Annotated in this window: 40 protein-coding genes (1 of these 40 running past the window's edge); 26 read left to right on the top strand and 14 right to left on the bottom strand. The window is 63.5% G+C overall.

The window, feature by feature from the left end; genetic code table 11:
- Positions 1-232: 232 nt before the first annotated feature.
- The 4 genes from VIZ63_RS24505 to VIZ63_RS24490 form a co-directional block, all read right to left on the bottom strand.
- Positions 233-886: a copper resistance protein B gene (locus VIZ63_RS24505; protein WP_331612460.1), complete on the bottom strand. Its 654-nt coding sequence runs from the start codon at positions 884-886 to the stop codon at positions 233-235.
- A gap of 293 nt (positions 887-1179) precedes the next feature.
- Positions 1180-2868: a copper resistance system multicopper oxidase gene (locus VIZ63_RS24500; RefSeq protein WP_331612458.1), complete on the bottom strand. Its 1689-nt coding sequence runs from the start codon at positions 2866-2868 to the stop codon at positions 1180-1182.
- A gap of 102 nt (positions 2869-2970) precedes the next feature.
- Positions 2971-3294, bottom strand: coding sequence for a hypothetical protein (locus VIZ63_RS24495; protein WP_331612457.1), 324 nt, complete (start codon positions 3292-3294; stop codon positions 2971-2973).
- Positions 3295-3341: 47 nt separating this feature from the next.
- On the bottom strand, positions 3342-5000 hold the full coding sequence (locus tag VIZ63_RS24490) for an amidohydrolase (RefSeq protein WP_331612456.1): 1659 nt from the start codon (positions 4998-5000) through the stop codon (positions 3342-3344).
- Between the two features lie 99 nt (positions 5001-5099).
- On the opposite strand from VIZ63_RS24490, the gene VIZ63_RS24485 reads away from it, so the two are divergent.
- Positions 5100-6002, top strand: coding sequence for a DMT family transporter (locus VIZ63_RS24485; protein ID WP_331612454.1), 903 nt, complete (start codon positions 5100-5102; stop codon positions 6000-6002).
- 58 nt (positions 6003-6060) lie between these two features.
- Here VIZ63_RS24485 and VIZ63_RS24480 read toward each other — a convergent pair whose 3' ends face one another.
- Positions 6061-6981, bottom strand: a complete 921-nt coding sequence (locus VIZ63_RS24480; RefSeq protein ID WP_331612453.1) for a LysR family transcriptional regulator — start codon at positions 6979-6981, stop codon at positions 6061-6063.
- Positions 6982-7147: 166 nt separating this feature from the next.
- On the opposite strand from VIZ63_RS24480, the gene VIZ63_RS24475 reads away from it, so the two are divergent.
- Entirely contained in the window at positions 7148-8857 is a 1710-nt protein-coding gene (locus VIZ63_RS24475) for a methyl-accepting chemotaxis protein (RefSeq protein ID WP_331612452.1), read from the top strand.
- 305 nt (positions 8858-9162) lie between these two features.
- Here the strand turns inward: VIZ63_RS24475 and VIZ63_RS24470 are convergent, their stop codons facing one another.
- Together VIZ63_RS24470 and ada are read right to left on the bottom strand one after the other, a co-directional pair.
- Positions 9163-9915 (bottom strand): 2OG-Fe(II) oxygenase, encoded by a 753-nt coding sequence (locus tag VIZ63_RS24470; RefSeq protein WP_331612451.1) that lies wholly within the window; start codon positions 9913-9915, stop codon positions 9163-9165.
- 2 nt (positions 9916-9917) lie between these two features.
- The gene (gene ada, locus VIZ63_RS24465; protein ID WP_349261272.1) at positions 9918-10985 is read right to left on the bottom strand and encodes a bifunctional DNA-binding transcriptional regulator/O6-methylguanine-DNA methyltransferase Ada; all 1068 of its coding nucleotides are present in this window, start codon (positions 10983-10985) and stop codon (positions 9918-9920) included.
- A gap of 304 nt (positions 10986-11289) precedes the next feature.
- On the opposite strand from ada, the gene VIZ63_RS24460 reads away from it, so the two are divergent.
- Genes VIZ63_RS24460 through VIZ63_RS24450 form a run of 3 tightly spaced genes read left to right on the top strand, consistent with a single transcriptional unit; the run spans position 11290 to position 14527 of the window.
- Complete coding sequence (locus VIZ63_RS24460; protein WP_331612449.1) at positions 11290-12219, top strand: rhodanese-related sulfurtransferase; 930 nt, start codon at positions 11290-11292, stop codon at positions 12217-12219.
- Between the two features lie 13 nt (positions 12220-12232).
- A complete protein-coding gene (locus VIZ63_RS24455) occupies positions 12233-12850 on the top strand; it encodes a LysE family translocator (protein ID WP_331612448.1) in 618 nt (205 codons plus the stop codon).
- Positions 12851-12853: 3 nt separating this feature from the next.
- On the top strand, positions 12854-14527 hold the full coding sequence (locus VIZ63_RS24450) for a thiamine pyrophosphate-binding protein (protein WP_331612447.1): 1674 nt from the start codon (positions 12854-12856) through the stop codon (positions 14525-14527).
- Between the two features lie 168 nt (positions 14528-14695).
- Here VIZ63_RS24450 and VIZ63_RS24445 read toward each other — a convergent pair whose 3' ends face one another.
- Positions 14696-15112, bottom strand: coding sequence for a hypothetical protein (locus tag VIZ63_RS24445; protein WP_331612445.1), 417 nt, complete (start codon positions 15110-15112; stop codon positions 14696-14698).
- Positions 15113-15518: 406 nt separating this feature from the next.
- On the opposite strand from VIZ63_RS24445, the gene VIZ63_RS24440 reads away from it, so the two are divergent.
- The 12 genes from VIZ63_RS24440 to rlmH all read left to right on the top strand — a co-directional run bounded on the left by VIZ63_RS24440 (position 15519) and on the right by rlmH (position 27111).
- On the top strand, positions 15519-18458 hold the full coding sequence (locus tag VIZ63_RS24440; protein WP_331612444.1) for a monovalent cation/H+ antiporter subunit A: 2940 nt from the start codon (positions 15519-15521) through the stop codon (positions 18456-18458).
- Positions 18458-18802, top strand: a complete 345-nt coding sequence (locus tag VIZ63_RS24435) for a Na+/H+ antiporter subunit C (protein ID WP_331612443.1) — start codon at positions 18458-18460, stop codon at positions 18800-18802. The genes VIZ63_RS24440 and VIZ63_RS24435 overlap by 1 nt, the downstream gene beginning before the upstream one ends.
- Entirely contained in the window at positions 18799-20469 is a 1671-nt protein-coding gene (locus VIZ63_RS24430; RefSeq protein ID WP_331612442.1) for a monovalent cation/H+ antiporter subunit D, read from the top strand. Before VIZ63_RS24435 ends, VIZ63_RS24430 begins: the two co-directional genes overlap by 4 nt.
- On the top strand, positions 20466-20954 hold the full coding sequence (locus VIZ63_RS24425; RefSeq protein WP_331612441.1) for a Na+/H+ antiporter subunit E: 489 nt from the start codon (positions 20466-20468) through the stop codon (positions 20952-20954). Before VIZ63_RS24430 ends, VIZ63_RS24425 begins: the two co-directional genes overlap by 4 nt.
- The gene (locus VIZ63_RS24420) at positions 20951-21238 is read left to right on the top strand and encodes a K+/H+ antiporter subunit F (protein ID WP_331612440.1); all 288 of its coding nucleotides are present in this window, start codon (positions 20951-20953) and stop codon (positions 21236-21238) included. Before VIZ63_RS24425 ends, VIZ63_RS24420 begins: the two co-directional genes overlap by 4 nt.
- Positions 21235-21576 carry a monovalent cation/H(+) antiporter subunit G gene (mnhG, locus tag VIZ63_RS24415; protein WP_331612439.1) on the top strand — a complete coding sequence of 114 codons (342 nt, stop codon included), beginning with the start codon at positions 21235-21237 and terminating at the stop codon, positions 21574-21576. The genes VIZ63_RS24420 and mnhG overlap by 4 nt, the downstream gene beginning before the upstream one ends.
- A 16-nt stretch (positions 21577-21592) precedes the next feature.
- Positions 21593-21979, top strand: a complete 387-nt coding sequence (locus tag VIZ63_RS24410) for a hypothetical protein (protein WP_331612438.1) — start codon at positions 21593-21595, stop codon at positions 21977-21979.
- Between the two features lie 37 nt (positions 21980-22016).
- Entirely contained in the window at positions 22017-23906 is a 1890-nt protein-coding gene (locus tag VIZ63_RS24405; RefSeq protein WP_331612437.1) for a M1 family metallopeptidase, read from the top strand.
- Positions 23907-24195: 289 nt separating this feature from the next.
- Complete coding sequence (holA, locus tag VIZ63_RS24400) at positions 24196-25224, top strand: DNA polymerase III subunit delta (protein ID WP_331612436.1); 1029 nt, start codon at positions 24196-24198, stop codon at positions 25222-25224.
- Positions 25221-25868, top strand: a complete 648-nt coding sequence (gene nadD / locus VIZ63_RS24395; protein ID WP_331612435.1) for a nicotinate-nucleotide adenylyltransferase — start codon at positions 25221-25223, stop codon at positions 25866-25868. The genes holA and nadD overlap by 4 nt, the downstream gene beginning before the upstream one ends.
- Positions 25869-26035: 167 nt before the next feature.
- Positions 26036-26563 carry a ribosome silencing factor gene (rsfS, locus tag VIZ63_RS24390; protein WP_331612433.1) on the top strand — a complete coding sequence of 176 codons (528 nt, stop codon included), beginning with the start codon at positions 26036-26038 and terminating at the stop codon, positions 26561-26563.
- An 80-nt stretch (positions 26564-26643) separates the two neighbouring features.
- Positions 26644-27111, top strand: coding sequence for a 23S rRNA (pseudouridine(1915)-N(3))-methyltransferase RlmH (rlmH, locus tag VIZ63_RS24385; protein ID WP_331612432.1), 468 nt, complete (start codon positions 26644-26646; stop codon positions 27109-27111).
- A gap of 126 nt (positions 27112-27237) precedes the next feature.
- Here rlmH and VIZ63_RS24380 read toward each other — a convergent pair whose 3' ends face one another.
- Complete coding sequence (locus tag VIZ63_RS24380) at positions 27238-28038, bottom strand: serine/threonine-protein kinase (RefSeq protein WP_331612431.1); 801 nt, start codon at positions 28036-28038, stop codon at positions 27238-27240.
- A gap of 257 nt (positions 28039-28295) precedes the next feature.
- Between VIZ63_RS24380 and VIZ63_RS24375 the strand changes: the two genes are divergently transcribed.
- From VIZ63_RS24375 to VIZ63_RS24340, 8 genes are all read left to right on the top strand, one after another.
- Positions 28296-28706: a hypothetical protein gene (locus VIZ63_RS24375; RefSeq protein ID WP_331612430.1), complete on the top strand. Its 411-nt coding sequence runs from the start codon at positions 28296-28298 to the stop codon at positions 28704-28706.
- Between the two features lie 13 nt (positions 28707-28719).
- Positions 28720-29262, top strand: coding sequence for an O-acetyl-ADP-ribose deacetylase (locus VIZ63_RS24370; RefSeq protein WP_414703837.1), 543 nt, complete (start codon positions 28720-28722; stop codon positions 29260-29262).
- Between the two features lie 88 nt (positions 29263-29350).
- Positions 29351-29974, top strand: coding sequence for a Maf family protein (locus VIZ63_RS24365; protein WP_331612427.1), 624 nt, complete (start codon positions 29351-29353; stop codon positions 29972-29974).
- Complete coding sequence (gene rng / locus VIZ63_RS24360) at positions 29971-31455, top strand: ribonuclease G (protein WP_331612426.1); 1485 nt, start codon at positions 29971-29973, stop codon at positions 31453-31455. The genes VIZ63_RS24365 and rng overlap by 4 nt, the downstream gene beginning before the upstream one ends.
- Positions 31456-31592: 137 nt before the next feature.
- Positions 31593-35603, top strand: coding sequence for a YhdP family protein (locus VIZ63_RS24355; RefSeq protein ID WP_331612425.1), 4011 nt, complete (start codon positions 31593-31595; stop codon positions 35601-35603).
- Positions 35604-35620: 17 nt separating this feature from the next.
- Positions 35621-36451 (top strand): carbon-nitrogen hydrolase family protein, encoded by an 831-nt coding sequence (locus VIZ63_RS24350; RefSeq protein WP_331612424.1) that lies wholly within the window; start codon positions 35621-35623, stop codon positions 36449-36451.
- 51 nt (positions 36452-36502) lie between these two features.
- Positions 36503-38011 (top strand): metalloprotease TldD, encoded by a 1509-nt coding sequence (gene tldD, locus VIZ63_RS24345; RefSeq protein WP_331612422.1) that lies wholly within the window; start codon positions 36503-36505, stop codon positions 38009-38011.
- A gap of 75 nt (positions 38012-38086) precedes the next feature.
- A complete protein-coding gene (locus tag VIZ63_RS24340; RefSeq protein WP_331612421.1) occupies positions 38087-38308 on the top strand; it encodes a hypothetical protein in 222 nt (73 codons plus the stop codon).
- A 10-nt stretch (positions 38309-38318) separates the two neighbouring features.
- Here VIZ63_RS24340 and VIZ63_RS24335 read toward each other — a convergent pair whose 3' ends face one another.
- The 4 genes from VIZ63_RS24335 to yjgA form a co-directional block, all read right to left on the bottom strand.
- Positions 38319-39629 carry an AAA family ATPase gene (locus tag VIZ63_RS24335; RefSeq protein WP_331612420.1) on the bottom strand — a complete coding sequence of 437 codons (1311 nt, stop codon included), beginning with the start codon at positions 39627-39629 and terminating at the stop codon, positions 38319-38321.
- Between the two features lie 187 nt (positions 39630-39816).
- On the bottom strand, positions 39817-40902 hold the full coding sequence (locus VIZ63_RS24330; protein WP_331612418.1) for a 5-(carboxyamino)imidazole ribonucleotide synthase: 1086 nt from the start codon (positions 40900-40902) through the stop codon (positions 39817-39819).
- Positions 40899-41402 carry a 5-(carboxyamino)imidazole ribonucleotide mutase gene (gene purE / locus VIZ63_RS24325; protein ID WP_331612417.1) on the bottom strand — a complete coding sequence of 168 codons (504 nt, stop codon included), beginning with the start codon at positions 41400-41402 and terminating at the stop codon, positions 40899-40901. Before purE ends, VIZ63_RS24330 begins: the two co-directional genes overlap by 4 nt.
- A gap of 26 nt (positions 41403-41428) precedes the next feature.
- Positions 41429-41932 carry a ribosome biogenesis factor YjgA gene (gene yjgA, locus VIZ63_RS24320; RefSeq protein ID WP_331612416.1) on the bottom strand — a complete coding sequence of 168 codons (504 nt, stop codon included), beginning with the start codon at positions 41930-41932 and terminating at the stop codon, positions 41429-41431.
- 76 nt (positions 41933-42008) lie between these two features.
- Between yjgA and pmbA the strand changes: the two genes are divergently transcribed.
- Positions 42009-43385, top strand: a complete 1377-nt coding sequence (pmbA, locus tag VIZ63_RS24315) for a metalloprotease PmbA (RefSeq protein ID WP_331612415.1) — start codon at positions 42009-42011, stop codon at positions 43383-43385.
- 6 nt (positions 43386-43391) lie between these two features.
- Here pmbA and VIZ63_RS24310 read toward each other — a convergent pair whose 3' ends face one another.
- Positions 43392-43866, bottom strand: partial view of a YhjD/YihY/BrkB family envelope integrity protein gene (locus VIZ63_RS24310; protein ID WP_331612414.1) — the final stretch only. 830 nt of this gene lie beyond the right edge of the window; the window shows 475 of its 1305 coding nt (coding positions 831-1305); its start codon lies off the right edge, out of view; the stop codon is at positions 43392-43394.

The following is a 43866-nucleotide window of genomic DNA, read 5'->3' as shown; positions in this document are numbered from 1 at the left end:
CATCAACGATGGCAAGATACGATCAGCGCGAGAATGGAAGTTGGCGATGAACCAGTTCGCTGTGCTGTACGGAGATCGCTTCGTCAGACCCGCGAACTAAATGCAAACCGCCTCGAACACAGAAAATCTGACACGTCCCGCTATTGGGTTTTAACCGGGCACTCCCTCGCTTCCTGTCCGGCTACAGCCGGACCCACAAGCTTCAGAACCACATGTCTCAAACCCGTGAGTCTCAGAACCACACCTTGAATCCCGCCACGAACTCCGACTCGCTATCGTCACTCGCGAGATCTGCAGTGCCGCCGAACAGCCGCTTCCAGTGGACGCCGATGTAAGGCGCGAACTCGCGACGGATCTCGTAGCGCAAACGCAGGCCCGCTTCGAGATCGGACAGGCCGGAGCCGATGCCGCGTTCTATGTCGTCTTTACCGTACGCATTGAACTCGAGCTGCGGCTGCAGGATGAGGCGCTGCGTCACGCGCATGTCGTGACTGCCTTCGAAGCGCACAGCGGTTCGTCCGGCGTCGCCCACGTAGAGCGTGGCTTCCATGTCGATCCAGTAGGGAGCCAGTCCTTCTGCTCCCAGCGCTGCCCATGTTCGCGACGGGCCATCGCCTGAATCGTGACGCAGACCTGCCTGCACACTCCACCAGCGGCTCGCGACCCGGTCCCACAGCAATTCAGTTCGCGTATGAGTGGTCTCGTCCTCGATCCACTCGCCTTCGGATTTCAGTACCAGCTTGTTGTAGTCGCCGCCGTACCAGGCGGTACCTTCCCAGCCAATGGCATCGCTGCCGTCGCGCCATTCCAGCCGATCGATGGAGACCATGCCGAAGCGCGCCGCGTCGTCCATCGCCATGATCTCTGCCATTTGCGCTGCGGACATCGGAGCCATGACATGCGATGGCGGATCAGGAGGAATGTGTGAAGACGTCGTCGACGGCGGGGTGACCTCGTGATGGTGATGGTCGTGCTGTTCCTGTGCGTGGGCGGGGATGCTGACCAGCGGGAAGAGAATGGCCGCAAAAAGGGGCAAGAGACCCAAAGGCCGGAAAGGAGAAAGGCAGGTACACAAAGGAGCACAAAAGCGCACAAATTTCAGATAGACAATTTCCATTCCGTTTTTGTGTGCCTTTGTGCTCTTCTGTGTACGGTTTGGTTTCATTCCCTCTCTGGTGCTCACGACGAAGCCTCCTCGTGCGCGACGATGACTTCCCGGAACATGCCCGCTTCCATGTGATAGAGCAGGTGACAGTGGTAGGCCCAGCGGCCGAGCGCATCGGCAGTCACCAGGTAACTCATGCGCTGTGCCGGTTGCACCGTCACCGTGTGCTTGCGGACCTGGAATCGGCCGTCGGGTGATTCCACTTCACTCCACATGCCGTGCAGATGGATCGGGTGATACATCATCGTGTCGTTGATCAGCACGATGCGCAGACGTTCGCCGTGCCGGAAGCGCAGCGGCTCGGCCTCGGAGAATTTCTGGCCGTTGAATGACCAGAGGAATCGTTCCATGTGTCCGGTGAGATGCAGTTCGATCTCCCTGCCGGCTCCACGTGCATCGATCGGTCCGTCGAGCGTGTGCAGGTCGGCGTAAGTAAGCACGCGGCGGCCATTGTTGCGCAGGCCGACGCCCGGATCGTCGAGCCGATCGAGGGGCGCATCCACGCGCATGTCGACGCCGGGGCCGAACTCGGCGGCGGCATGCCGCGGAGCCTGCGGCATTGCATGCCCGGCGTGAGCGCTGTGATCCATCGCCTGATGCGCGCCATGCGCCATCCCCATGTCCATCATGTCGAGATCGGCGCGTCGGTCGAGCGGCGGAATCTCCGCCTGCAGGCCCGGTGCTGGCGACAATGTGCCTCGCGCATACCCGGAGCGATCCATGGCCTGGGCGAAGATCGTATAAGCGCGATCGTCGCTGGGCGTCACGATGACATCGTAGGTCTCGGCGGGACTGATACGGAATTCATCGACGGTGACGGGTTCCACATCCTGGCCGTCCGCAGCGACGATCGTCAGCTCGAGTCCCGGGATGCGCAGATCGAAGAACGTCATGGAGGCGCCGTTGATGATGCGCAGGCGCACGCGTTCGCCGCGACGGAACGCCGCGTTCCAGTTCGCCGCCGGCGTCATGCCGTTCATCAGAAACGTATAGGCGTAGCCGGACACGTCGGCGAGATCGGTGCGATCCATGCGCATCTGTCCCCACATGGCGCCGTCCGCGGATGCTTCGCGCAGGCCCCGTGAGCGGACATCAGCGACGAAATCGCCGATGGTGCGCTTGGCGGGATTGAAATAGCCCGCGTGCAACTTGAGTTTGCGATAGATCGCTTCCGGATCGAGGTCCGTCCAGTCGGAGAGCAGGATCACATGCTCGCGGTCCGATGCATGGCGCTGCGCGCCACGCGGTTCGACGACGATGGATCCGTACAGCCCGGTCTGCTCCTGGAAACGCGAATGCGCGTGATACCAGTACGTGCCCGACTGATTCACGCGAAAGCGATAGGTGAAGGTCTCGCCGGGCGCGATACCGTGAAAGCTGACGCCCGGTACGCCATCCATGTCGGCGGGCACGATGAGTCCGTGCCAGTGAATCGAGGTGCGTTCGGCGAGACGGTTGGTTACGCGGATCGTGATGTCTTCACCTTCGCGCCAGCGCAACTGCGGCGCGGGCAGCTGGCCGTTGACGACCGTCGCCATGCGCGTGGCACCGTTGAAATTGACGGGCAGTTCGCCGATTTCCAGATCGAACTGGCGGCCGTGGAGCACAGCGGGCGCAGTCGCTGCGCGCAGCGCTGGCAGAAGCAGAAGGCCGGTTCCTGCAGTCAGTCCCTGCAGGAAGCGGCGTCGCATCGGGTTGTTCATGTCACTCGTTCAATGTCGCGCGCACGCTCACGATTGGCGTGAGCGTCAGAAATCATCGGGGCGCAACCGCAGGCGGGTCGCGGACGCAGGAACGCGGATTGCTCAGGCAATCGGCGGCGGCGTGGGAGGAATGTCGAAGCGACTCTGCAGAGGAACGGCAGTGGGTACCGCGTAACCGCTGCTGCCGTCGATCGTGATCGTCGGTGCAATTGCGGTGACCAGCACCACCGAGGCCATGGCGCAGTGGCTGGAGCAGCTCAACTCGTTGTCGGCGGAGTTCTGTCCGTGCGGCATGGCGGCATCAGCCATCCCGTCACAATGATGCGCGACCGCGTTCGCCGGAGCCTGTGCAAAGGCGGGAGGCGGGGTCAGCGATTGCATTCCCAGCATCCACACCAGCAGCAGGGCTGTGAGACGGCGATTCATGTCGGCGCCGATGCTACGACGGAACGGCGCGAGGCACCAGCCGACGACTACCGGCCCGAAACTTTCTTGCCGGCCACGTACGTGGCCTCTACGCGGATGTCGTCGATCTCGCTTTCGGGCACCTTGAAATAGTCGCGGTCGATGAGAATGAAATCGGCCCACTTGCCGGGCTCGAGCGAGCCGACCCGATCCTCCATGAATGCCGCGTAGGCGGCATCGATGGTGAACAGCCGCAGCGCCTCCTCGCGCGTCAGTTTTTCGTTGCCGTACCAGCCGCCCGGCGGCTTGCCGTCGCGATCCTGGCGTGTCACCGCCGCATGCAGTCCGAGGAACGGATTCGGCAGTTCCACGGGAAAGTCGCTGCCGCCGGCCAGGCGCGCGCCGGAATTCAGCAAGGTACGCCATGCGTACGCACCTTTTATGCGCTGCGGGCCAACGCGATCCTCGGCCATGTTCATGTCGGAGGTTGCATGGGTCGGCTGTATCGAGGCGATGACACCCAGTGCGCTGAAACGGGGAATGTCCTCGGGCGCGACGATCTGCGCGTGTTCGATCCGCGGGCGCAGGGCGTTGCGCTGCGCGGCCGTCAGCTCACGTTCGTAGGTGTCGAGTGCGAGACGGTTGCCGGCATCGCCGATGGCGTGAATGTTCAGTTGCCAGCCCGAACTCGCCGTCAGGTCCGCAAGCTGGGCAATCTGCGGCGCTGTGTACAACATGAGGCCGCGGTGATGCGGCTGATCGCTGTAATCCTGCAGCATCGTCGCGCCGCGGCTGCCGAGCGCGCCGTCGATCACGGACTTGACCGCGCGCATCTGCAGACGATCGTCGAACTGCGGCGCTTGCGGTCCCTGGCGGATGGTGGCGCGTGCCGCTTCGCTGTCCGCGAGCATCGCGTAGATGCGGATCGGCAGTTGCTGCGACTTCCCCAGCGCCTGATAGGCAGCGTAGTCGCGGATCGAAATCCCGGCGTCGTGGACGCCTGTCAGGCCGAGTGAGGCGACGTCCGACATGGCGGCGTGCAGGGCGCGCTGCAGGTCTTTGTCCGTGGGGGCGGGGATGCGCTCTTCCACCAGTGCGCTGGCGAGATCGACCAGCACGCCCGTCGCGTCACCGGCGGCATCGCGCACGATCTGGCCACCCTGTGGATCCCTGGTTTCACGGGTAATCCCCGCGATTTGCAGTGCGCGGGTGTTGACCCAGACCGCATGACCATCGACGCGCGACAGCACGACCGGCCGATCCGACACGACGGCATCGAGATCCCTGGCGGTCGGAAACTGCTTGTCCGGCCACAACACCTGATTCCAGCCGTGACCGATGATCCAGCCATCGGTGGGATTGGCAGCGGCGAAGCGACGCACCCGATCCAGGGCAGCGGCGATGGATTCGCTGCCGCGCAGATCCGCCTGCAACTTGAGTTGTCCGAGACCCAGCACATGGCCGTGCGCATCGATGAGCCCGGGCAGCACGGTTTTGCCACCGGCATCGATGCGTCGAATGTCCGATCCGGTGGGAATGGCCGTTCCTGCGTCTAGCAGGCGTTGCACTTTGCCATCCTTGATCACGACGCCCGCGTACTCGCGGACGGTGTCGCCGATCGGCGTGTACACACGGGCATTGTGCACAACCACCGTCTGCGCGATGGCTGTGAATGTGCTCAGACTGCCGATGAGAATCGCGATCGAGATACGAGTTGATCGATGCATGCGTCGTTCGTCCTGTCGAAAGGAACTGTTTTGTGGCGCGCCGCTGGGACAAAATAGCTCATTCCACAATGCTGCTTCCAGCCAAACACAATAAAGACAATGAACAGACGCTGGCGCGCAATCCTGATGCTGATCGGCGTGATGACGCTGTGGGGCAGCGTATTCGTCATGACCAAGGACATCATCGATGTGGTGCCGCCGTTGACGCTGGCATTCATGCGCGTTGCGATCGGCTTCCTGGTCCTGCTGCCTTTCGCCATCTATCGGCTGCGGCGCCAGCCGTCACCGCGACCGCCGCTGCCATGGCGCGCCATGCTGACGATGGGGTTGATCGGCGTCGCGTTCTATTACGGCATGTTCAACCTGGGGCTCTTCTACACCTCCGCCTCGCAGGGAGCGCTGGTGCAGAGTTCGATACCTGCAATGACGGCGCTGGTGGCAATACTCTGGCTGGGTGAACCTGCGACCCGTTCGCGCGTTGCGGGCATCGGGTTGTCGGTCGTGGGCGTGCTGGTGATTTTCTCGGGCAGTCCTGTCGACACTTCAGCCGCGGCTCCGGTGCTGGGCAACGTGCTGGTGTTCGTGAGCGTGATCGCCTGGGGCGTTTACACCTCCTACGCGAAACGTTGCGCGCATGTCGATGCGATGATCCTCACCGCCGGCGTCATCGGCGCGGGTGCGCTGTTCCTGCTGCCGTTTGCATTGATCGAACTGCGCGGCCAGTCGCTGCCCGTCCTCGATACCGTCGAATGGATGGAAGTCATCCTGCTCGGCGCCGGCGCGTCCGGCCTGGCGTACATGTTCTACAACCTGGCGCTGCAGGACATCGACGCGAGTCAGGCGGGCGTCTTCGCGAACCTGATTCCCGTCGTCGGCGTCGCCAGCGGTATCGCCGTGCTCGGCGACCCCATCTCGGTGCGCGCGATCATCGGCGGCGTCATCGTCATCGCCGGTATCTGGATCACGGGCGGAGCCGAGACGCCGCGGACAATTGATAGTTGATAGTTGACAGTGGATAGTTGAAAAACGGAGCGAAGTGCGTCGCTGTTTTCTTCGGCTATCAGCTTTCCACTATCAACTTTCCACTTTCCGCTGCTCCCGGCGCTTGCAGATCGCGAACGAGCTCCTGCGCGTAGGTCGGCAGGTCTTTCAGTTTGCGGACGCAGATGGTGAGGCGGCGGATCGCCCAGTCGTCGGTGAGTTCGATGCGATGCAGTTTCATGGTCCGGGCATTGCGCTCGACGGTCGTCTGCGGCACCACGCCGATGCCGACGCTGCAGTCCACCAGCCGGCACACTGCATCGAAGCTGCGCAGCTGCACGCGCAGCTTCAGTCGCCGCCCGATACGGTCGGCCTTGTCGGACAGGAAGCGCTGCAGCGAGCTGGCGCGATCGAGTCCCACGAAATCGAAATCGAGTACATCGGCGAATGCGATGTTTTCCTCGGTGGCCAGCGGATGCGAATGCGGCGTCACCAGCACGAAGCGATCCACGCGGAAGGGGAACACTTCGAGTCCGGTGACGTCTTCCGTGCCTGCGACGATGCCGATATCGACCTTGCCGTCGGCGACGGCGGCGACGATCTCGTCGCTCAGACGCTCTTCCAGATCGATGTTCACCTGCGGGTGCGACGCCAGGAAATTGCTCAATGGCTCGGGCAGGAATTCCGTCAGCGCATTGGTGTTCGACTGCAGCCGGATGTGTCCCTTCAGTCCGCCGGCGTATTCGCCCAGATCGCCGCGCATGCGTTCGGCCTGCTGCAGGAGGACGCGTGCGTGATGCATCAATGTGCGCCCGGCGGGGGTCGGATGAACGCCCTGACGCTCGCGATTCAGTAGCGGCGTACCCAGTTCCAGTTCCATGTTGCGAATACGGGTGCTGGCCGCGGCGACCGCGAGATGCATGCGATCAGCGCCGGCAGTGATGCTGCCGGCTTCGACGACGTGCACAAACAGTTTCAGATCGGTCAGGTCAAAGCGCATTTGCGGCGCAACGTACGCGAATTCAGCCGATACGGGTAGGGGTTCAGCCTAGGCATGCACCGACTGACCCGCGAACCGATGCGAGTTTCCCTGAAAAACCGGCCTGCAGGGTGTAGTCACGTTGAGTGCAGCCGATACGCGAAGCTGGACAACGGCGGAAATAATCATGTCGGCTCTCAGCATCAAAGCACGCCTCTATCTCAATCTTGCCATCCTGGCCGTGGCGCTGTTCGTCGTCTGCGGCGTGGGTATGCGCGCGTTCAATCGCGCCACCGACCGCATCGAATCGCTGTACTCGGAGAGCCTGGTGCCGATCGCCCGTGTGGGCGAAGTGTTCCAGCGTTCGCTGCAGAGCCAGCAGCTCCGCCTCGAGGCCTACGTGCATCGTGATCCCCGCTTCACGCAGGAGAATTACGATGGCGTCAAAGCCAATCGCGAACGCATCAATGAACTGCTGCAGCAATTCGAGCAGGTGGATCTGCCTGCTGAAGAGCGGCGCCTGGCTCAGGAGGTCAAGGAGGAGCGTGCCTCGATCGTCGATGCCGGCAAGCAGGAGATCGACGCGTTGCTGGCGCAGGACTACGACGCGGCGACGAAGACGCGTATCCAGGGCATCGAGCCCGCCCTCGATCGTATGGACGCCACGACGCAGGAGCTCATTGCAGCGCGCATTGCGGCCGCGGCGAAGGTGATCGAGACCGCGCGTCAGGAGGCGGCGACGAATCGCACCATCCTGCTGACCAGTTTCTTCCTGGCGCTCGCGATCTCCGTCTGGTTTGCCTGGTTGCTGGCGCGACATGTATCGCGCGGCCTGGCGCGGGCCGAGCACATGGCGACGCGCGTCAGCCGCGGCGAACTTGGCCACGGCATCGACGTGCAGGGCAACGACGAGATCAGTCGCCTGCTGCAGGCGCTGAAGGTCATGGACACCAGACTGGTGGAAACGGTCAGCCACGTGCGCAACAGCGCCACCACCGTCGATCTCGCCGCGTCGCAATTGTCGCAGGGCAGCGATGATCTGAGTCAACGCACCCAGGAGCAGGCCGCGGCACTCGAAGAAACGGCAGCCAGCATGGAGGAGATGACCTCGACCGTGAAACAGAACGCGGACAACGCGATGCAGGCGAACCAGATCGCAACGGGGACGCGCGGACAGGCGGATCAGGGCGGTCAGGTCGTGAAGCGCGCTGTCTCGGCGATGGAAGGCATCAGCTCCGCCAGCAAGCGCATCGAAGACATCATCAGTGTCATCGACGAGATTGCCTTCCAGACGAACCTGCTGGCGTTGAACGCCGCGGTGGAAGCGGCGCGGGCAGGCGAACAGGGACGCGGCTTCGCCGTCGTCGCCTCTGAGGTCCGCAACCTCGCGCAGCGTAGCGCGAGCGCGGCGAAAGAGATCAAGGATCTGATCGGCGATTCCGTCGAGAAGGTCCGGGCCGGTGCCGCGCTGGTCAGTGAGTCCGGCGAAACGCTGAATACCATCGTGACCGGCGTGAAGCGCGTGACCGACATCGTCGCCGAAATGACGGCAGCGACGTCCGAGCAGTCCTCGGGCATCGATCAGATCAATCTCGCCATCACCAACATGGACCACGCGACGCAGCAGAACGCTGCGCTCGTCGAAGAGTCCGCCGCCGCCGCGAAGGCCATGCAGCAGCAGGCACAGGAATTGTTGCGCCTGGTGGCGTTCTTCCGGATCGAAGGAGAGTCGTCGGCCCCCGTTGGGGTGGCGAAGGAGTTTCCGCAGCCGACGCCTGCGTCTGTTACACGTCTGACGAGACGAAGTGCGACGTCGGTGCGCAAACCGCAGCCCGCATCAGCCGCGATGCCGCGCGCGAGAGCGAGCGGCGATGATTCGAGCTGGCGGGAGTTTTGAGGGAGGCCTGCAGAGACATGACGGCCTGCGGCAGGAATGAAGCCCGGCTCTGACCAGCTGTCAACGTCAGCCATCCTGACGAAGTCCGGGCGCGACTACTCCGTAACGTAGCTCGCATCCAGCGGCTTGATCTTCGGACGTCGTTTCTTCCTGGCCATGCCAGAGATCGTAGGCAAGCTGCAGTTACAGCCAGGACTCCGCAGACCCGCCCAAAGAGCGCAAACGAAGAATAGTGCCCGATCTGCCGTGTTTGATTTGTGCTCCTCTGTGCTCTTTTGTGTACTGGGCTATCTCGCCGACTCTTCCTACTTCTGCGCATCGTGAAAGATGATGCCCGCGGTGAAGCGTCGTCCTGAGCGCAGAGGGCTCACGCCGTGGCGCAGGTTGACGCGGTAGAAGCCGCGCGTGCCGCGGATCGGGCGATGGTGAACGGCGAAGACCACGGCGTCGCCCTGTTCGAGTGGAACGACCGACGCGCGGGACTGCATGCGCGGGCGCTGTTCGGTGATGACGAATTCGCCGCCCGTGAAATCGCGGCCGGGCTGGGAGAGCAACGCCGCCAGCTGCAATGGAAATACATGCTCGCCGTAAAGGTCCTGGTGCAGGCAGTTGTAGTCGCCCGATTCGTATCGCAGCAGCAGTGGTGTGGCCTGTGTCTGGCCGGCGGCGTGGCAGCGTTCGAGAAACGATTCGTGGTCGTCGGGGAAGCGGTGCGCGAGGTTCATCTGATCGCACCAGCGGTTGGCGACTGCGGTCAGATGCGGATAGATCGAGTGTCGCAGCGACTGGATCAGCGAGGGCAGGGGATAGTCGAAGTACTGGTACTCGCCGCGGCCGAAGCCATGCCGCGCCATCACGACGCGTTTGCGGAATCCCGCGTCGGCAGCGTAGCCGTGGCGCAGTGCATCGCATTCGCCTGCCGACAGCAGGCCGCTCAGGACGGCGAATCCCTGTTCGTCCAGTTGTGCGGCGACGTGAAGCCAGTCGCAGGACTCGATGCGTTGGACAAGCGAGGCAGCCGGAGCATTCTGGTCCGGCTGCGCAATCCATGCGTTCATGCTCACGCTGCCTGTTCGCGATCCAGCAGGATGCGCTTGCGTTCGATGCCCCAGCGATACCCGGAGAGACTGCCGTCGGTGCGCACGACGCGATGACACGGAATCGCAATCGCGATCGGATTCGCCGCACACGCCTGGGCCACCGCGCGTACGGCGTTGGGTGAACTGATGCGTTTCGCCATCTCGGCGTAGCTGATAGTCGATCCCGCCGGCACCTTGCGCAGCGCCTGCCAGACGCGCTGTTGGAACGCAGTGCCACGGACATCGAGCGGCAGATCCAGCCCGAGGCCGGGCTTCTCCACCATGCCGATGGCGCGGGCAATGAGTTTCTCGAAGCCGGCATCGCCGCCGATCAGTTCAGCGCGATCGAAGCGGTCCTGCAGGTCGCGCACCAGCGCTTCGGGATCGTCACCGAGCAGAATCGAGCAAACGCCTTTGTCCGTTGCAGCCACGAGCACGGCGCCCAGCGAGGTCTGACCGACAGCGAAGCGGATTACGGCATTGGTACCGCCGGCGCGGAATTCACGCGGCTTCATGCCGAGCAGCTCCTGCGACTTTGCATAGAAGGGGGCATTCGAATTGAAGCCACTGTCGTAGATGGCCTGCGTCACCGTACTGCGGCCGGCGAGACTCTTGTGCGCGCGCTGGCTGCGATGCGCCGTTGTATACGCCTTGGGCGTCACGCCGGTGACTGCCTTGAAGACGCGATGGAAATGATAGGGACTCAATCCGGCAGCCTCGGCCAGCTCTCGCAGCGAGGGTGACGTGTCGCTCGACTCGATGAGCTTGCAGGCGCGAGCAATCCGCTGCGCGTACTGTTCGGTGAGCGACGGCTGATCCGGCTTGCAGCGCTTGCAGGGCCGGTAACCGGCTTTCTCAGCCGCGGCCCGCGTGGGGTGGAAAGCGACGTTCTCGCGACGTGCCAGACGCGAAGCGCAGGATGGCCGGCAATACACGCCGGTCGTGCGCACGGAATAGAAGAACTGACCGTCGGCTGCCGGGTCGCGGCGTACGACGGCGGCCCAGCGGGCAGCGTCTGTCTTCGGTGCGGTGGTATTGCGGGTCTTCATCGCAGTTCCGGCGGCAATTGCAGGGGCCAGGGCAATCATGGCGTGTTCTCCCGATGAGGCAAGATCGATGAGGCCAGAGTGCCGTGGCAGGCATTCCCTGACACCCGGGTTCTTGCGGTCGAATCGGGGTCGGAGCCGCAGACGGGCGTGCAGTGCGTCACTTATACTTTCACATTGCTCTCTGACCCCTCGACCGGAATTTCCATGGGGTTCACGGGGAGCACAGGGTGAAGAGTATTTTCGATAGTGCCTTCTCGCCCCGTGTTCCCCGTGATCCCCGTGGAGATCCTGCTCCGGATTTCCCATGATCGCCGCCGCCTTTTACAAATTCGTCGCCCTGCCTGATTTCGCTGCGTTGCAAGCGCCCTTGCTCGCGTTCTGTGAAGAGCGCGGCGTAAAGGGCACGATCCTGCTCGCGGCGGAGGGGATCAACGGCACCATCGGCGGTGAAGCGCAGCCCGTGCGGGAAGTGCTGGAGTACCTGCGACGCGATCCCCGACTGGCGGATCTGGAGCACAAGGAATCGGGTGCGGCGCGGCGGCCCTTCTATCGCATGAAGGTGCGGCTCAAGAAGGAGATCGTGACGCTGGGCGTGCCCAGCGTCGATCCGACCCGGATCGTCGGCACCTATGTGAAGCCGCAGGACTGGAACAAGCTGCTCGATGATCCCGAAGTGATCGTCGTCGACGTGCGCAATGACTACGAAGTCGCGCTCGGCACGTTTGCCGGCGCGGTGAATCCGCAGACGCGCAGCTTCAGTGAATTGCCCGCCTGGGTGCGCAATCACGAGGGGCTGCGGCAGAAGCCCAAGGTCGCGATGTTCTGCACCGGCGGCATTCGCTGCGAGAAGTCGACGGCGTTTCTGCGCTCCGAAGGCTTCGACGAGGTGTATCACCTGCAGGGCGGTATCCTGAAATATCTCGAGACCGTTCCGGAAAGCGAGAGCCGCTGGCAGGGCGAATGTTTCGTGTTCGATGAGCGCGTGGCCGTGGGTCATGGATTGAAGCCAGGCAATCACGATCTGTGTCGTTCCTGCCGCAATCCGGTCGGCGAGAAAGAGAAGCGTTCGGAACTGTTCGTCGATGGCGTGAGCTGTCCGGCGTGCTACGGACAAAAATCGCCCGAGAAGCAGGCGAGTCTGCGCGAGCGCCATCGCCAGATGGCACTCGCCAGTCAGCGTGGCGAAGAACACATCGGTCGCCGGCTCGAACCGAAGAAATCGACCGACTCCTGACGTGGAGGTTCGAATGTCGCTCTATGGATTGCTGATCTTTGCCGCCGTGTACTTTCTCGCGGTCGCCTCGCCGGGGCCCGGTGTGGCTGCCATCGTTGCCCGTTCGCTGGCGCGCGGTACACGCGGGGCGCCGGCGTTCATAGCCGGATTCCTCGTCGGCGATCTGATCTGGTTCGCGTTCGCCGCCACCGGACTTGCCGCACTGGCGCAGACTGCCTATCCCGTCTTCGTTGCTTTCAAATACGCTGGCGCCGCCTATCTGTTGTATCTGGCGTATCGCCTGTGGACGGCGCCGCCGCAGCCTGTCGACGAATCCGCGGCGACGGATGGGGATGGACGACCGCTGCAGCTGTTTTTCGGCAGCCTCGCGCTGACTCTCGCAAATCCGAAGACGATGATTTTCTTTCTCGCCCTGCTGCCGACGTTGATACAGCTCGAGTCGCTGACGGTGGCAGGATTCGTGGAAGTCGCGCTGGTCATCTGTGTCGTGTTGCCGCTGGTGCTGGGGACCTATGCGTTCGCTGCAGCGAAGGCGCGTCGACTCTTCAGCAGCGTGCGCGCCATTCGCAACCTCAACCGTGGCAGTGGCATCGCGATGGCCAGTGCGGCGGTCGCCGTCGCCACCCGCTGAGCCATGAGTAGCCCCGCCATGGAATTTGCCGCTTCCGCGACTGCTGCACGCCGCCTGATCGAGACACTGGTCGTCAATGGCGTGACGCATGTGTTCTGCGTGCCCGGCGAGAGCTATCTCGCGGTGCTCGATGCGCTGGTGGATTTCCAGGATCGGATCCAGGTGATCACGTGTCGCCACGAAGCGGGTGCGGCCAACATGGCGGTGGCCTACGCAAAACTGACGCGGCGACCCGGCGTGTGCTTCGTGACGCGCGGTCCGGGTGCGACGCACGCGAGTATCGGCATTCACACCGCGTCGCAGGATTCGGCACCCGTGATCATGTTCGTGGGGCAGGTGGCCAGAGGCGACCGTGGTCGCGAAGGATTTCAGGAACTCGATTACGGCGCTGTGTTCGGCACGATGGCCAAACTGGCGCTGGAAATTTCCGACCCGGCTCGCATGGTCGAGATCGTCACGCGCGCCTTCGCCACGGCGACGCAGGGGCGTCACGGTCCCGTCGTGGTTGCGTTGCCTGAAGACATGTTGTCGGAGGAAGCGGGGCCGCGAGTGCCCGCGCTCGTGCAATCTGCGCCGGCGAGTCTCGCCGCGTCGACCGTTGCGGCCATTCATGCGCGTCTGGTGCAAGCCGAACGTCCGCTCCTGATTCTCGGCGGCACGGGCTGGAGCGATGAAGCACTGCAGCGGCTGGCTGACTGGGCGCACCGGCTCGATCTGCCGGTGGCGCTGTCGTGGCGACGCAAGGATCTCATCAGCAACGACCATCCCTGCTATGTCGGCGATCTGAGCATTCGCCCGAGCCCTGGACTCAATGAGCACATCCAGGCGGCGGATCTGTTGCTGGCGATCGGCTCGCGCATGGGCGACATCCCGACCATGGGTTACACGTTGCTCTCGGCGCGGGATGCGCACCGCAAACTGATTCACATCCATCCGGATCCCGACGAACTGAATCACGTCTGGCAGGCGTCGCTATCCGCCGTTGCGAGCGAGGCGAATGCCGCGCTGGCGCTGAGTGGTCTGGCGGTGAATCGCAACTGGTCGCAATGGCGCGCCGCTGCCCGTGCCGACTATGAACGCTCGCTCGAGTCGGTGACGACGGTGGGGGCAGTGAACCTTTCGCAGATCTTCACGCACATGGCGCAGGTGCTGCCGCCCGAAGCCATCCTGTGCAACGGCGCCGGCAACTACGCCGCGTGGCCGAATCGCTTCTATCGGTATCGCAAGCCGTGCACGCAACTTGCGCCCACCAGCGGCGCAATGGGTTTCGGCTTTCCGGCCGGCATTGCCGCCAAGCTCGTGCACCCCGACCGCGATGTAATCGCACTCGCGGGTGACGGATGCTTCCTGATGGCCGGCCAGGAACTCGCGACCGCCATGCAATACAACGTGAAGCTCGTGACCCTGGTGATCGACAACGGCGCCTACGGCACGATTCGTATGTACCAGGAACGCGAGTACCCCACGCGCGTGATGGCGACACAGCTGCGTAATCCCGACTTCGCCGCCTATGCACGCTCATTCGGCGCCTGGGGCGCCACGGTGGAGAGGACAGAAGACTTCGCGGAGGCGTTCGCCCAGGCACGCAAAGCGGACCGCCCGGCCCTGATTCATATCAAGACAAGTGTTGAAGACATCTTGCCGGGGCAGAGGTTGACGAAGAGGGTGACTGGGTAGCTGGCCAGCAGGCTAACTGGCTGACTGGCTAACTGGCCGACTGGCCAGATTAAAGACGCTCTCCTGCTGCTTCTTCGTCTGGCCAGTTAGCCAGTTGGCCTCATCTCCGCATCTGCTCTCGTCTGGCCAGTCAGCCAGTTAGCCAGTCAGCCAGTTGGCCAGTTCGCCTCATCTCGGCATCTCCGGACAAACATACGGCACCGACGCCGCCATATAGGTGTGTCGTCCTTCCTGTCCCACGATCTGCAGCGTCAATTCATTGGGGTGCGACATCGTGATGGAGGCTTCGATGGGAATGGTGTCTTCTCGCCAGCGGATGTTGTCGCCGGCGACACCCCATTCGGAGATGCGGTAGGCCTCGAAACACGAATCCATGATCAGGCTGTGATCGGGCAGGAACACGATCATCGATCCCTGCGGGTGTCCGCGCTGAGTCGATACCCATGCCCGGCCGATGAACGCGCCATTGGCGGGCAATGCGTCAGCCGCAGGCGCTGGACCCGGCGCTGCGGGGACCGGGCCTGACGAATTGCTGCAGGCGGTGAGAGCCAGGGCTGCAAGGACGAGGGCGACACGACCGTTCATGGGTGAGTTCCGGCGTCAGGGATGCGATGCAGTCTACCCAGAGTCGGCAGGTTGCAGAACTCTCGCGCGCAGCACAATCAGTGACGAAATCATCGCGTTTTGCTGTCGCCGAACCTCCCTCCAACACCCGCACGATGATGGGACAGTCACTGCAATACTGAGGCAAAACAAATGCGTGCGCGCTGGATCGATTGCCGTTACGATCTCGTCGCCCGCCAGTTCTCGACGAGATGCGGCGTGGCATACCACTGCGGCGCATTGACGCCCGAGGAAGTCTGCTAGCGCGGAACTGACACCCTTACCGCTCCACGAGTGCCGGCGTGTGCCCGGCATGCCCCTGATTGATGATAAAGCAGGTGACGATGACGAAGAGGCTTAGAGAGATGAGAAACCGGAGCGGTCAGTCATGCAGCTGATTCTGATTGTGCTGCTGCCGTTCCTGGGCAGCCTGTGTGCCGCGTTCCTGCCGTCGAATGCCCGCAATGCCGAAGCCTGGCTCGCCGGGCTCGTCAGCATTGCCTGTTTCAGTCTGGCCATCAGCCTCTTTCCGCAGATCGCGGCAGGCGAAGTCGTCCGGGTCATCGTGCCCTGGCTTCCCCAGTTCGGGCTGAATTTCTACCTGCGCCTCGATGGCTTTTCCTGGCTGTTCGCTCAGCTCATCACCGGCATGGGCGCGCTGGTCGTCTTCTATGCGCGTTACTACATGTCGCCGGCGGACCCGGTGCCGCGCTTCTTCTCGTTCCTGCTCGCCTTCATGGGCGCCATGGTCGGCATGGTGCTGTCGGGCAATCTCATTCAGATGGTGGTGTTCTGGGAACTCACCAGCCTGACGTCGTTCATGCTGATCGCGTACTGGTATCACCGTGCCGATGCCCGGCGCGGTGCGCGCATGGCGTCGACGATCACCGTGGCCGGCGGGCTGTGCCTGCTGGCCGGCGTCGTGATCATCGGCAAGGTCGCAGGCAGTTACGATCTGGACCAGGTGCTGGCGTCGGGCGATGCGATTCGCGCGCATGAGTGGTATCCGGCAGCACTCATTCTCGTGGCGCTCGGCGCGCTGACCAAGAGCGCGCAGTTCCCGTTCCATTTCTGGCTGCCCCATGCCATGGCGGCGCCGACGCCGGTGTCGGCGTTCCTGCATTCGGCGACCATGGTGAAGGCAGGTGTGTTCCTGCTGGCCCGGCTGTGGCCCGTCCTGGCGGGCACGGACCTGTGGTTCGCGGTGATCGGCGGGGCAGGGCTGTGCTCGCTGCTCATCGGCGCCTTTGCTGCGGTGTTCCAGCGCGACATGAAGGGCGTGCTCGCGTATTCCACGATCAGCCATCTCGGGCTCATCACGTTGCTGCTTGGCATGAACAGTCCGCTGGCGCTGGTCGCTGCGGTGTTCCACATGATGAACCATGCGACGTTCAAGGCGTCGTTGTTCATGGCCGCCGGCGTGGTCGATCACGAAACCGGTACGCGCGATCTGCAGCGCCTCAGCGGTCTGGCGCGATCGATGCCGATCACGGCGACGCTCGCGACGGTGGCCGCAGCGTCGATGGCCGGCGTGCCGCTGCTCAATGGATTCCTGTCCAAGGAGATGTTCTTTGCGGAGACCATCTTTGCCGGTCACAGCCCGTGGCTGCGCATCGGACTGCCAGCAGCGGCAACGCTCGCCGGCATGTTCAGCGTGGCCTATTCGTTGCGCTTCGTTCACCAGGTGTTCTTCGGTCCGCCGCCCTCGCCGGATCTTCCGCGCGCGCCGCACGAGCCGACGCGCTGGATGCTGGCGCCGAGCGCGCTGTTGGTGCTGGCCTGTCTGCTCGTCGGCATCATGCCCGCGCAGACGATCGGCATTTTTCTCGAGACGGCCGCGCGATCGATTCTCGGCGTCAACATGCCGACCTTCAGCCTGGCGATCTGGCATGGCTTCAATCAGCCGCTGATCATGAGCATCCTGGCGTTGGGCGGTGGTGTCGTGTTCTACCTCGTGCTGTACAACCAGCGCCGACGCGCGCACGGCGCGGCACCACTCATCGACCGGTTCGACGGACGCCGGACGTTCGATGTGGTCATCGTGAAGTTGATCCGCACCGCCGATCGCATCCAGCGGCTGCTGTATTCGCGCCATCTGCAGGTGCAACTCGTCATCATCGTGTGCGTGGCCGTAGGCGCGGGCTGGGTGGCGCTGCACGAGAGCTTCACCTTCTGGGGCGAGGTGCCGCCGTCGCGAATCGATCCGGCGTTCGCGCTGATGTGGTTCGTCGGCGCGGTGTGCGCGATTGGCGCGGCGTTGCAGGCGAAGTACCACCGGCTGGCCGCTCTCATCATGGTCGGCGGCACTGGCCTGATCACCTGCCTGACCTTCGCGTGGTTTTCCGCGCCGGATCTGGCGCTGACGCAGATCGCCGTCGAAGTCGTCACGCTGGTGCTGATCCTGCTCGGTCTGCGCTGGTTGCCGCGACGTATCGAGATCGACGATCCGGATCGACGCTCGTTGCGCGCACGCGTACGGCGCGCACGTGATCTGGTCATCGCGGTGATCGTGGGGACAGGCATGGCGAGCCTTGCCTTCGCGATCATGACGCGGCCGCGCGTCCCGGGACTGTCCGAGTTCTTCATCGATCGCTCGTTGCCGCAAGGCGGCGGCAGCAATGTCGTGAACGTCATCCTGGTCGACTTCCGCGGCTTCGATACGTTCGGCGAGATCACCGTGGTCGGTATCGTGGCGTTGACGGTGTTCGCATTGCTGCGTCGTTTCCGGCCTGCCACCGAATCCATCGACGTACCCCGTGCCCAGCAGCACGACGCGCCGCGCAGCCTGCAGGAGCTGCCGGATCCGAACGAAGACTTGCCGCGCGGCTACCTGGAGATTCCGGCCGTGATCGTGCGCCTGTTGCTGCCCATGGCGGGATTGGTCTCGGTCTTCTTCCTGTTGCGCGGCCACAATTCGCCCGGCGGCGGTTTTGTCGGTGGCCTGGTGATGGCGACAGCAGTGATCGCGCAGTACATGGTCGCCGGCACGATGTGGGTCGAGTCGCGTACACGCATCCACCCGCAATACTGGATCGCTGCGGGCCTGCTGGCCTCAGCGGCGGCCGGCATGGGTGCATGGCTGGCGTCGCAGACGTTCCTGAGCGCGCTCGCCTGGCACTTCACGCTGCCGTTGATCGGCGAGGTGCACGTGTCGTCGGTGCTGTTGTTCGACATCGGCGTCTACATGCTGGTGATCGGTGCGACGGTGCTGATGCTCGTGGCGGTTGCCCACCAATCGCTGCGTAGTCATCGCCGGCCGGTGGCGGTCGCCGCGGCGACGCAGGTCCATGTCGCAGAGGCCGCGGCATCACCGGGAGCGACGCACTGATGGAAGTCGTATTTGCTCTCGCTATCGGCGTACTGACAGGATCGGGCATCTGGCTGGTGCTGCGTCCGCGTACTTTCCAGGTGATCATGGGGCTGGCGCTGCTGTCCTATGCCATCAACCTGTTCATTTTCTGCATGGGTCGGCTCACCGTGGGTCGGCCGCCGATCATTCGCGCGGACGGTGCGACGGACCCGCTGCTCTACGCTGATCCAGTGCCGCAGGCGCTGGTGCTCACCGCCATCGTGATCAGCTTTGCCACGACGGCGCTGTTCCTGGTGGTCATGCTCGCTTCGCGCGGCCTCACCGGAACGGACCATGTGGATGGCAAGGAGCGCGACCTGTGAGTCCCTGGCTGCAGCATCTGCCGGTGATGCCCATCGTCGTGCCGCTGATCGCAGGCGCGACCATGCTGTTGTTCGCGGAGTCGCAGCGGCGGGTTCGCGAGGGTATTGCACTGCTCGCGACGCTCATGCAACTCGGCGTCGCCATCGTGCTCATGTACCTGACGACCGATGCCGTGCCGGAGATCTGGAATCGGGGAATCGGCGTGTACGCGATCAGCGCGTGGCCGGCGCCGTATGGAATCGTGCTGGTCGTCGATCGGCTGTCGGCGCTGATGGTGGCCCTGAGCGCCACGCTCGCGTTGCCGGCGCTGTTTTACTCGGTGGCACGCTGGGAGCGCGTCGGCGTGCATTACCTGCCGCTGCTGCAATTCCTGCTGATGGGGCTGAACGGCGCATTCCTCACCGGCGATCTGTTCAATCTGTTCGTGTTCTTCGAAGTCCTGCTCGCGGCTTCTTATGGATTGGTGCTGCACGGGTCGGGCGTGGCGCGTGTCAAGGCGGGCCTGCAGTACATCGTCGTAAACCTGGTCGCGTCGCTGCTGTTCCTCACCGGTATCGCATTGATCTATGGCGTTGCCGGCACGCTGAACATGGCGGACCTCGGCGTGCGCTGGAGCACGATCGTCGCGGCTGATCGCGGTCTGTTCGATGCCGGCGTGGCCATTCTCGCGATCGCGTTCCTGATCAAGGCGGGTGTCTGGCCGCTCAACTTCTGGTTGCCGCCGGCCTATGCGGCCGCGGGTGCGCCGGTCGCCGCCATGTTTTCGATCATGACGAAGGTCGGCATCTACGCCGTGGTGCGGCTGAGCGTACTGCTGGGCGATGCGGCTGCCCCGGCGCCGCTCGCCGGTTCGTGGTTGTTCTACGGCGGCCTCGCGACACTCATTTTCGGCATCATCGGCATCCTGGCGTCGCAGCAACTGGCACGCCTGATCGGGTTCGTCATCATCGTGTCGTCCGGCACGCTGCTCACAGCGATCGGCTCCGGCGCGCAGAGCCTGACGGCGCCGGCGCTTTTCTACATGATCAGTTCGGCGCTCGCGACCGGCGCCTTCTTCATGGTGACGGGGATGACGGAACGAACGCGCACCGCGCCAGTGTCCGACGTGGCGGATGTCGCACCCATGCCGGAAGTGAGTTATCGCGCCTTCGATGTCGAGGATATGTCGGAGCAGCGTGTCATGAACGAAGAAGCGGGCATCGCCATTCCCGCGGCCATGGCGTTCATCGGACTGGCATTCGTGTTCTGCGTGCTGCTGGTCACGGGATTGCCGCCGTTGTCGGGATTCATCGGCAAGTTCGCGCTGGTCGACTCCATCGTCAGTGCCATTCATGCGGGAGAATTGGCGGAGCGGAACTGGGCGCTGGTCGTGGCGCTGCTCGCGTCGGGCATGGCGGGATTGATCGCGCTGAGCCGGATCGGTGTCCGCCTGTTCTGGACGGTGACCGAGCGTACGACGCCGCGCCTGCGCGTCATCGAGGCCGGCCCCGTGGCCTTCCTGCTGGTGCTCACCATGGTCCTGACTGCAAGCGCCGCTCCGATGATGGCGTATCTCCAGTCGGCCGCGCAGACGCTGCACAACCCGCAGGTGTACATCGATGCGGTCCTCGCGGAGCCAATGCAGTCGAGTGGGCAATCGAGTGTGCAGCCGGAGGTGCTGCCATGACGAAGCGTGGTCCGTTCCCCATCGTCCTCGCCATCACCCTGTTCGTGATGTGGCTGCTCCTCAACAACTCGCTGACAGCCGGACACATCGTCCTGGGTGCGATTCTCGCCATCTTTTTTGCGCGCACCAGCCGCGGCCTGCGGCCGCTGCGTCCATCGGTGAAACGTCTGCAACTGGCGGTGGTTCTCATCGTGGTGGTCCTGGCCGACATCATCCGCTCGAACATCGCAGTCGCAAGAGTGGTCCTGCGTGGAGTGCGCGGGAACGGACCGGGGTTCATCCAGGTGCCGCTCGCCATGAGAGATCCGCACGGGCTGGCGATTCTCGCGATGATCATCACCGCAACACCCGGCACGGTCTGGGTGGAACTCAATCGTGACCAGAGCGAACTCACGATCCATGTGCTCGACCTGCAAGACGAGGAGGGCTGGGTGCAGGCCGTCAAGAGGCGCTATGAACGGCCGTTGATGGAGATCTTCGAATGAACGCCACTGTCCTGTTCGATTGGGCTGCATGGTTCGCGCAGGTATGCCTGATGGGTGCCATTGCCTGCGCGGCAGTGCGGTTGATTCACGGCCCGTCGGCCCAGGATCGGGTGCTGGCGCTCGATGCGCTGTACGTCAATGGCATGCTGTCCATACTGATGCTGGGCATTCGTTCGACATCGACGATCTATTTCGACATGGCGGTGCTGATCGCGTTGTTCGCGTTCATCGGCTCCATGGCGCTCAGCAAGTTCCTGCTGCGAGGCGAGGTGATCGAGCCATGACGGAAACCCACCTGCCGCTGTGGGCGGCGATTCCCGCGTCGTTGCTGCTGGTGTGCGGCGGCTTGCTCTGCCTGCTGGGAGGGATCGGCCTGGTGAAGCTGCCGACCTTCTACATGCGTATGCACAGTCCTTCGATGGGCAACACGCTCGGCACGGGTTGCATCCTCGTGGCGTCCATCATCGTGTCCTCGGCCCTGGCCGGTCGCCCGGTCCTGCACGAGTTGCTGATCACGCTGTTCATGGTGATGACGTCCCCGGTGTCCGCCATGCTCATCATGCGGGGCGCGATGTACCGGACGAGCGTGAAGGCAGAACGCAAGCGCCAGCAATCACCCTGAATCGGTGGGAGCGATCATGGCTGCGTCGGGCGTCCTCATCGAACGGCTGCGTTGCGCCGCGGACGCGCGCGGTGAAGTGTTCGAACCGCTCGATGCCGCGGGCCTCGCGCCGCAGCGCAACGTGCATGTCGTATTCACGGGTCCGCAGCCCATTCGCGGCAATCACTTTCACCGGCTCGGCACCGAAGTCAGTACGGTCGTCGGTCCGCACGTGCGTTACCGCGAGAACTATCGGGTCAGCGACCTGACGATTCCCGTCGGTGAAGTGTGGCGGTTCACCTTTCCGCCGGGTGTCGTGCATGCGTTCCGCAACACCGGCGATGCGCCGATGCTCATCGTCTCGTTCAACACCGTGGTGCACGAACCGTCACAGTCCGATACTGTCCGCGAAGTCATTCTGTGAGACGCCACCTGGCGCCTCATCTGCGAGGCACACTTTCATGCTGGTCAGGCTCTCTGCTTTCTTTCTGGCGACGGTGTTTCTGATGTCGTTCGCTGCGCGCGCGGCGGATGCGGTGCCGGGCCCCGACCCCCATTCGTTGGCGAATACGCAGGATTTTCGCGTCAGACATCTCAGTCTCGACCTGACCGCGGACTTTACACACAAGCGTCTCGCCGGCTACGTCGATCTGCAGCTGCAACGGCTCGACCCCGCCGCGCGTCAGGTAGTGCTCGATACGCGTGAGCTGACCGTGTCTGCGGTCGAACAACTGGGCAAGCCAGCGCAGGCGTTGAAATTCCGGCTCGGCGAGGCGCAACCCATCCTCGGCGCACCGCTGTATATCGATCTGCCGGCATCGTCCACGGCGCAGGAGCTGACGCTGCGCGTCCATTATCAGACCTCGCCGCAGGCGAGTGGTCTGCAGTGGCTCGATCCGTCGCAGACGGCGGGCAAGCAGCACCCGTATCTGTATTCGCAGTCACAGGCGATCCACGCGCGCAGCTGGATTCCGCTGCAGGACACGCCGCAGGTGCGTCTGACGTACGACGCGCATATCCGCACGCCGCCGCAGCTCATGGCCGTCATGAGCGCGGCCAATGATCCGGATGCAAAACGCAACGGCGACTATCGCTTCGAGATGCCGCAGGCGATCCCGTCCTATCTCATCGCGCTCGGTGTCGGCGATCTGGTCTTCAAGCCCATCGGCTCGCGCACCGGCGTCTACGCGGAGCCGGGGGTCGTGGAATCCGCGGCGCATGAATTCGCCGATGTGGAATCCATGATCGAGGCCTGCGAGAAGCTGTTCGGTCCCTATCGCTGGGGGCGCTACGACCTGTTGATCCTGCCGCCGAGTTTCATGTGGGGCGGCATGGAGAATCCGCGCCTGACCTTCCTGACGCCGACCGTGATCGCCGGCGACCGCAGCCTGGTGTCATTGATTGCGCACGAGCTGGCGCATTCCTGGTCCGGCAATCTGGTGACCAATGCGAACTGGGACAGCATGTGGCTCAACGAAGGCTTCACCGTCTATCTGGAGCGCCGGATCATCGAGGCGTTGTACGGCAAGGAACGCTATGAAATGGAGGACGTGCTCGGCCTGCAGTCGCTGCAGCGCGATGTGGCGAGTCTCACGGCGGCTGGCGATGGTGCGCTGACCCGCCTCGTCGTGGATCTCAAGGGTCGCGACCCGGATGACGCGTTCTCCGAGGTGCCCTACGAGAAGGGCCGTCTGTTCCTCGGCTTCCTCGAATCGCGGCTGGGCAGGGCGGAGCTCGATAAATTCCTGCGCGGCTACTTCGATCGTTTTGCATTCCAGAGCGTCAGCACGCAGACGTTCATCGACTATCTGGCCGAGCATGAGCTCAACCGGCCGTCGGCCCGTGTCAGCCTCGCCGAGGTGAACGTCTGGCTGGATGAACCAGGCATTCCGTCGCTGGCGGTGCTGCCGCATTCGGAAGCATTCACGCGCATCGATCTGCAGCGGGATGCGTGGCTGAAAGGCCAGCGCAAAGCGGGCGACCTGGCCACGGCGAAGTGGACGACGTACGAATGGCTGCATTTCCTGGATAACCTGCCCGCAGATCTTGCGGGTGCGCGCCTGGGCGAACTCGATGCGGCGTTCCATCTGACAGCCTCCACGAATGCAATGGTGGCCCACAGCTGGTTGCTGGATGCGATTCGTGCCGGCTACGCACCCGCGTGGCCGCGGCTGGAGCAATACCTGACCAGCATCGGCCGTCGCAAACTGGTGAAGGATCTGTACGAAGAACTGCTGAAAACACCGGACGGTAAACAGATGGCGCAGCGCATCTACGCCAAGGCGCGGCCGCTATATCAGATCCCGCTGGTACAGCAGCTCGACGAGCTGATCGGTAAGCCGGCCTACTGAGAGCCCGGATTTCACACAGAGATCACAGAGATCACAGAGGGTCAGAACGTTCTTCGGTGCTATTTTTGCGGCTCTGTGTTCTCTGTGATCTCTGTGTGAGACCTCTTTTCCGGTGGATCGCTTCCGTCGCCGGGGTGGTTGGGCCATAATCGGCCGCAGTGGCTCCTAAGCTATCCCCGCCTGAGAGTGCAGACGATCCGACTGCCGTTCATGCCTTCCAGCAACGTTCCCTGCCCGCGGAACGGCAATCATTGTCAAATTCATCCGATCGTCGCATTGGTCACCTGCAGTGAAAATTACTGGCGATAACCTCGCGTCCTCGCTGTCGCGCGGTTTGGCGCCTATCTACCTCGTGTCGGGAGACGACCCGCTCCTGGTCAATGAAGCGGCGGACGCGTTCCGTGCCCGTGCTCGCGCCGATGGCTTCACAGAGCGCGATCTGCACGTGGTCGAGCGTGGTTTCGACTGGGACGCGCTGATCGCCGAGAGTCGTGCGTTGTCGCTGTTCGCTCAGCGCAAGATCGTCGAGATCCGCATGACCAATCCGACACCGGGCGATCAGGGAGCAAACGCCATCATCGAGCTGGCCGAGCAGCCGTCGGCCGACAATGTGGTGTTAGTGATCACCGGCAAAATGGATGGACGAGTGCAGAACTCCAAGTGGGTCAGCGCCATCGACAAGCGCGGTGTCGTGACTCAGATCTGGCCGATCGATCTGGCGCGCCTGCCCGGATGGATTCGCGAGCGGCTCGGCAGGCACGGACTGAAGGCCGATGCCGAAGCTGCGGGCCTGCTCGCCGAACGGGTCGAGGGTAATCTGCTGGCGGCGCATCAGGAAGTGGAGAAGCTGGCGCTGTTGCTGCCGCCCGGTCCGGTTACGGCCGAGACCGTGATCGACGCTGTCGCCGACAGTGCGCGATTCGATGTCCTGCAGGTCGGTGAAGCCGCAATGCGCGGACAGACGTCACGCGCGCTGCGGGTTCTCGAAGGTCTGCGGGGCGAGGACGTCGAAATCGTCCTGGTGCTGTGGGCAGTCAACAAGGACCTGCAGTGGATTGCCCAGGTGCAGCATCTGATGAAACAGGGTCAGAGCGCCGATGTGGCCATGAATGCCGTCTATGTCTGGCGGCCGCGACAGGCGGCGATGAAGCAGGCACTCGCCCGACTCAAGCCCGGCGCACTGCGTGGCTTGCTGCTCGATGCGGCGCGCGTGGATCGCGCGATCAAGGGTGTGCTGCGAATCGATCCGTGGGTGGAGATGGAAGGTCTGGTTGCACGATTCTGCGGAGTGCGGCTGGCACGCGCGAGGGCCGCATGAATCCGATCGGTATCTTCGGTGGCACATTCGACCCGATTCATTTCGGGCATCTGCGCACCGCGTTTGAATTGCTGCAGGCGCTGCGCCTGACTGAAATGCGTTTCATGCCGGCGGGTAACCCGCCGCATCGCGAGGGCACCGTCGCCGGCGCGGAAGAACGGCTGGCAATGGTGTGCGCCGCGACCGAGGGGCAGCCGGGATTCGTCGTCGACGATCGCGAAATCCGTCGCGAAGGCTTGTCATACTCCGTCGACACCATGCGAACGTTGCGGGCGGATTTTCCCGACCGCGCGCTCTGCCTGATCGTCGGCATGGATGCGTTCCTGGGTCTGCCGAAGTGGCATCAATGGCGCGAACTGCTGGATCTGACGCACTTGGTCGTGGCGCATCGCCCCGGCTGGCGCGCTCCAAGCATGGGGCCGCTCGGCGAACTGCTCGTCGATCGCGGCACCGGTCGCATCAACGATCTGCACGAGTCGCTGGCCGGTTGCATCTACATTCATGCGGTCACGCAGCTCGAAATCTCGTCGACTGAAGTCCGCAAGTCGATAGCCGCGGGGCGTGATCCCCGCTTCCTGATGCCCGACGCAGTGCGGGCGATCATTGCACAATCCGGGTGTTACCGACCCAAGAGGGGAGCATGACTGTAAAGCGCTCAAGCACTTCAAGACGTTCTGGTTCTTCCACCAAGGCACGCAAGCCGGCCGCCCGGCGCGCAGCCGTCACAGCAAAAGCCCCCGTCAAGAAGAAGGCTCCAGCGCGCGTGGCGAAGCCCGCAGTCGCGAAATCGGCAGCGAGAAAAGTCGCCGCCGTGAAACCGCCTGTGAGAAGGGTCGCCGCAGCGAAACGGGTCGCGAAGAAGTTCGTCGCACCGAAGCCCGCAGCGAAGAAGTTCGTCGCACGGAAACCCGCGACGAAGAAATTTGTCGCACCGGCACCCGCAGCGAAGAAGGTCGTCGCACCGGTACGGTCGAAGCCCGTGGCGGCGCCGGCGAGTGATCTCCTGAAGGTGATCGGACTGGCACTCGATGACATGAAGGCCGTGCAGGTGACGGTTCTGGATGTCCGCAAGCTCACCGACATCGCCGACACGCTGGTCATCGCATCCGGCAACTCGGACCGTCACGTGCGGTCGATCGCCGACAAGGTCGTCGAGCAGGCCAAGAAGGCCGGCTTCCGTCCGATGGGTGTCGAAGGTCAGCGCGACGGCGAGTGGGTGCTGGTGGATCTGCAGGATGCGATCGTGCACGTCATGTTGCCGCGCGTCCGCGACCTCTATCGCCTGGAAAATCTCTGGGATGTGAGTGCCGCGCGCCGCGATGCGGCGGTAGGAGAGTAACGAAGGTCACGCAGTGACGAGGGTTGAGCCCGACGCTCCGACCCTCGTCACTCTCGTCACTTTTGTCATCTCTGTCTTCCATGCTCCTTCGCCTCATTGCCGCCGGCACCCGCATGCCCAACTGGGTGAACGAGGCGTACGCCGACTACGCAGGACGTCTCACGGCGGACTATCGGCTCGAGCTCAAGGAAATTCCGCTCGGCCAGCGCAGCAGCGGCAGTCCGCAGCAAGCGATCGCGAAGGAAGGCGAGCGCATGCAGGCGGCGATTCCGGCGCGCGCATTCATCGTGGCGCTGCAGGTCACCGGAAAATCCATGACCAGCGAGCAACTCGCGAAATTCCTTGAAGCCCGCGCCCGCGACGGTCGCGACGTCGCCTTTCTGATTGGCGGTCCCGATGGCATCGCTCCCGATCTCGACGCAAAAGCGGACCTGCGCTGGTCGCTGTCGTCACTGACGTTGCCGCACGCACTGGCGAGGGTGATGGTCGCGGAGGCGCTGTATCGGGGAGTGAGTATCGTTAAGGGGCATCCGTATCATCGCGCGTAGCGTGGAGGGTTGAGCGGCTAACCGGCTAACTGGCCAGCCGGCCGGAGCGGAGAGGCAGATCCCCATCTGGCCCGTTAGCCAGTTAGCCGGCAAGTCAGTTGGCCAGCTGCAGCTCCGCTGCGGCCCTCAAACTTTCATCCTCGCCAGCTCCGCCACCGACGTTTCGATGTTCGGGAATCGTTCTGCCGGATTTTTCGCCAGCAGGCCATCGATCAGGCGCTGAAAGCGGCTCAGCTCGGCCGGCAGGACGGGGATGGGTTCGTTGCGATGGGCCTGGATGATGGCGATGATGGTGTTGCCGCGGAACGGGCGGGTGCCGGTCAGCATCTCGAAGAAGATCACGCCGAGGCTGTAGAGGTCGCAGCGTTGATCGACGGGCGCGCCTTCGGCCTGTTCGGGGCTGATGTAGTAAGGCGAGCCGCGCACTTCGCCCGCACTGGTGAGTTGCTTGCTGGTCTCCATATGCTTGGCCAGGCCGAAGTCGATGAGCACGATGCGGCCGTCCGGACGCATCATCACGTTGGCAGGTTTCAGGTCGCGATGGCACAGGCCCGCGGCATGCACCGCGACCAGTGCGCCGGCGATCTGCAGAAAAATATCGACGCTGTCGCGGACCGTCATCAGGTTGCGGATACGCAGCTCCAGGCTGCCGCTCGCGAAGTACTCGGTGACGATATAGCGAAAATCTTCGCCGTGGCCCCAGTCGTAGATGTCGACGATGGCCGGATGCTTGATACGCGTCAGCAGTTCGCGCTCGCGTTCGAAGCGTTCCTCTTCGCCGGCCTCGGCGCTCGATAGGGGACCGGTGCGCAACACCTTGATCGCGACGTTGTGGCCGAGCTCTTCGGAGTACGCAACGTGGATTTCGGACTTGATCGAACGCGCGATCGTCTGCAGAAAGCGATAGCCCGGAATGACCGGAAACATGGGAAGCGTCCGCCTGCGTCCCGACCCCCCCGGATTATCAGATTCGCGCATCGATCAATGACGCTCGCTGCCCAGTCGTTTGTCGTTGTCCTCTGTCCGCACACGCTACGCAGCGCTCTGTCGGCCGGCAAGGGCAGTGCGTCACGAATATGCAGCTCGCGGATGCTCTCAGGTCGCTTATTTTCAGGAATTTCCCCACACCGCGTTGGCATGGTCCCCCGTGCGGGGCCGCTATGATAGGGCTCTGGATAAATGGCATGCCGCATCGGCAGGACATGAGGCACATGGAGTCGGGTTTTTCGCTTCACGAAGCGGATGATCTTCTGTACATCCATGTGCGTGGTGAGGTCACGGTCGACGGGCTGATCGAGATGGTCCAGCGCAGTCGCCGGGATCCGGCCTTTCGCGACGGCATGAGTTCGGTGTGCGATCTGCGCGAATCCCATGGTCACTGGGACTATTCTGAAACGCAGCGTTATCGCGATTTCATCGTGCATATTGCTGGGGTGCACAAGCGCCGGTGGGCCATGGTCGTCCAGCCCGGCGCTCTCGCTGCGATGCTCCACGTCATCATCCTGATCAGCGACCAGGTGCGCGACGTCATCGAGATGCAGGTGTTCGACCATCCCGAGAAAGCGCGGCGCTGGGCGCGCGGCGAAATCGACTGAACGAGCCATGGACATGCAGCGCGAATATCTCGATGGACGCGTGATCGTGCAGACCGGCGACATCACCGCGCTGGCAGTCGATGTGATCGTCAACGCTGCGAACTCGGCCTTGCTGGGCGGCGGTGGCGTCGATGGTGCCATCCATCGGGCGGGCGGCGGCGCCATCCTGGACGCGTGCCGCGAAATCCGTCGTACCCGCTATCCGCACGGCCTGCCGTCCGGGGAAGTCGTAATGACCACGGCCGGTAAGCTGCCCTCGCAATTCGTCATCCATACCGTGGGCCCGATCTGGGGACGCGATCGGCCGGAACTGCTGGCTGCGTGCTATCGCAAATCGCTGGTGCTGGCCGACGCCTCGGATCTGCGCACCATCGCCTTTCCGGCGATTTCGACTGGCGTCTATGGCTATCCGAAAATCGCTGCCGCGCAGGTCGTTTCCCGGACCCTCGCGGCCACACTGCCGGAGATGCGCTCCCTGCGCACCGTCCTGCTGGTGTTTTTCAGTCAGGCCGACGCCGACCTGTTTGCGCAGCACCAGGAGTTTTCCGCCGACTGATCGATTCAGTGCCTATTAACTCGCGCCGCGGGAAAATTTCCGTGTGGTTCAATGCATTCGGGCGGCGCAGGCCTGTATCCTTCGACGGATGACAAATTCTTCCAACTCCTTGATCTGGCTGGCCTCCGCATCGCCGCGGCGGAGCGCGTTACTGAGTCAGATCGGGGTCGCCCATACGGTGCGCCCGGTCGACATCGACGAATCCCAGCGTCCCGGCGAACTGCCGCTCGATTACGTACGTCGTCTGGCCATAGCCAAGGCGGAAGCCCTGTGGTCACAACTTGATGTGCAGGAGCGGGCGCCCGTGCTCGGCTCTGACACCACTGTCGCGCTGGGCAACGATGTGCTGGGCAAGCCGCGCGATCGTGACGATGCAATGCGCATCCTGCGCCGCCTGTCCGCGCGCACTCATCAGGTCTATACAGCGGTGGCAGTACGCCACCCGCAGGGCTGCGATTGCCGCGTCAGCGTGAGCGACGTGAGCATGCGGGCGCTGCGCGAAGAGGAGATTGCGGCTTACTGGGAGTCGGGCGAGCCCGGCGACAAGGCGGGGGCGTACGGCATCCAGGGGTTGGCCGCGCTGTTCATTGAACGCATCGACGGCAGCTACTCCGGAATCGTCGGGCTGCCTTTGTTCGAGACAGGAGAACTGCTGCGCATGGCGGGATGGTCGATCGGTAAGGCGGCCGTGCAGGTCGGGGTGTCGGCATGACGGCGGAAATCCTGATCAACGTGAGTCCGCGTGAAGCGCGCGCCGCACTGGTGGAGGAGGGCGTGCTGCAGGAGATCTTCCTCGAGCGCGCCAACCGTCGCGGTCTCATCAGCAATATCTACAAAGGTCGTGTGTCGCGCGTCCTGCCGGGAATGCAGGCGGCCTTCATCGATATCGGTCTGGAGCGCACCGCCTTTCTGCATGCGTCGGACATCGTGCATCCGGCCGTGGGTGAGAACGGTCAGCCGGACCAGCCCGTTACCAGCACCAACAGCCAGGAGATCCAGTCACTCGTCACCGAGGGCAGCGAAATCCTGGTGCAGGTGCTGAAGGATCCGCTCGGCACCAAGGGCGCGCGGCTCACTACATTCATCACCATTCCGTCGCGATACCTGGTGTACATGCCGAAGGGCAAGGGCATCGGGATTTCCGCGCGCATCGAGGACGAAGCCGAGCGCCATCGTCTGCGCGAAGCCGCCAACCTGTTCCTGCAGGCCGAGGAATCGGGGGGCTACATCGTGCGCACAGCGGCCGAAGGCGCCAGCCCCGATGCGTTGCGCGCGGACATGCTGTTCCTGCAGAAGCTCTGGAAAGTGCTGTGTGAGAAGGCCGCGCGAACGCGCCCGGGAAATCTGGTCAACGAGGATCTGCCGCTTGCCGTGCGCGTGCTGCGCGATGTGGTGTCCAGCGGCGTCGACAAGGTCAGTGTCGATCACGAAGAGACCTTCCAGCGGATGAAGGAGTTCGCCGGCACGTTCATGCCGGAAATGACCGACCGGATCGAGCTGTATGACGGCGATCGACCCATCTTCGATCTCTACGGCATCGAAGAGGAAATCCAGAAATCTCTGGAGCGCAAGGTGCCGCTGAAATCGGGCGGCTACCTGATGTTCGATCAGACCGAGGCGATGACGACCATCGACGTCAACACAGGCGCCTACGTCGGCCATCGCACGCTCGAGGAAACGATCTTCCGCACCAATCTCGAAGCGGCGGTGGCGATCGCCCGCCAGCTGCGACTGCGCAATCTGGGCGGCATCATCATCGTCGACTTCATCGACATGGAGGAGGAGGAACACCGCCACCAGGTGCTGCAGGCGCTCGGCAAGGCGCTGATCGGTGATCACGCGCGCAATCACATCTCCTCGGTGTCGCCGCTGGGTCTCGTGGAGATGACGCGCAAGCGAACCCGCGAAAGCCTGGAACATATGCTGTGCAGCTCGTGTCCGACCTGTGAAGGTCGCGGTTTCGTCAAGACAACGGAAACCGTTTGTTACGAGATTTTCAGGGAAATCCTGCGCCAATCACGGCAGTTCCAGTTCCAGGAATTGATGGTGCTGGCGCACCAGGACGTCATCGAGCGCCTGCTGGACGAGGAGTCCGCTGCACTGGCGGAACTCGAAGTGCACACGGGCAAGCCGATCCGGCTGCAGACCGAAGCGCTGTATCAGCAGGATCAGTACGACGTGGTGTTGATGTGAGATGAGGAGGCCGACTGGCCAACCGGCCAACTGGTCTGGTGGCCAGAGGAAAATGAGGATGACGCAGTTCGTGACCCAATTCCGCTGGGCTCTGGCCAGTTAGCCAGTTAGCCAGTTAGCCAGTTGGCCAGCCTCCCATGTCCCTCTTCTCGCGCTCCAAGCCGCTCAAATACAGCCTGATCACCCTCGCGGTAGTCATCGTGCTGCTGGGTTTGCTGATGGGGGCTTTCCAGATCGCGGTCAGCCGAGTGCCTGAGTACCGGGTGCAACTGCAGCAATGGGTGAACGACAAGACGGGGTTCGTCATCGAGTTCAGCCGGATCGGTGCGCGGTTACGCCGATACGGTCCGGAACTGGTGTTCTACGACGCGACTGTGCGCACTGCCGACCGCACGCGCGTGCTGGCCACGGCGCGGCGCGGCAGCGTGGGATTCGATCTGTGGACGTCGATGAGCGAGCGTCGGCTCACGGCAGGTCGCTTCACACTCGACTCGCCGGAGATCGCGTTGATCCGCACGCTCGATGGGCGCGTGCGATTGCTCGGACAGAGCTCGCTCAATGAGGGGCAGGGCACGAAGACCATCGCCGTGGAATCGCTGCCGGTGGGGCAGTTCCGGGTGCGCAATGCGGTGGTGAGTTTCCGCGACGAGATCACGGGTCGCGGACCCTGGTCCTTGTCAGGGATCAGTTTCACGTTGTCGCGACAGAGAGCGCTCCTCGAACTGGAAGGCAGCGCGTCGTTACCGCGCACGCTCGGCGAGTCGCTCGAATTCTCGGCGCGCGTGGCCGGTGATCTGGGGAGCGTCGAGTCGCTGGCATCGAGCTTCGCAGTGCATGGCGAAGGACTGGATCTGGCGGGTTGGGCCGACGTGATGCCGAATCAATGGCTGGCGCCCGAGACCGGCCATGGGTCGATCGACATGTCGGTTTCTTTTCGTGGCGCGCACGCCGACGCGGTGACGGCCAGGGTGGATCTGGCCCATGTCAGTGCCACGGCACCCGAATGGATCATTCCTCTGCCGGGTCCGGATCCGCTGCAACCGCTGGACGATCACGATGCAGAGTGCGAGGCATCCGCATGTGACGCCGGCGATGACGCGACGCCGGACGACAAGACCGGAGAGCAGTCTGCTGACACCACGGGCGTGAAGTTGCCAGCGGCGCCGTCACTCGTGGCTTTCGACCGGTTGGCGATGAACTTTGCCGCTGCGCGTCACGCCGATACCTGGGAAGCCTCCGTCACCGACCTGGATATTTCCCGCAAGAGTGCGCCATGGCAGGCGCAGAAAATCGTGGCGAAATGGTCGCAGACCGACGTGGGTGCGATGAGCATCGCCGTGAACGCAGACCGGCTCGTGCTCGAAAACCTCTGGCCATTGCTCGCCTACTTACCGGAAAGCGAAGCATCGGCGCATCTGCGCGCGCTGCAGGCGCGCGGAACGATCACGAATCTGGCACTGACTGTCGCAACAACGCAGCGCGACGCGTCACTCGCCTATGAGGTGAAGGCCGATCTGACGGATGTCGGGGTGCGGCCGGTGCGCCGGATGCCCGGAATCAGCGGCGTGACTGCGCACATCGAAGGCGATGAAGGTAACGGCACGGCGCATCTCGATTCACGCCAACTGGGATTTGAATTGCCGCGCATGTTCCGCACGCCGCTCGCGGCGCAGTCGGCGCAAGGCGATGTGCGATGGCAGCGGATCCCGGAAGGGTGGCGCATCGCCAGCGATGAGCTGCGCGTCGTCACCGACGATGGCAACGCGCAGGGCAGGATCGCGGTGACGGTGCCGCAGGACAAGTCGTCGCTGGTTCTGGACCTTGAAGCGACCGGCGACGATCTGCGGGTGGCCTCCACTGCGAAATACCTGCCAGCCAACAAGCTCTCGCCGAAGGCGCTCGCCTGGCTGGACCAGGCGTTTGTGGATGGGCGCGTTCGCGACGCTCATGTGTCGTTCAAGGGGCCGACGCGCGCCGTGCCGTTTCGCAACGGCGAAGGTGAATTCCTGGCGCGCGGACGAATCGAAGGCGGTGTTCTCAACTACCAGTCCGGCTGGCAGCCGGCGCGCGAGCTGGGCAGTCATTTCGAGTTTCGCAACGAGGGCATGAAAGTTCTCACCGGCACGGCGGACGTCGGTGGTCTGCGCATATCGCAGATCAACGCGACCTTTGCCGACTTCAAGAAGGGCGTGCTCGTCGTCGCTGCCCAGGCTGACGGTGAGCTGGGCCATGCGCTGGCGCTGCTGCAGCACAGCCCGCTGCGCGAAGCGCTCGGTGAACAGTTCAATGGCTTGCGCGGTAGCGGTGCGGTGCATGGCGATGTCAGTCTGCATCTGCCGCTCAAACGCATCGCCAATCGCCGCATTCTGGTCAAGACCCGCGTCAGCGATGCCACGGTGGAATCGGATCTGCTGGCCGCGCCGATCACGTCGTTGCGCGGGGTTCTCACTGTCAGGCAGGCGCTGCCGGAGTCCGCCGACCTGCAAGGCACCTGGCTGAACGGCCCGCTGCAGGTGTCGATCGAGCCGGTTGCCGCCAGGACGCAGACCGCGCAGCTGACGGCGACGGGGCGTGCCAGCGCCGAGCAGCTGACGGCGGCGCTGAAATTGCCCTCGAGCGTGAAGGTGAGTGGCGCTGCGGACTGGCGTCTGTCGACGCAGTTGATCGCCCAGACGGGCGATGAGCCCCGGCGGCAGCAGCCGCGGAAATTCGTCCTCGACAGCGACCTGAGCGGCTTCGGCATCGCGTTGCCCTATCCCGTCGGCAAGAGTGAGGCCGAGTCGCGAGCGCTGCGGGCAGAGATCGAATTCGACGGCGATGACGAACTGCTGCTGCGATCGTCGCTAGGGCCGGTGCGAGCGCTGCTGCGACTGTCGAAGTACGCAGGCGGCTGGCAGTTCGATCGCGGGGGCGTTCGCGCTGACGATATCGCCGCCGCATTGCCGCCGCATCCGGGGCTGCGCATCGAGGGATCACTGGATCGCCTCGTGCTGGATGATTGGTTCGCAGTGCGCGGTGACACACCGGGCAAGACGCGGGTTTCCGACATTCTGCGTGCGGCCAATCTGAAGGTCGGCACGCTGCAGTTGTTCGGTTATCAGTTTCCAGAAGTGCGCGGAATGCTGCAGGCGGGCAATGATGCGTGGAAGATCGCTGTGAGCGGTCCGAACGCGGCGGGTGAGCTCACGATTCCGGAGGAGTTCACCGGTTCGCAGCCACTGACGGCGCGACTCGATCACCTGGTGATCTCACGGGAGAACAAGCAGAGCACACCGTCCGGCGGACGGGATCCACGCAGCTGGCCGAACCTGCGCGCCTTTGTGCAGGACTTTCGTTACGAGGATCACTCGATCGGCTCGATCGATCTGCAGGCATCGCGCGTGCCGATGGGCATCCGCGTCGATTCGCTGACGATCGTGCAGGCCGCGTTGCGCGGGGAGGTGCAGGCCCAATGGCTGGTGACGCCCGATGGTGAACGGTCGCAGATGAGCGCCAGCGTTGTCAGCACGGATGTAGGTGCAACGCTGCGTGCGCTCAACTACACGCCGGTGGTGGAAGCCAGACACGGCGAGATCACGGCGCAGTTGTCATGGCCCGGTGGATTCGACAGCGACTTCCCGGGTCGCGCCTCGGGCACCGTCACTGTCGCGGCGGAGGACGGACAGCTCCTGAGCGTGCAACCCGGTGCCGGGCGCATGCTGGGCCTATTCAGTGTCGCTGCGTTGCCGCGCCGCCTGTCGCTGGATTTCAGCGATCTGACGGGCGAGGGGCTGAGCTTCGACAAGGTGCATGGCGATTTCGAATTGCGTGACGGCAATGCGTATACGAACAACCTGTTGTTGAGCGGACCCGCGGTGGAGATCGGTATTGCGGGACGTACGGGACTGGGGATACACGATTACGATCAGACCGCGGTCGTCACCGGCAATCTCGGCGCGTCATTGCCGGTAGCGGGCGCCTTGGCGGGTGGCCCCGCAGTGGGGGCGGCATTGCTGCTCTTCTCTCAGGTCTTCAAGGAGCCGCTCAAGGGCATGACCCGCGGTTATTACCGGATCACCGGTCCATGGGACAATCCGGTCGTCGAGCGCGTCGATGCGGCCCAGGGCAAGGAAGCAGCCAACAGCGCTCGTGAAGGCGCATCGATGTAGCGCGCAGGAAATCTCCCATGCCAGTCGCAGCCGTCATACAACTCACCTCAGGTCCGGATGTCGCCGCCAATCTCGTGGGCGCTCGCACGCTCCTGGAACAGGCGCGAAGCGCGGGCGCCGTCTTCGCGGTGCTGCCCGAGAATTTCGCGATCATGGGTCGCAAGGAAACCGACAAGGTCGAGGCGGCCGAGGCCTTCGGCGAAGGCCCGATCCAGGCATTTCTCGCGCACACCGCCCGTGAATTGCATATGTGGATTCTTGGCGGCACGGTGCCGATTCGTGTGCCGGAGCAGCCGGGCAAAGTCGCCGCCGCGTCACTGTTGTTCGACGACGAGGGTCGCTGCGTGGCGCGCTACGACAAGATCCACCTGTTCGATGTCGATATTCCCGGAAGGGACGAGCGCTATCGCGAATCGGCGACCATTGCCGCGGGCCAGTCGCCGACAGTGGTGCCGACGCCGATCGGACACGTGGGGCTGGCCGTGTGCTACGACGTGCGCTTTCCCGAGCTGTTTCGCGTGATGCAGTCGCAAGGAGCCGAGGTGCTCACCTTGCCATCGGCATTCACGGCGCCCACGGGCAAGGCACACTGGGAAGTGTTGCTGCGCGCACGGGCGGTGGAGAATCTCAGTTATGTGCTGGCCGCGGCCCAGGGCGGACTGCACGCCAACGGACGGGAAACCTACGGCGATTCCATGATCGTCGACCCGTGGGGCCATGTGCTCGCGCGGGTGGGGGCACCGGGCCCAGGGCTGGCAATCGCCGAAATCGACCATACTGTGCTACAGGAACTGCGCGGTCGTTTTCCGGCGCTCAACCATCGCCGTTTTGCGATCGGCGGTTTGTAGGCTTCGACCTGCACATTCTTTTTTCCCTGCGGAAGTCGAGTTCGATACCCCATGTCCAATGTGTCCCCCGTCGCGCCGAGCAACCTGCACCTCGAATTGCCGCAGCCTGCGGGCGCCATCCAGCCGCTCGATCTGGCGCGGCAGGCAATCCTTGCTCCCTCGGGCCTGGATGACCAGCGCATCGCGTCCGTGCTGGGCAGCGTCATGGGATACAACGTCGATTACGCGGATCTGTACTTCCAGTTGAGTCGCGACGAGTCCTGGTCCCTCGAGGACGGGATCGTCAAAGACGGCGCTCACAGCATCGAGCAGGGTGTGGGTGTGCGCGCGCTGGCTGGCGAAAAAACCGGTTTCGCGTATTCGGATGAGATCCTCCTGCCGGCGCTCACCGAGGCATCGCATGCGGCGCGAGCCATCGCGCGCAGCGGCTCGAATACCAGCCTCAAGGCCTGGCAACCGACGGCCGGCCACAATCTTTATCTGCCCGAAGATCCGATCGACGGGCTGACCGATCCGGAGAAAGTGAGTCTGCTCGAGCAGATCGACATCGAAGCGCGTCGTATCGATCCGCGGGTCAAGCAGGTCATGGCCAGCCTGTCCGGATCGCACGAGGTCGTGCTGGTGATGGCCAGCGACGGCACTGTTGCTGCGGATGTGCGCCCGCTGGTGCGCATGAACGTTTCCGTCATCGTCGAACAGAACGGACGTCGCGAGCAGGGCTACGCCGGTACGGGTGGGCGCTACGGCTTCAAGCGGTTTCTCGAGAAGGATCGCTGGAAAGATCTCGTGCGCGAAGCCGTACGTGGCGGCGTGGTCAATCTCGAAGCCACGCCGGCTCCCGCCGGGTCGATGACTGTCGTGCTGGGTCCCGGCTGGCCCGGCATCCTGCTGCACGAGGCGATCGGCCACGGACTCGAGGGCGACTTCAATCGCAAGGGCACCTCGGCGTTCTCCGGCAAGGTCGGCGAGAAGGTCGCCTCCGATCAATGCACCGTCGTGGATGACGGCACGCTCGGTTCCCGGCGCGGCTCGCTCAATATCGATGACGAAGGCACGCCGACGCAGTGCACGACCCTGATCGAGAACGGCGTGCTGCGCGGCTACCTGCAGGACAAGCTCAATGCGCGCCTGATGGGCGTGAAGCCCACGGGGAACGGCCGGCGCGAGTCGTTCGCGCACATGACGCTGCCGCGTATGACCAACACCTACATGCTGGCGGGCCAGCACGATCCGCAGGAGATCATCGGTTCGGTGCGCAAAGGTCTGTACTGCCACAACTTCGGCGGCGGCCAGGTCGATATCACGTCGGGAAAATTCGTTTTCTCGGCGAGCGAGGCCTACCTGATCGAGGACGGCAAACTGACTCGCCCGGTGCGCGGCGCCACGCTCATCGGCAATGGTCCGGACGTGCTGCGGCGCGTGTCGATGGTAGGCAATGATCTGAAGCTCGACGAGGGCGTCGGGACGTGCGGCAAGGAAGGGCAGGACGTGCCGGTCGGGGTGGGGCAGCCAACGCTGCGGATCGACGGATTGACCGTCGGCGGCACGGCGACGGAGTAGCCTGATCCGGATGGCGCCGGTTCGTGGTGCGCTGCTAGGATGACGCGGCGCCTCCCTTAAGACTTTGTGCCAGCCATGTGGATCTCACGCCCGCTCTACGAACTGATTCCCTACCTGTACATGCTGCTGGGGCTGGTGCTGCTGGGCGCCGCCTGGGTCATCACCGTTGAGACGCTGCCGGGCGTGCTGCTGCTGCTGGGCTCGTTGAGCCTGCTGGCGGGCATCGTGCTGTGGCTGCGACGCAAGGACTACCGCACCACCCAGGCCGAATACAGCAGCAAGTCTCTCGACGACTGACCGAAGCGGGTCAGTGACCGTGGGCCTCAGCGTCCTCGTCGTCATCTTCTGAATCGACTGCCGCCGCGCTGCGCAGCATCGGCACGGCGTCGTCTTCACCTTCGTTCGGCAGCACTCGCGTACGCGACAGGCGCTCATCGAAATACATGATTTCGTGCTGACCGATCTGCACCACGTCGCCGTCGTTGAGGATCCGGCGACGCACACGCTTCGCGCGCACGTTGATGCCGTTGGTGCTGTTCAGGTCTTCGATTACGCAGCTCTGCGCTGTCGTGACGATCTGTGCGTGATGCCGGCTGATGAACTTGCTGTCGATCTGCAGATCGTTGTCGGAAGTGCGGCCGATGACGAAGCGTCCCACCGGCAGTTCGCGTTCGGCGATGGTCGCGCCGTTAACGCCCACCAGGATGCGGCCGAGAATCTGGCGACGTTCGCTGGTGGCATCCGAGGCGTGCGAAGCATAGGAAGAACCCTGCGGCGCCAGCACCTGCAGCTTGACCGAGCGTTCCGCGTATTCGATCCATTGCATTTCTTCGACAGCGGCGGCCACATCCGCCACCGACACGATGTCGCGATCCTGGGCAAAGGCAGCCATCATCGAGGTGTCGCACAGGCTGTTAACCAGTCGCGGAATACCGCCCGTGTAGCGATAAATCATGGCGAAGGTGTCGGGCTGAAAAATCTCGCGGCCCTGCGAGCCCGCCACTTCCAGACGATGCTGGATGTAGGAGGCCGTATCGTTCCTGGACAGCGGCGTGAGATGGAAGCGCAGCCGGATGCGCTGCGCCAGCTGTACCAGGCCCTGTGAATTCAGCTTGTCGTTCAGTTCCGGCTGACCGGCAAGGATGATGCGCAGGACCTTTTCCTTGGTCGTTTCGATGCCGGAGAGCAGACGGATTTCCTCGAGCACCTTGTTCGAGAGATTCTGCGCCTCATCGACGATCAGCAGCACGCGCCGGCCGCTGGCATATTGTTCGACGAGGAAATCGTTGAGCGTCGACAGCAACTCGGCCTTCTTCATCTTGAAGGGCTGAAAGCCGAACTGCACCAGCACGCTCTGCAGGAATTCGATCGCAGAAACCTGTGTCTGGTTGATCTGGGCGACGACGACGTCCTTCTCGAGTTCCTTCAGGAAGGTCTCGATCAGCGTGGTTTTACCCGAACCGATTTCGCCCGTGATGACGACGAAGCCATCCGTGAACCAGATGGTCGACTCCATGTACGCCTTGGCGCGGGCGTGATGTTTCGACAGATAGAGGAAGGCCGGATCGGGCGTGAGCCTGAACGGCAGTTCCTGCAGCTTGAATAACTCCAGATACATGAAATCCTGGGGCCACCGACGGGCAATCGAGGTGTCACCGATCCAGCCTGATGCTGGCCGGCAAAGTTTACGGGCTCGCGTCCGCGGACACAAAAAACCGCGCTGTCAAAGAGCCGAAGTCTCGAAGCGCATCACGTTCGGTGGCGTCCCGCGTCCCGCGGCCATTATTTCGGGTCTTGTAACGGCTTCAACTGACCTTAAGTTTCATCAACGCCCGCAGTGCGCGATCGCGTGCAATGGCTGAAGTCGCGGTGATCGTGCAGTGCCCCAGCTTGCGATTGGGGCGGGGCTCCTTGCCGTAACTGTGAAAGTGCACGCCAGGCACGCGCAGAATCTGTTCCAGCGTCGGCATGGCGCCGATGAAGTTGACCATGGCGGAATGCCCGACGGCCGCGGTGCTGCCCAGAGGCAGGCCGAGGATCGCCCGCACATGGTTCTCGAACTGACTCGTCTGCGCGCCTTCGATGGTCCAGTGCCCGGAGTTGTGGACACGTGGCGCCATTTCGTTGGCGATGAGCTGTCCGCGCTGGACGAAGAATTCGATCGTCAGGATGCCGGCGTAGTCGAAGTGCTTCATGAGGCGCTTCAGATACGTCTCGGCGGATTTCTGCAGACGCGCGTTGTTATACGGCGCGATCGAATGACGCAGGATGCCTTCGGAATGGGTGTTCGCCGCCAACGGATAACACCGCACTTCACCGCGTGTGCTGCGCGCGCCGATGATCGACACTTCGCGGCTGAAATTGACGAAGCCTTCGTAGATCAGCGGGACGGTCCCGAGTGTCGACCATGCCTTCTCGACGTCCTCTGCTTTGCGGATGAAGTATTGACCGCGTCCGTCGTAGCCGAGGCGACGTGTCTTCAGCACGCCGGGAATTCCGATGCGGTTTGTCGCTGCCTGCAGATCCTGCAGTGAATCGACCGCCGCAAATTCCGGTGTCGGAATCTTCAGTTTGCGGAACAGTGTCTTTTCGTCCAGGCGATCCTGCGACGCGCCAAGCGCTTCGACAGGGGGCAGGAAAGGGCGCTGCTTCGCGATGCCGCGAACGGCATCGACGGGAACGTTCTCGACATCGAAGGTGATCAGGTCGACCTGCTTCGCCAGCTCCGCCAGAGCGGCAGGATCGTCGAATGCGCCGCGAATGATGTGACCCACCTGTTCGCCGGGGGTGTCGTTGCCCTGATCGAGGAACACGAAGCGCAGGCCCAGCGGATAGCCTGCCAGGGCCAGCATGCGTCCCAGCTGGCCCGCACCGATGACGCCGATCTTCATGGGTGACGGGGCGCGACAGCCGGATCGGGATGCGCGAGGACGCCGTCGGTCTGGTCGCTGCGGAATTTGTCGAGGGCCTGCTGAATCGGTGGATATTTGTTGGCCAGGATGGCCGCAGCCAGCAATGCGGCGTTGGTGGCGCCGGCCTGACCGATGGCGAGCGTGCCGACGGGAATACCGGCGGGCATCTGCACGATCGAGAGCAGCGAGTCCATGCCGTTCAATGCTTTCGATTGCACCGGAACCCCGAGCACGGGCAGCGTGGTCTTGGAGGAGGTCATCCCCGGCAAATGCGCTGCACCACCTGCGCCAGCGATGATGACTTCCAGGCCGCGCTCGCGCGCCGTGCTGGCATAGTCGAAGAGCAGGTCGGGCGTGCGGTGCGCTGAGACGACACGCGTTTCATACGCAACACCGAGTTTCTGCAGCATATCGGCGGCAGGTTGCAGCGTCTCCCAGTCGGACCGGGAGCCCATGATGATGCCAACGAGCGGTTTCATCGGGGAATTGTAGCAGGCCATGCCGATCAGATCGGCATGGCTTCTCGTAGCTTGCGAAACAGCTCACGGCTGGCATGCGGCGGTAGTTTTTCGCGCTGTTCCTTGCCGGCCTGATCGGTGAGCGCGGCAAGTTCCGCTAGCGCGGGCGGTGCGATCCCACCCTCGCATTCGCTCACGAACTGATCCAGCGCGGGGCGGCCTTCCCGAATGATCCGGTCGCGCCATTGCTCGAGGCGGCGAAAGCGCAAGGTGGTGAGTCGTTCGCGATCACGCCGGGTATCCAGCGCAACGCGGATGGGTTCGGCATCGATCTTGCGCATCAGTTTGCCGATGTACTGCTTCTGCCGATACAGGCCGCCATGCGCGGTGATCCGGCGTGCGAGCAGGACAGCATCGCGCAGGAATTCGGGCAGCGGCAATGCGTCGAATTCGTTGTCGGGCAGATCGATCAGGGCTTCGCCGAGCGCCTGCAGATCGTCGCTCTGCCGCTTGCGCTCGCTTTTGCTGGGGAGTTCATCTTCGTCAGTCATGGCAGGGAGGATAGAACGACCGGCAGCATCGGGAAAGCCGGACCAAACCTCAGGCCGTGCCTGATAAGATCGGCTCATGACCCGTTCCGATCCTGTTTCTGCCAGAAATACCGCTGCTGCCGCGAGTCAATCGCTGAGCCAGTCCGATCTCGAATCGCTGGTGACGATGGCCATCGAGGAAGCCCGGCAACTCGGCGCAACCCAATCCGAAGTCGCCATCAGCGTCGATACCGGGCTGTCGGTCAGCGCCCGCCTGGGGGAAGTGGAAACGCTCGAATACCAGCGTGATCGCGGCATGGGCATCACGGTCTATCGGGGTCAGCGCAAAGGTTCGGCGAGTACTGCGGACCTGGGAGCCTCGGCCATTCGCGAAACGGTGGCGAAGGCGTACAGCATCGCGGGATTCACCGCTGAGGACGAGTGTGCGGGACTTCCCGATCCGGACACGCTGGCGACCGCGATTCCCGACCTCGATCTGAATCATCCCTGGGATATCGAGCCGGATCAGGCGCGCGACCTGGCGGTGGCCTGCGAGGCGGCCGCGCTCGCGGTCGACAAGCGCATCGGCAATTCCGAGGGCGCGAGCCTGTCGAGTCATCGCGGCATCCGCGTGTACGGCAATTCGCTGGGCTTTCTCGGTGGCTATCCCAGCACGATCCACAGCCTGAGCTGTGTCGTGATCGCGCAGGAGCGCGACGAGATGCAGCGCGACTACTGGTACAGCTCGGTGCGCGACTGGCGTGAGCTGGAAGACGGCGAAAAAATCGGCCGGACGGCGGCGGAACGCGCCTTGCGTCGACTGAATGCGCGCAAACCGTCGACGACGACCGCGCCCGTACTCTACGTGCCGGAACTGGCGCGCGGTCTCATCGGGCATTTCCTCGGCGCCGTGCGTGGTGGCAGTCAGTATCGTCGTGCGTCATTCCTGCTCGATTCAGCCGGCACGCAGGTGTTTCCGGACTGGTTCAGCATTTCCGAGCGACCGCACATCCCCAAGGCGTTGGGCAGCGCACCGTTCGACAGCGAGGGCTGTGCGACGCGTGATCGCGAACTGGTCGCTGCCGGCGTATTGGGCGGTTACATCCTCGGCACGTACTCCGCGCGCAAGCTGGGTCTGAAAACGACCGGCAATGCGGGCGGTGTTCACAACCTGTTCGTGGGTCACGGCGCCGAGAACTTCGAAAGCCTGTTGCGCCGGATGAATCGTGGACTCGTCGTCACCGAGCTGATGGGGCAGGGGGTGAATGGCGTGACGGGTGATTACTCGCGCGGCGCAGCCGGCTTCTGGGTCGAGAACGGCGCCATCGCTTACCCGGTCCACGAGATCACGATTGCCGGCAATCTCAAGGACATGCTGCGTAACCTCGTGGCGGTCGGCAACGACGTCGATGCGCGCGGCGGCGTGCGGACGGGCTCTATCCTGGTCGAGCAGATGACGATTGCAGGGGAGTGACCCTCGTCACTTCTCGTCCACCAGATCCTTGACCGTCCTCTCCTTCAGTCGCGCCCGCATGGCTTCCTCGGCGTGGCGCGCTGCATCGACTGCCGGAGAAATGTCGCGGATGCGGCTCAATCGCGGGCCGACAGATTCATGACGGACTGCATCGATCACATCGCATAGCGCAATCGTCCCTGGATCGCGGGCAGGCAACCAGGTGTCGTCCTCGGCGATGACGAGCAGACGATGCTTTTCCAGCTCCGTCATGATCGGCGCAAGTGCTGCACCGGGAACTTCCAGATGATCGGCCAGCCGGTTCGTGGTCCAGCGAATGCCTGAATTGTAGTCGTTGACGATGAGGTACATGACGGACAGCGCGAGTCGTTCGCGCACGGTCGAACTGAGGCGGATCTCACCGCGGCCCGGCCGCAGGTACTGCGGGTTCTGGATGTAGAACGCAAGCTGCGCTCCCAGCAGCAGTACCAGCCAGGAGATG

The sequence above is a fragment of the Povalibacter sp. genome (genome assembly GCF_036520495.1).
In the GTDB taxonomy this organism is placed as follows: Bacteria; Pseudomonadota; Gammaproteobacteria; order Steroidobacterales; family Steroidobacteraceae; genus Steroidobacter.
The sequence above is the reverse complement of the archived record's forward strand: the minus strand, read 5'-3'. Positions and strand labels throughout refer to the sequence as shown.

Bases quoted from the DNA above. Each gene is read 5' to 3' on its own strand.
- VIZ63_RS24505 (WP_331612460.1), bottom strand. From the start codon at position 886: ATGTCCGCAGCGCAAATGGCAGAGATCATGGCGATGGACGACGCGGCG.
- VIZ63_RS24500 (WP_331612458.1), bottom strand. From the start codon at position 2,868: ATGAACAACCCGATGCGACGCCGCTTCCTGCAGGGACTGACTGCAGGA.
- VIZ63_RS24495 (WP_331612457.1), bottom strand. From the start codon at position 3,294: ATGAATCGCCGTCTCACAGCCCTGCTGCTGGTGTGGATGCTGGGAATG.
- VIZ63_RS24490 (WP_331612456.1), bottom strand. From the start codon at position 5,000: ATGCATCGATCAACTCGTATCTCGATCGCGATTCTCATCGGCAGTCTG.
- VIZ63_RS24485 (WP_331612454.1), top strand. From the start codon at position 5,100: ATGAACAGACGCTGGCGCGCAATCCTGATGCTGATCGGCGTGATGACG.
- VIZ63_RS24480 (WP_331612453.1), bottom strand. From the start codon at position 6,981: ATGCGCTTTGACCTGACCGATCTGAAACTGTTTGTGCACGTCGTCGAA.
- VIZ63_RS24475 (WP_331612452.1), top strand. From the start codon at position 7,148: ATGTCGGCTCTCAGCATCAAAGCACGCCTCTATCTCAATCTTGCCATC.
- VIZ63_RS24470 (WP_331612451.1), bottom strand. From the start codon at position 9,915: ATGAACGCATGGATTGCGCAGCCGGACCAGAATGCTCCGGCTGCCTCG.
- ada (WP_349261272.1), bottom strand. From the start codon at position 10,985: ATGAAGACCCGCAATACCACCGCACCGAAGACAGACGCTGCCCGCTGG.
- VIZ63_RS24460 (WP_331612449.1), top strand. From the start codon at position 11,290: ATGATCGCCGCCGCCTTTTACAAATTCGTCGCCCTGCCTGATTTCGCT.
- VIZ63_RS24455 (WP_331612448.1), top strand. From the start codon at position 12,233: ATGTCGCTCTATGGATTGCTGATCTTTGCCGCCGTGTACTTTCTCGCG.
- VIZ63_RS24450 (WP_331612447.1), top strand. From the start codon at position 12,854: ATGAGTAGCCCCGCCATGGAATTTGCCGCTTCCGCGACTGCTGCACGC.
- VIZ63_RS24445 (WP_331612445.1), bottom strand. From the start codon at position 15,112: ATGAACGGTCGTGTCGCCCTCGTCCTTGCAGCCCTGGCTCTCACCGCC.
- VIZ63_RS24440 (WP_331612444.1), top strand. From the start codon at position 15,519: ATGCAGCTGATTCTGATTGTGCTGCTGCCGTTCCTGGGCAGCCTGTGT.
- VIZ63_RS24435 (WP_331612443.1), top strand. From the start codon at position 18,458: ATGGAAGTCGTATTTGCTCTCGCTATCGGCGTACTGACAGGATCGGGC.
- VIZ63_RS24425 (WP_331612441.1), top strand. From the start codon at position 20,466: ATGACGAAGCGTGGTCCGTTCCCCATCGTCCTCGCCATCACCCTGTTC.
- VIZ63_RS24420 (WP_331612440.1), top strand. From the start codon at position 20,951: ATGAACGCCACTGTCCTGTTCGATTGGGCTGCATGGTTCGCGCAGGTA.
- mnhG (WP_331612439.1), top strand. From the start codon at position 21,235: ATGACGGAAACCCACCTGCCGCTGTGGGCGGCGATTCCCGCGTCGTTG.
- VIZ63_RS24410 (WP_331612438.1), top strand. From the start codon at position 21,593: ATGGCTGCGTCGGGCGTCCTCATCGAACGGCTGCGTTGCGCCGCGGAC.
- VIZ63_RS24405 (WP_331612437.1), top strand. From the start codon at position 22,017: ATGCTGGTCAGGCTCTCTGCTTTCTTTCTGGCGACGGTGTTTCTGATG.
- nadD (WP_331612435.1), top strand. From the start codon at position 25,221: ATGAATCCGATCGGTATCTTCGGTGGCACATTCGACCCGATTCATTTC.
- rlmH (WP_331612432.1), top strand. From the start codon at position 26,644: ATGCTCCTTCGCCTCATTGCCGCCGGCACCCGCATGCCCAACTGGGTG.
- VIZ63_RS24380 (WP_331612431.1), bottom strand. From the start codon at position 28,038: ATGTTTCCGGTCATTCCGGGCTATCGCTTTCTGCAGACGATCGCGCGT.
- VIZ63_RS24375 (WP_331612430.1), top strand. From the start codon at position 28,296: ATGCCGCATCGGCAGGACATGAGGCACATGGAGTCGGGTTTTTCGCTT.
- VIZ63_RS24370 (WP_414703837.1), top strand. From the start codon at position 28,720: ATGCAGCGCGAATATCTCGATGGACGCGTGATCGTGCAGACCGGCGAC.
- VIZ63_RS24365 (WP_331612427.1), top strand. From the start codon at position 29,351: ATGACAAATTCTTCCAACTCCTTGATCTGGCTGGCCTCCGCATCGCCG.
- rng (WP_331612426.1), top strand. From the start codon at position 29,971: ATGACGGCGGAAATCCTGATCAACGTGAGTCCGCGTGAAGCGCGCGCC.
- VIZ63_RS24355 (WP_331612425.1), top strand. From the start codon at position 31,593: ATGTCCCTCTTCTCGCGCTCCAAGCCGCTCAAATACAGCCTGATCACC.
- VIZ63_RS24350 (WP_331612424.1), top strand. From the start codon at position 35,621: ATGCCAGTCGCAGCCGTCATACAACTCACCTCAGGTCCGGATGTCGCC.
- tldD (WP_331612422.1), top strand. From the start codon at position 36,503: ATGTCCAATGTGTCCCCCGTCGCGCCGAGCAACCTGCACCTCGAATTG.
- VIZ63_RS24340 (WP_331612421.1), top strand. From the start codon at position 38,087: ATGTGGATCTCACGCCCGCTCTACGAACTGATTCCCTACCTGTACATG.
- VIZ63_RS24335 (WP_331612420.1), bottom strand. From the start codon at position 39,629: ATGTATCTGGAGTTATTCAAGCTGCAGGAACTGCCGTTCAGGCTCACG.
- VIZ63_RS24330 (WP_331612418.1), bottom strand. From the start codon at position 40,902: ATGAAGATCGGCGTCATCGGTGCGGGCCAGCTGGGACGCATGCTGGCC.
- purE (WP_331612417.1), bottom strand. From the start codon at position 41,402: ATGAAACCGCTCGTTGGCATCATCATGGGCTCCCGGTCCGACTGGGAG.
- yjgA (WP_331612416.1), bottom strand. From the start codon at position 41,932: ATGACTGACGAAGATGAACTCCCCAGCAAAAGCGAGCGCAAGCGGCAG.
- pmbA (WP_331612415.1), top strand. From the start codon at position 42,009: ATGACCCGTTCCGATCCTGTTTCTGCCAGAAATACCGCTGCTGCCGCG.